This window comes from uncultured Cardiobacterium sp. (assembly GCF_938028825.1).
Classification (GTDB): Bacteria; Pseudomonadota; Gammaproteobacteria; order Cardiobacteriales; family Cardiobacteriaceae; genus Cardiobacterium.
The window spans coordinates 1-57,671 of the sequence record NZ_CALIZP010000062.1; the positions used below are offsets into that span (position 1 = coordinate 1).

A 57,671-nucleotide genomic window follows, 5' to 3' on the forward strand; every position below is an offset into this window, starting at 1 on the left:
ATTTTTTTACGGATATGGGCTGGATAGGTCATGATTTTGATGGTTACTGTTTTTTGCTATTTAACTATATTCGGTAACGTTGTGGCTGATGCCGTCCTTGCAGGGCACGAAGATCATCCCCGCAGGGCAGACGCCCGCCATGAATTGCGCGTCGTGCCCCGCGCCGCTCGGCATGCGGCGGTTGCTGAAGCCCTGTGCCTGCGCCTCCGCTTCGACCGCATCGACGATTTCGGCGGCGAAGACGACGGGGTTGAAGCGCACCAGCGAGCGGTAGCTGATGTCGGTGCCTTCTTCTTTGGCGGCGGCGAGGGCGTAGTCGTGCAGCATTTTTTCCGCCTGTTTGAGCAGCTCGTTGTCGGTGTTGCGCAGGTCGATGGTGACGACGGCATGGTCGGGGATGACGTTGATGAGGTTCGGCTTGAAGTCGATGTAGCCGACGGTCGCGACCTGGTTGCCGCCGAGGGTTTTGCTGATTTCGCGCGCGTAGGTGGCGATTTTTGCCGCGACCAGCCCGGCGTCGTGGCGCATGCGCATCGGCGTGGTGCCGGCGTGGTTGGTCACGCCCTTGATGGTGTATTCGTTCCAGGAGATGCCCTGCACGCCGGTGACGACGCCGATGTTGATTTTGTCTTTGTCGAGAATCGGGCCCTGCTCGATGTGCAGTTCGAGGTAGCTGTCCACCGCGAAATCGCCCGTTTTCGCTTCGCCTTTGTAGCCGATGGCGGCAAGGGCTTCGCCTACGCTGACGCCGTCTATGTCTTTGGCGGCGAGCGCGTCCGCGAGCGGGTATTGTTTCGACCAGAAGACGCTGCCCATCATGTCCGGCTGGAAGCGCACGCCTCCTTCGTTGGTGAAGAAGGTAACGGCGACCGGGCGGTGCGGGCGGATGCCGGCGTCTTTCAGGGTCTAGACGACTTCGAGGCCGGAGAGGACGCCGTAGTTGCCGTCGCAGATGCCGCCGGTGCCGACGGTGTTGATGTGCGAGCCGATCATGACCGGTGGCAGGTCGGTTGCGCCGGGATAGACGCCGGTAACGTTGCCGATTTCATCAATGCGGATGCTCATGCCGAGCGCCTTCATTTTGCCGACGACGTAATCGCGGCCGAGTTTGTCTTCGGCGATCGCGGCAAGGCGGCAGCAACCGCCGCCGGGCAGGGCACCGAGTTTGCCGAGTGCGAACAGGTTGTCCAGCAGGCGTTTGCCGTTGATACGCAGTTTTTCGCTCATGTTTGACCTCGTGGGGTTGGTTTGGGGATGCGGTCAGTGTAGGAAGGCGGGCAGCGGTGCGGCTGCGTTTTTGCTGTGGATGGCGCAACGGGTTTGCGTTTATAAGCGGGGTCTTGCGTGGTTGTTACGGTGGATTTGCGGGGTTTTCCGTGTGGACGAAAAAAGCGGGGCGATGCCCCGCTTTTGTGTGCCCGCCCGTTTCAGGGGATGCTGTTGTAGAGCGCATCGTAGGCGGCGGCGGCTTTGTGCCAGCCGAAATCGGCAGCCATGGCGTTCTGGCGGATGGAGGCCCACTGTTTGGCGTTCTGCCAGGTTTCGAGCATGCGCCCGGCGGCGCCGAGCAGGGCGTCCGGGGTCGGCTGGTGGAAGACAAAGCCGGTCGCGGTGCGGGCGGCGACGGAATCGGCGGTGGTGTCGGTCACGGTGTCGGCGAGGCCGCCCGTGGCGCGCACCAGCGGCAGGGTGCCGTATTTGAGGCCGTAGAGCTGGGTGAGTCCGCAGGGCTCGAAACGGCTCGGCACGAGGATGACGTCGCCGCCGGCGATCATTTGGTGCGAGAGGGCTTCGTTGTAGGTGATGCGCACGCCGACTTTCTCCGGGTGCCGCCCGGCGAGATCGCGGAAGGCGGCTTCGAGGTCGGGCGCGCCGGTGCCGAGGATGGCGAGTTGCAAGGGGCGCGAGAGCAGGCTTTCGGCGGCACCTAGGAGGATGTCCGCGCCTTTTTGTTCGGTGAGGCGGGTGATCATGACGAGCAGCGGCACGCTGTCGTCGGTTGGCAGGTTGAAGGCTTGTTGCAGGGTGTGCTTGTTGACGCGTTTGCCCTGCATGTAGCCGGAGTTGTAGGGTTTGGCGATGTTGGTGTCGGTGTCGGGGTTCCAGATGGTGTCGTCCACGCCGTTCAGGATGCCGCTGAGCCGTCCCTGCGCGGCGCGTTCGCCGAGCAGCCCGTGCAGGCCGTAGCCGTGTTCGGGCAGGGTGATTTCCCTGGCATAGGTGGGGCTGACTGTCGTGATGTGGTCGGCGTAGTAGAGGCCCGCTTTGAGGTAGGACATCTGGCCGTAGAATTCGAGGCCGTAGGTGCCGTACATGTCTTGCGGCAGGCCGAGTTCGGCCATGTGGCGGCTGTTGAAGATGCCCGCATAGGCAAGGTTGTGGATGGTGAAGACGCTTTTTACCGGCACTTCCCAGGCGGCGAGGTAGGCGGGGGCGAGGCCGGCCTGCCAGTCGTGGCAGTGGATGAGGTCGGGCTTCCACCAGGTATCCGCACCGGCGGCAAGCGAGGCGCCGACCCAGCCGAGGAGGCCGAAGCGCAGGTAGTTGTCGCCGTAGTCGGCGTAGTGCTGGTCGTGGTAGGGGTTGCCGCCGCGCTGATAGAGGTGCGGGCAGTTGATGAGGTAGAGGCCGACGCCGTGGTAGTCGGTGTAGCGCAGTTCGATGTCGCCCGCGAAGGTGTGGTAGTAGCCGACGTGGCCGGTTTCGCCGATTTTTTCCGCGACTTGCGGGTAATTCGGCAAAACGACGCGCACGTCCTGTCCTGCCGCGTGTTGGGCGAAGGGCAAGGCACCGAGGACATCGGCGAGGCCGCCGGTTTTGACCAGCGGGTAGAGTTCCGAACAGATGTGCAGGATTTTCATGGCGGTTTCCTCTTTCGTGGGTGATGATGTGGTTGGGTTGGTTGTTTTGGGTTTGGTGGGCTGAAGCCCACCTACACGACGGGGGTTTGGGTTATGTGGTGTGGTGGGCTGAAGCCCACCCTACGTTTTGTTGTCAGCCGGTGTTTGTGCCGCTTGGCTGTTTTTTTGAGCCTGCGGCTCAACACCCTCTCCCCAGCCCTCCCCAAGGGGGAGGGGGTAGATAGTGTAAGCGGGAAAGTCCGTGGTTATGCCGCTTGGGATTATTTTTCAGCCGCTTCTTCTGCCTGTTTTTGTTTGGCGGCGAGCGCGAAGAGCATGGTTTTGGTGACGAGGACGACGCCGCCTTTGCTGACGCGGAAGCGCTGTTTGTCCAGCTCGGCATCGACGCCGATTTGCATGCCGTCCGGGATGGTGCAGTTGCGGTCGATGATGCAACGGCGCAGGACGCAGTTTTTGCCGATGCGTACTTGCGGCAGGACGACGGCGTATTCGATGTGGCTGCCTTCGGAGACTTGCACGCGGTCGAAGATGACGGAGTTGCTGATTTCGGCGTCGGTGATGACGCCGCTGCCGCCGATGAGGGAGTTGTCGATGGTGCGGGCGTGGTTGTGCTTGTAGAAGAATTTGGTCGGCGCGGTTTGTTTGGGCACGGTGCGGATCGGCCAGCTTTCGTCGAACATGTCGAGTTGCGGGTGTTCGCTGACGAGGTCAATGTTGGCGCTCCAGTAGCTGTCGAGGGTGCCTACGTCGCGCCAGTAGATGGTGCCCTGGGTGTTGCGGCCCTTGCTGGATTTTTCGAAGGGGTGGGCATAGAGCACACCTTCGCGCACGGCGGCGGGGATGACGTCTTTACCGAAGTCGTGCGAGGTGTTGGGACTCGTCGCTTCGCGTTCAAGGACTTCGTAGAGGTAGTCGGCGTCGAAGACGTAAATGCCCATTGAGGCCAGTGATGAACCGGGGCGGTCGGGCATGGCGGGCGGGTCTTCGGGTTTTTCGACGAAGGCTTTGACTTTGAGTTTTTCGTTCACTGCCATGACGCCGAAGGCGGTCGCCTGTTCGCGCGGCACTTCGATGCAGCCGACGGTGGCTTTGCCGCCGGAGGCGATGTGGTCGCGCAGCATTTGCATGTAGTCCATCTTGTAGATGTGATCCCCCGCCAGTATCAGCACGTATTTGGGCTGGTAGTGGTCTTTCATGATGTGCACGTTTTGCCACACGGCATCGGCGGTGCCCCGGTACCAGGTCTGGTCGTTGAGTTGCTGGCGTGCGGGCAGCATATCGACGAACTGGTTGCGTTCGCGCGGCAGGAAGGACCAGCCGTGTTGCAGGTGGCGCAGCAGCGAGTGCGCTTCGTACTGGGTGATGACGCCGATTTTCAACAGCCCCGAGTTGATGCAGTTCGACAGGGCGAAGTCGATGATGCGGTGGCCGCCGCCGAAATACACGGCCGGTTTGGCGCGCTGGTCGGTGAGTTCGTAGAGGCGTGAGCCGCGTCCGCCCGCGAGGATGAGCACCAGGGTCTGGCTGGCGATTTCTTCGGTGGATGGCAGGGTGTTTTCTTTGGCATTCATGTTTGTCTCCGTTATGTTGCCGTTTGTTTGTCGGTGCTGTTGGTGAGGACGACGACGCCCTTGTGGGCAAGGGTGGCGCGGCTGTCGTCCGGGGTGAATCCTTCGTCGGCAAAGAGCGGTCGCCAGTTGCCTTCGGGCAGGAGGTAGGTTTGCGGGCAGCGGTTGGCGTTGATGAGCACGAGGTAGGTGTCGTGCAGGACGAGCATCAGCGCTTTCGCCGCTTCGTTGTGCCAGTCGCCGTCGCGCATCGGTTGGCCGTCGGCGGTGTACCAGCGGGCGTTGTCGGGCTGCCACCAGCCGTCGTAGATGCCGTCGGCGGCCATTTGGCGGCGCAGCGCGGTCAGCGCGCGGACGCATGGCACCAGCGGGGCGGGTTTTTCCCAGTCCAGCCAGGTGGTGTCGTCGTCCTGGCAGTAGGCGTTGTTGTTGCCGTGCTGACTGTGGCCGAGTTCGTCGCCGGCGAGCAGCATCGGCACGCCGTGGGAGAGGAGCAGGCTGGCGAGCAGGGCTTTCCGGCTGTGGTGGCGGGCGAGGTTCACGGCGGGGTCCGTGCTGTCGCCTTCTTCGCCGTGGTTCCAGGAGTAGTTATGGTTGTCGCCGTCGCGGTTGTCTTCGCCGTTCGCTTCGTTGTGCTTGTAGCTGTACGCGGTGAGGTCGTGCAGGGTGAAGCCGTCGTGGGCGGCGATGTAGTTGATGGAGCTGTACACGCCGCGCCAGTCGTGGTGGTAGATGTCGTCGCTGCCGGAGAGGCGTTGCGCCAACGCACCAAGCCAGCCGTTTTCCCACAGCCAGAAGCCGCGCATGTCGTCACGGTAGCGGCCGTTCCATTCGGCAAATCCCTGCGGGAAGCCGCCGAGGTTGTAGCCGTCGGAACCGGTATCCCAGGGTTCGGCGATGTGTTTGCACCGGCTGAGGACGGGGTCCTGCATGACGGCGGCGAAGAAGGGTGCGGCAGGGTTAAAGGCGGGGGTGCGGCCGAGGATGGAGCCGAGGTCGTAGCGGAAGCCGTCCACATGGAATGCTTCGACCCAGTAGCGCAGGCTGTCGAGTATCCAGCGCAGCACGTGCGGGTGGTTGGCGTCGATGGTGTTGCCGCAGCCGGTGTCGTTGATGTAGTCGCCGTGCGCGTTGTGGCGGTAGTAGAGGCGGTTGTCGATGCCGCGCTGGCTGAGCATGGGGCCGCGCTCGTCTTCTTCGGCGGTGTGGTTGTAAACGACATCCAGGATGACTTCGATGCCCGCGCGGTGCAGGGTTTTCACCATGTCGCGCAGGTCGTCCGCGCTGCCGTAGCGGCGATCGGGGATGTTGTGCGCGTAAACGTTGTAGCCCCAGTAGTTGCTCATGCCGCGCCGCTGCAAGTGCACTTCGTCAAGGTGCTGGCTGACGGGCAGCAGTTCGACGGCGGTAATGCCGAGGTCTTTCAGATGGCGGATGCTCGCTTCGTGCGCAAGCCCGGCAAAGGTGCCGCGCATGGCGGGCGGGATGGCGGGGTTGCGCTGGCTGAACCCCTTGACGTGCAGTTCGTAGATAACGGTGTCGCGCCAGGCGGTGCGCGGCGGCGCGTCGTCTTCCCAGTCGTAGCTGCCCGGTGCGACGACGATGGCTTTCGGCGCGACGGCGGCGTTGTCGCGCGGATCGCTGTGGTGGTAGAGCGCGAGTTCGTCCGCCGTGCGGTACTGCGGCAGGTGGTTGAGCGCGCGCGCGTAGGGGTCGAGCAGGACTTTCTGCGGGTTGTAGCAGTTGCCCGCGTCCGCCGGGCCGTCCACGCGCCAGCCGTACCGCTGCCCCGCCTTGAGATCGGCGACGAAGAGGTGCCAGACATCGTCGCTGCGGTTTTTTACCTCAATGCGGGTTTCCACGCCGTCCCGGCCGTAGAGGCAGAGGGTAACGGCGCTCGCGTGGCGGGCAACCAGCGCGAAGTTCACGCCGCTTTTGCCGTCAACAGTGGCGAGGTGGCTGCCGAGCGGGTAGGGTTGCCCGCGATGGCAGAGCAGCGGCGGGCGTTCTTTTTTCATGCGTCTGCTCCGTTTTCACCTGCGTAGGCGAGGAAGATGGTGCCGAGCGGCGGCAGGGTGAGGTTGAGCGATTGGCCGCGCCCGTGGCTTTCGATGGGGTCGGTTGCGAGTTCTTTGCCGCCGCTGACGCCGCTGCCGTTGTACTTGGTGTCGTCGGAGTTGAGGATTTCGCGGTAGCGCCCCGCCTGGCTGACGCCGATGCGGTAGTTTTCGCGCGGCACCGGGGTGAAGTTGCTGACGATGATGACGGGTTTGCCGTCGCCGCCGTGGCGGGCAAAGGCGATAACAGATTGTTCGGCGTCATCGACCACCAGCCACTCGAAGCCCTCCGGCGAGCAGTCCTGCTTCCACAGGGCGGGGTGTTCCTGGTAGGCGTGGTTGAGGTCGCGCACCCATTTCTGCACGCCTTCGTGCCAGCCGCCGTAGCCGGGTTCGAGCAGGAACCAGTCGAGGCTTTCCTGGTAGTTCCATTCGCGCCCCTGGGCAAATTCGCCGCCCATGAAGAGCAGTTTTTTGCCGGGGTATCCCCACATGTAGCCGTAGTAGGCGCGCAGGTTAGCGAATTGCTGCCAGCAGTCGCCCGGCATTTTCGAGAGCAGCGAGCCTTTGCCGTGTACGACTTCGTCGTGCGAGAGCGGCAGCACGAAGTGTTCGCTGTACTGGTAGATCATGCCGAAGGTCAGTAGATTGTGGTGGTATTTGCGGTGTACCGGGTCTTCTTTCATGTAGCGCAGGGTGTCGTTCATCCAGCCCATGTTCCATTTGTACTGGAAGCCGAGGCCGCCGCTTTCGGTGGGGTGGCTGACGCCGGTGAAGGCAGTACTTTCTTCGGCGATGGAGGCAACGCCGCGCTGTTCGTTTTGCAAGATAGCGTTGGTGCGTTGCAGGAAGTTGATGGCTTCGAGGTTTTCGCGCCCGCCGTAGCGGTTCGGAATCCACTCGCCTTCTTTGCGCGAGTAGTCGCGGTAGATCATGGAGGCGACAGCGTCCACGCGCAGGCCGTCCACGCCGTAGTGTTCGATCCAGTAGAGGGCGTTGGCGGTCAGGAAGTTACGCACTTCGTAGCGCCCGAAGTTGTAGATGAGGGTGTTCCAGTCCTGATGGTAGCCTTCGCGCGGATCGGCGTGCTCGTAAAGCGGGGTGCCGTCGAAGCGGATGAGGCCGTATTCGTCGGTCGGGAAGTGGCCGACGACCCAGTCAAGGAGGACATGAAGACCCGCATCGTGCGCTTTTTCGATGAAGGTGCACAGTTCCTGCGGGGTGCCGAAGCGGCTGGTCGGCGCGTAAAGGCCAAGCGGCTGGTAGCCCCAAGAGCCGTCAAAGGGGAATTCGGCGACGGGCAGCAGTTCGATGTGGGTGAAGCCCATCTCTTTGACGTAGGGGATAAGTTCGTCGGCAATCTGGGCATAGCTGAGCCAGAAGTTGTTTTCGGGGTTTCTGCGCCAGGAGCCGAGGTGGACTTCGTAGATGCTGATGGGGGCGTCAATGCCGTTGGCGGTGATGCGTTCGGGGTCGTAGGGCAGGCGTTCGGGCAGACGGGTGACGACGGAGGCGGTGTCCGGCCGCAGTTGCGCGCCGAAGGCGTAAGGGTCGGATTTGAGGCGGATGTTGCCGTTCGCATCCAGCAGTTCGTATTTGTAGAGGGCGTTTTCGCCGATGCCGGGGATGAAGATGTCCCAGATGCCGCTTTGCGGGTGGAAGCGCATGACGTGGCGGCGACCGTCCCAGAGGTTGAAGTCGCCGACGACGGAGACGCGCCGCGCGTTCGGCGCCCAAACGCTGAAGCTGACGCCCGCAACGCCGTCGATTTCGACGAGGTGCGAGCCGAATTGTTCGTAGGGGCGCAGGTGGGTGCCTTCGGCGAGCAGCCAGTTGTCGTAGTCGCGCAGGGTAGTGCCGAAGCGGTAGGGGTCTTCGATAGTTTGCACGTTGTCGCTGCTGTAACGCACTTGCAGCAGGTAGCGGCGCACATCCGCTTCCAGGCGGGCGATGAAGAAGCCGCGTTCGTCCAGCAGGCTCATGTCGGCCAGCACGGTTTCCGGGTCGTCGTGTGCGAGCACGCGCACGGCTTCGGCGCCGGGCAGGAGGACGCGCAGGGCGGTGCCGTTGCTGTTTTCGTGCGGCCCCAGATAGGAGAAGGGGTCGGCAAAGGTGCCGGAAAACAGTTGGTCTATCAGGTATTTATCGACGGATGTCACTTCGATTCCTCCGGTGGTGGTTATGATGGCGGCAGCGGCGGCGATGGGGCGCAGCTCGCGCGGTTGGGCACGGGTAGCGACGATTTGCCGCAGCATGGCGTGCAGTTGCGGGTTTTGCCCCATGGCAACGATGTCTTCCGGCAGGCGGTAACGCCAGTTGGGGTAGGTGTTGGCGATGCCGGGGATGTTGAACGAGGCGGTTACGCCGAGGAGATTTTCCGGCTGGATGGCAAAGAGGCGGCTGCGGCTCATCGCCACATAGCGGTGCAGGGCGAGGGTGACAGCGTCATTGAGGGTGCCGCCGTCTTCGTTTTCGGCAAGCAGTTCGGTCTGGTGCAGGGCGGCGATGATTTGCGCCTTGCGGCTTTCCCGCTGCGCGAGCAGGTTCTGGTACTGGGCGTCGCCGGTGAAGACGCCGAGATGCTGCATGGTGTCGATGTCGTTTTTGGCCCAGTAGCCCGCCAGCGGCGCGAGATCGTGCGTGCTGATGACCGCCAGCGCGTGTTCCGGGTATTCTTCGGGCAGGAGGTAGCGCGCGCCATTGTGGTTGAAATACATCACGCCGTAGGAATAGATGCCGTATTCGCGCAGGGCGGTGCGCATCTCGTCCGGCACGATGCCGAGGTCTTCGCCGACGATGACGCAGCGCGCGCGGCGGCTTTCCAGCGCGAGGATGGCCATCAGGTCGGCAAGCGGGTAGCGCACATAGGCGCCGAGGTTGGCGCTGTTGCCGTAGGCAATCCACCACAGACGGAAAAGCGCCATGACGTGATCGATGCGCAGGATGCCGTAGTAACGCATGTTGGTGCGCAGCATGTTGATGAAGGTCTGATAGCCGCTGCGTTTTAGGCGTTGCGGATGCAGCGGCGGCAGCCCCCAGTTCTGCCCTGTGGGACCGAATTCGTCCGGCGGTGCACCGACCGAGACTTGCAGGCAGTACATATCGCGATGCATCCAGGTATCCGCCCCGCCGCGCGAGACGCCGACGGCCAGGTCGCCATAGAGGCCGAGAATCATGCCCTGTTCACCGCAGTAATGGCGCAGGTTGTCGAGCTGTTCCGCCAGGAGCCATTGCAGCCACATGTAAAAACGGATGTCCGCTTCGTGCGAGGCGGAAAAGGCAAGGACGGAGGCGCTGTCCGGGTAGCGGTAGGCTTCCGGCCAGCCCAGCCAGCCGACGCTGTCCTCGCTGAACGGCAGGGACGCATTCTGCGCGTCGAAGTAGTGATCCAGCGCTTCAAAAGTGCCGTAGAGACGCAGTTCCCGCCCCTGTTCTTCGACGAAACGGGCGAAATTCTCGCGCGCGGCGGCAAAAATGGCGTCGTCGCTGTCGCAAAAGTCGCGGAAGACGAGATACAGCGCGCGCAGCTTGAACGGCAGCACCTGGGCGTAATCCACCCAGTCGGCGGCGCGCAGGGCGTCAAGCTGCTTTTGCGTCGCCGCTTCGTTGTACCACGCCTGTGCCGAGGGCGAGATGTGGAAAAGGCGCATGCCGCCAATATCGAGATAGACGGGATTGAGCCAGCGTCGCGACGAAGGGCTGTACGGACTGGCCCAGTTGGGCCGGGTGGTGAACAGCGCATGCAGCGGGTTGATGCCGACGAAATCAATACCGTCGGCGGCAAAATTGGCAGCGAGGCGGCGCAAATCGCCGAAATCGCCGATGCCCCAGTTGTTCTGTGAACGCAGGCTGTAAAGCTGGACGTTGATGCCGCTCAACCGCTCGCCGCGTTTTAACGCCGCCGGCTGGTACACGGAATGCGGGGCGACGATCAACAAACAGCGCCGCATCTGGTGCGCGCTGTGCAGTTCCAGCGAGTAATAGCCGCTCGGCAGCGGCGGCAGCTCGATGCGCCCACCTTCCACCATCATCGAAGAGCAGGGGATGCTCTGCCCGTGTTCATTCAGGAGAAAGACCGCCGCCACGCGCGGCAAGAGGCCGCCAATTGGCAGCAACGCCACCATTTCCGGCAGTACCGTGAAAACCTCATCGAAATGCACATTCGTCGCGGGATGCTGGCCGGGCGCGGTCAGAATCGCCGCCAGCGACGACAACACCTCGTCAGAAATGCGCACAAAGCTGCCATCAGCGGCGAAATAGTCCGTTTCGATACCCAGCAACCTGAACTGTTCGCTGTTCATGACGCGCTCCTGACCGCCTTTACCGGCGTGTCGTGTTAATTTCACATGATTGTAAAGTAACACATCTGTATGTAATGTCTAACAGAAAAACACACCACCTTGTTTTATCAACAAATAAATCACCAAACTAACGTGATTTTCTGTGTGGGAGCCCCTGTTATTTCAAGAAGATGGATGCCCGCAAAACCATTTGGCAATGAAATGTTAAGCCGCTAGAATAATTCGCCCATAATGCCCAACTCACCCATCGCGAGAAGAGAAAACCGTGAAAAACCACATCCTGTCGGGCCTGACCAGTGCCCTGCAAGCGGTCGCGCAAGAGCGCGATATTGATACGGAACTACTTGATTTGCCAAAGGAACTGGAACGCTGCAAAAAACCGGATCACGGGGATTTCGCCAGCAATGTCGCCCTGCAAAACGCCAAAATTTTCAAGAGCAACCCGCGCCAGCTCGCCGGGGCCATTGTTGCCGCCATGCCGCAAAACGCGGGCATCGTCGCGCTGGAAGTCGCCGGCCCCGGCTTCATCAATATCCGTCTTGCGGGCGGCCACGACAGCGCCGTGCTGGAAGCCATTGTTAAAGAAGGGGAAAACTTCGGGCGGCATCAGGCGGTACAGCCGCAAAAAATCCTGCTCGAATTCGTCTCGGCCAACCCGACCGGGCCGCTGCACGTCGGGCACGGGCGCGGTGCCGCCTACGGCGCGACGCTGGCCAACATCCTGCGTGCCAACGGGCATCAGGTGGATAACGAATACTACGTCAACGACGCCGGGCGGCAGATGGACATCCTCGCCTTATCCGTCTATTGGCGCTACATGCAGCACTGCGGCGGCGACTGCGCCCTGCCGCAGGGTATCTACCAGGGCGACTACGTTATTGACATCGCCCGCGAACTCTACGCGCAGCAGGGCGAAGCGCTTTACCGTGCGCCGGAAAGCTGGGTGCCGCCCCATCCCGACACCTGGACGGCGGAAGCGGTGGAAAACGGCGAACGCGACGCCTGGATTGACGCTGCCATCGCCGCGCTGAAAGCGACCCTGGGCGAGACGGATTACCGTACCGTTTTTGATACCGGTCTGGACGCCGAAGTCGCCGACATCCGCGAAGACCTGCTGCAATTCGGCGTGCGTTTCGACCGCTGGTATTCCGAGCGCTCCCTCGTCACGGACGGACGTATTGAAGAAATGCTGGAAGTCCTGCGCGCGCGCGGCCATCTCTACGAAAAAGACGGCGCGCTGTGGTTTCGCGCCAGCGCCTTCGGTGACGAAAAAGACCGCGTCGTGCGCCGCGAAAACGGCGTAACCACCTACTTTGCCTCCGACATCGCCTACCACTACGACAAATACGAACGCGGCTACGACCGCATGATCGACATCTTCGGTGCCGACCACCACGGCTACATGGCGCGCGTCCGCGCTTCGCTTGCCGCCCTCGGCCTCGACCCGGACAAACTCACCATCGCCCTGGTGCAGTTCGCCGTGCTCTACAAGGACGGCGCGAAAATGCAGATGTCCACCCGCAGCGGGCAATTCGTCACCCTGCGCGACCTGCGCGCGCAAGTCGGCTCGGATGCCGCCCGCTTTTTCTACGTCATGCGTCGCCCCGAACAGCATCTGGATTTCGACCTCGACCTCGCCGTCTCGCACAGCAAGGACAACCCCTACTACTACGTCCAGTACGCCCATGCCCGCACCAGCCGCGTCCTCGAACGTGCCGCCGAAGCGGGCATCACCTTTGACCCGCAGGCGGCGCTGGCCGAACGCGCGCGCCTCACCGAGCCCGCCGAAAAAGCGCTCTTGCGCGAACTCGCCCGCTACCCGGACACCATCGCCGCCGCCGGCAGCCAGATGGCGGGGCATCTCGTCGTCAACTACCTGAAAGAACTCGCGGGCGCGTGGCACCAGTACTACGACGCCGGGCACAAAGTCCTGCACGACGACCCCGCCGTGCGCGATGCCCGCCTGCTGCTCACCCACGCCGTGCGCCGGGTGCTGCGTAACGGCCTCGACATTATCGGTGTCGCCGCCAGGGAGAGGATGTAATGGCCCGCAAACGCAAAACCCCGCCGAAAGACAACTACCTCGCCGCCCGGATGCTGGGCGGCTCGATGATGGCCGTCGTCCTCATCGTCTTCGGCTTCGTCCTCGGCAATATGTTCGGCCAAAAAGACGGGCACGACAGCACCACCGCCCGCGCCGAAACCCCGCCCGGCAAGACCGCGCAGCCGCGCCCGTCCATCGGCGCGACCCGCCCGCCGAGCCGCAACGGCGAGCCGAAATACACCTTCTACAAAGAACTGCAAGAACGCCAGCGCGAACTCGAACGCGGCGGCATCACCGCCCCGCCACCGCCGCCCGCACCGGAAACAGCCGCCCTGCGCCCGGGCAGGACGCAACCCGAAGCCGCTGACAAGCCGAAAGCCGTGAAAAAAACCGCTGCCGAACGCCTCACCGAAAAACCTGTCGCCAAACCCGCCGCCGAAAAAGCAGCGAAGACCTTGACCGAACCCGCCAAACCGGTGAAAAAAACCGCCGCTGAACGCCTCACCGCGCCGCCGGAAGCGGGCGGCAAAACCGTTGCCAAGGCCGATGCCAAAGCGCCGAAAGCGGACAACAAGACCGACGCAGCGGCAAAAACCGCCGCCAGAGCCGAAACGGCGGCAAAATCCGGCAAGGGCGACGGCAAACAGCCCGCCAACAGCCGCCTCACCGCGCCGCCCGAAGCCGTCGGCAAAACGGCGGCGAAGGCGGAGGCGAAACCCGCCGGTAAAGACGGCAAAGAAGCGGCGGCAAGCGGCAGGGACGGCAAAGACAAGGACGCAAAAAAATCCCGCCCCGTCACCGGCAAGCGCACCAATTACCGCATCCAGGTCGGCGCCTTCAAAAACAGGGCACAGGCCGAACAACTGCGCGCAAAAATGGCGCAGCGCGGCCTGCCGGTGGACATCCGCCCGTCGGGCGACAGCAACAAGCTCTACCTCGTGCAAATCGGCCCCTACGCCAGCGAAAGCCAGGCGACGGGCATCCAGGCCAAGCTGAAAGCCGAAGGACAGGCCGCCCAGCTTAAAACCTTTAACAGCGCCCCCGACAAATGATGACTCTGGAACTCTGGCACTACCTGCTGCTCGCCGTCCTCGGTGTCATCTGCGGCATCATCAACGTCATGGCGGGCGGCGGCTCGAACATCATCCTGCCGGCGATGATGATGATGGGCTTCCCGCCGCAAGTGGCGAATGCCACCAACCGCATCGGCATCATCCTGCAAAGCGTCATCGGTGTGCGCGGTTTCTACCGCGCAGGCAAACTGCCGACGCACGACCTGCCCGCCATCCTCGCCCCGACCATCATCGGCGGCATCTGCGGCTCCATCATCGCCGCCTTCGCCCCGCACGAACTCATCAAGCCGCTCCTGCTCGGCACCATGCTGGCGATGGCGGGCATCATGCTCTTCGTGCCGTCCGTGGTCATGCCGCCGCCCGGCACCGTGCCGCTCACCGTCAGGGAAAGCGGCGCGCGCGCCTGGTTCTGGCTGTGGCTCGGCGGTGTCTATGGCGGCTTCGTGCAGGCGGGTGTCGGCTTTGTGCTCATTACCGCCATCGCGGGCTGCCTGCGCTACGACATCGTCCAGTCCAGCGCGCTCAAACTCGCCTGCACCCTCTTTTTCACCCTGCCCGCGCTCGCCATCTTCATCGCGCGCGGCCAGGTCGAATGGCTGCCCGGCATCGTTCTTGCCATCGGCAACATGACCGGCGCGCATTACGGGGTGCGCCTTGCCGTCAAAGTTCAGCCGAAAACCCTCAAATGGGTCATGTTCCTGATGACCCTCGTGGCCGTCGTTGCCGCCTTCCTGAAAAAATAACCCTACCGCAAGCAAAGGAGCCCCCATGACCCGACACATCCAATGGCACCAAACCCTCTCCGCCGAAGGCCTTGCCGCCCTGCAACAACCAGGCGGCGTCATCGTCTGCCCGACCAAAGTCGGCTACATCATCATGGCGACCGACAAGGCGGGGCTGGAACGCAAATTCGACGCCAAAGAGCGCAAGCGCAACAAACCCGGCGTTGTCCTCTGCGGCAGCATGGAGCAACTGCGCGCGCTTGCCCAACTCAACCCCGAAATCGACGCCTTCTACCAAAAACACTGGGACGAAGACATCCTCCTCGGCTGCATCCTGCCGTGGCGGGCGGACGCCAAAGCGGCACTCGTCAAAGACGGGCGCGAAGAGCTGATGATGGACGGGCGCGGCACCAGTTGCTTCGTCATCAAATTCGGCGTGCCGGGCGAACAGCTCGCCGAACACCTGTGGCGCACGGAAGGCAAAATGATCTACGCCTCCTCCGCCAACCCCTCCGGCAAGGGCAACCGGGGCAAAGTCGAAGGCATCGGCGAGCGCATCGAAAGCAAAGTGGATCTCGTGATTGAAGCGGACGACTACGTCGCCTCCATCCAGCCCGACAAAACCGTGGAAACCCGCTACGAGCAGGGCGTGATGGTGTCGATGGTCGATAAAGACGGCAGCCTCGTTCCCGAACAAAAAGGCGGGCGCGGCGTGCATCCCTGCCCGGTGCTTATCCGCAAAGGGCTGGCGGTCGAGCGCATCATGATGCACCTTGCCGACAGCTTTAACACCTGGGACTACCGACACGGCGAATACTACTGATGATGAAACGCGTCATGACCGCGTGGGACGACTACCCCGCGCCCGAATTTGCCGACATCGTCGATCTCTTGCAAAGCCTGCCGCACAGCGAGGCGCAATTCGTCATCCTTGACCGCCACAACGAAAACGACAGCTACATCCAGGCGACGCTGGAAGACCCCGGGCAGGACGAAAACAGCCGCTTCCTCTTAGAAACCCGCCGCTACGAAAGCGACGGCAGCTGGCGGCACTACCGCCGCTTCACGGCAAACGCGGCGGAAACCCTGCCTTACTTCGCGCAGTTTTACCACGACGAAGCCTTTGACAGCGACGGCTGGGCGGATGTCAGCGGCGAATTCGGGGACTGAACCATGCGGGTGCGCGTCAAAATCTGCGGCCTGACCCGCCTTGAAGACGTGCAGGCGGCGGTGGCGGCGGGGGCGGACGCGCTTGGCTTCGTTTTCCACCCGCGCTCGCCGCGCCACCTTGAACTTGCCCGGGCAGAACGCCTGATGGCCGCTGTGCCGCCCCTCATCACCGTCGTCGGCCTCTTCGCCGATGCCGACGCCGACACCGTGCGCGCCACCTGTGCCGCGCTGCCGCTGGATCAGTTGCAATTCCACGGCTTTGAAAGCGCCGCCTACTGCCGCCAGTTCGGACGCCGCTGGTACAAAGCCGTGCCGATGCGCGATCTTGATGACGCGCAAGCGGTCGCCGACTGGCTCGCCGCCTATCCGGACAGCAGCGGTTTCCTCTACGATGCCTATGGCAAAACGCAAAGCGGCGGCAGCGGCAGCGCCTTCGATTACGGCAAACTGCCCGCCCACAGCGCGCCGCGCATCCTCGCCGGCGGCCTGCATCCCGACAACGTCGCCGCCGCCATCCGCGCCTGCCGCCCCTTCGCCGTGGACGTATCCAGCGGCGTTGAAAGCGCGCCCGGCATAAAGTCCTCTGCTAAAATGCAGCGCTTCATCAACGCAGTACACACCGCCTATGACGACTAACACCTACCCGGACGCGCGCGGCTATTTTGGCCGTTACGGCGGCCAATTCGTCGCCGAAACCCTGATGCAGGCCGTCCTGCAACTTCAAGAAGCCTACGCCGCCGCACAACACGATCCCGCCTTCTGGGCGCGCTTCCGTCAGGAACTCGCCGACTACGTCGGCCGTCCCTCGCCGCTTTACTTCGCCAAACGCCTCAGCGACAAGGCGGGCGGCGCGGAAATCTGGCTGAAACGCGAAGACCTGAACCACACCGGCGCGCATAAAATCAACAACACCATCGGCCAGGCGCTGCTCGCCGAACGCCTCGGCAAAAAACGCGTCATCGCCGAAACCGGCGCGGGGCAGCACGGCGTCGCCAGCGCCACCGTCGCCGCCCGCCTCGGCATGGAATGCGTCGTGTACATGGGCGCGGACGACGTCATCCGCCAGGCGCCGAACGTGTACCGCATGAAACTGCTCGGTGCCACCGTCGTCCCCGTCGCCGCCGGCAGCCGCACCCTGAAAGACGCGCTGAACGAAGCCCTGCGCGACTGGGCAGCCAACGTCGAGAACACCTTCTACATCATCGGTACCGCCGCAGGTCCCCACCCTTACCCCATGCTGGTGCGCGACTTCCAGAAAATCATCGGCGAAGAAGCCAAAGCCCAGGCCCAGGCCCACTTCGGCGCGCTGCCCGACGCCGTCGTTGCCTGCGTCGGCGGCGGCTCGAACGCCATCGGCCTCTTCTACCCCTTCTACGACGACCCCGTCGCCCTCTACGGCGTCGAAGCGGGCGGGCACGGCCTCGCCAGCGGCGAACACGCCGCGCCGCTCAGCGACAGCAACACCCCGGTCGGCGTCCTGCACGGCAACCGCACCTACGTCATGAGCGACGCCGACGGGCAAATCGCCGCCACCCATTCCGTCTCGGCCGGACTCGACTACCCCGGTGTCGGCCCCGAACACGCCTGGCTGAAAGACACGGGGCGCGCCCGCTACGTCGCCATCAACGACGACGAAGCCCTCGCCGCCTTCCACGACCTCTGCCTGCTCGAAGGCATCATTCCCGCCCTCGAATCCGCCCATGCCGTCGCCTACGCTCTGAAACTCGCGCGCGAACTGGGCAAAGGCAAACGCATCATCGTCAACCTCTCCGGACGCGGCGACAAAGACATCAACACCATCGCCACCCGCGACGGCATCACCCTGTGAGGCAGCCATGACCCGACTCCCGGACCGCTTCGCCGCGCTGCACGCGCAACAACGCAAAGCCCTCATCCCCTACATCAGCGCGGGTGACCCCGACCCAGCGCAGACCGCCGCCATCCTGCACGGCCTCGTCGCCGGCGGTGCAGACGCCCTTGAACTTGGCATCCCTTTTTCCGACCCCGCCGCCGACGGCGAGACCATCCAGCAGGCCAACGAACGGGCGCTGGCGCGCGGCGTCACCCTGCAACAGACGCTTGCCATCGTGCGCGAATTCCGCCGCGACGACGCGACCACCCCGCTCATCCTCATGGGCTACCTCAACAGCTTCGAGCGCGCGGGTTTTGCCCAGGTGATGAGCGACCTTGCCGCCGCAGGCGGTGATGCCGTCATCCTCGTCGATTGCCCGGTCGAAGCCCTGCCCGACTACGAAGCCGACCTCAACCAGAGCGGTATCACCCCCATCCTGCTGGTCGCCCCGACCACCAACCCCGCACGCCGCCGCGCCATCGTGCAGCACGCGGGCGGCTTCCTCTACTTCGTCTCGCTGCGCGGCGTGACCGGCACCAAACGGGCCGATGCCGACGCCATCGCCGCCGACATCCGCGCCCTCAAAGCCGACACCGGCTTGCCCGTCTGCGTCGGCTTCGGCATCCGCGACGGCGTGACCGCCCGCCGCATGGCGGACCTTGCCGACGGCGTCGTCATCGGTAGCGCCTTGGTCGCCCGCCTGCACCAAGCGGCGGAAAACGGCGACAGCCTTACCGACACCGCGCGCGCCTTCACCGCCGACATCCGCGCCCATCTTGACCACAAGGACTGACCCATGAGCTGGTTCGACAACCTCATGCCCTCGCGCATCAAAACCAAAAACAAAAACCAGCAAGTGCCGGACGGCCTGTGGAAAAAATGCGACGGCTGCAACGAAGTCCTCTACGCGCAAGACCTCGACTACAACCAGCAAGTCTGCCCCAAATGCGGCCACCACATGCGCATCGGTGCGCGCAAACGCCTCGAACAACTCTTTGACGAAGGCTGCATGCCGACCGAAATCGGCCTCGGCCTGCAACCATCCGACTTCCTCAAATTCAAAGACAGCAAACGCTACCGCGACCGCATCACCCAGGCGCAGAAAAAAACCGGCGAACACGACGCGCTTGTCGCCATGAGCGGCCTGCTCTACGACCGCCCGCTCACCGCCGCCGCCTTCGAGTTCGACTACATGGGCGGCTCGATGGGCTCCGTCGTCGGCGAACGCTTCGCTTTGGCCGCCGAATACGCGCTGGCCGAACGTACCCCCTTCGTCTGCTTCAGCGCCAGCGGCGGCGCGCGCATGCAGGAAGGGCTGACCTCGCTCATGCAAATGGCGAAAACCAGCGCCATCCTCACCCGCCTGGGCGACGCCGGACTGCCCTTCATCTCCGTGCTGACCGATCCGACCATGGGCGGCGTCTCCGCCTCGCTCGCCATGCTCGGCGACATCAACATCGCCGAACCCGGCGCGCTTATCGGCTTCGCAGGCCCCCGCGTCATCGAACAAACCGTGCGCGAAAAACTGCCGGACGGCTTTCAGCGCAGCGAATTCCTGCTCGAAAAAGGCGCCATCGACATGATCGTTGACCGCCGCCACCTGCGCGAAGAACTCGCCACCCTGCTCGGCATGCTCATGCAGGAACCGCCGCTGCCGCAGGCCGGGGACGAAAACGGGGAAACCCCGCCAGGCGGGGAAAACGCGCCGCCGGAGGCCGCCGATGCCCCCGCAGAACACGGCGATAACGACACCGAACCCGTCGGCAACGACGACAGCCAAAGCGCAGAAAACCCATGAAACGCACCCTGAGCGAGTGGCTGGCCTGGCAAGAAACCGCACATGACAAAGCCTGGGACCCCGGCCTCGAACGCGCCGCCGCCGTGTGGCAGGCGCTCGGTGCGCCGCGCCTCGCTGCGCACACCATCACCGTCGCCGGCACCAACGGCAAAGGCTCCTGCGTGTGCTGGCTTGAGGCCATTTGCCGCGCGCACGGCGTCAGCGTCGCCTCCTTCACCTCGCCGCACCTGCACGACTACCGCGAACGCATCCGCTTCGACGGCGCATGGGTCGCGGTCGACGCCCTCGCCGCCGCCTTCGACACCATTGACGCCGCGCGCGGCGACATCTCGCTCAGCTACTTCGAATGGTCGGCGCTTGCCGCCCTCTGGCTTATCGCCCAACGACAACCCGCCGTCGCCGTCCTCGAAGTCGGCCTCGGCGGCCGCCTGGACGCCACCAACATCATCGACGCCGACGCCGCCATCATCACCCGCATCGGCCTCGACCACCAGGAATGGCTGGGACACGACATCCCCGCCATCGCCGCCGAAAAAGCGGGCATCCTCCGCCCCGGCCAGCGCGTTTACCTGCCCGATGCCCACCCGCCCGCCGTCCTCTACGAACGTGCCGCCGCCCTCGGCGCGACCACAAACAGCTACGGCCAAGAACTGCGCGCAACGGCAGAAGCAGACGGCCTGCACATCAGCGTTCCCGGCTACCACGACACCCTGCCGTACCCAACCCATATGCACGGCGCGCACCAATACGGCCACCTCGCCGCCGCCATCGCCGCGCTGGCACCGTGGCTCGCGCTTGACACCGCCAAACTCGCTGCCGCCTGCGAAAGCGCGCAAAACCCCGCCCGCCTCAGCCTAATTGACGGCGAGCCGCGCTGGCTCTACGACGTCGCGCACAACGCCGACAGCGCCGAAATCCTCGCCCGCTACCTGCACGACCTGCCGCGCCGGGGCGGGCGCATCATCGCCCTGTGCAGCATCCTGCGCGACAAAGACCAGCGCGCCATCTACCGCCACCTCGCGCCGGAAATCGACGAATGGGTACTTGCGCCCCTGCCCGGCGCGCGCGGCAGCGACATCGGCACCCTCACCGCACACGCCGTCGCCGCCGGCATCGCGCGCAAAAACATCCACCCCTGCGACGACATCCCCGCCGCCTGCCGCCTGGCCCGCACCCTGGCGGCCCCGCTTGACACCATCGCCGTCTTCGGCTCCTTCGTCACCGTCGCCGCCGTACAAAAAGGACAACAGCCATGAACAAATGGACCGTCCGCCTCATCGGCATCGCCATCCTCTTCGCCGCCGCCCTCACCGTCTTCGACCGCTGGTTCAGCCCGGACATCCCGCCCGCCATCCGCCAGGGCATCGAACTCAGCGTCAAGGGCGAACCGCACAGCATCAACCTGCCCCCGGCCACGGACAACGGGAGGAGTCCCCGGCTCCCCGCACCGCCGCCACAGCCCGCCTTCACCCTCGCCTCACTCGACGAAGACGCGGGCGAACCCCAACCCATCCTCAGCAATCCGGACGGCAGCGACAAAGCCAAAGCCCGCGAAGCCGAACAAGCCGCCGCCAACCAAAAAGCCGCCCAGGAAAAACCCGCCAACAGCGCACTCACCGAAAACCGCGAAGCAACCGCCCCCGCCGCCGAAAAACCGCCGGAAAAACCCAAACCCAAACGCGGTGGCTCGTGGGTACAGGCCGGCGCATTCAGCAGCAAAGAAAACGCCGACAAAATGATCGCGCAACTGAAAAAACGCGGCTGGCCGGTCGAAACCGAAATCGCCAACATCAACGGCAAAGATATGCACCGCGTCTTCATCGGCCCGCTCTCGGCGGCAGACGCCAGCACCTACATCGACATCCTCGGCAAAGAAGGCACCAACGCCCGCCAAGTCAACCGCTGACCGCCATGCGCCCAAACACATTCACACACCCGCCGCTTGCGCCCGGCCTTCCCGCTGACGCGACGCTTGGCGCGCCCGGCACGGACAACCCCCTCCCCCGCCTGCCGAACCCCACCCCTAAACCCCAAACCAACCGGAGAAAACCCACACCATGAACCTCGACACCCTCAACTGGATAGACCTCGCCCTCGGCGGCATCCTCGTCATCTCGGCACTCGTCGGCCTGATGCGCGGCTTCGTCAAAGAAGTCCTCTCGCTCATCGCCTGGTTCGTTGCCGCCTACGCCGCCTGGATGCTGGCCGAACCCGTCGCCAGAGACTACGTCAGCCGCGTTTTCAACGACGAAAAAATCGCCTACATCGCCGCCCTCGGCGCCATCTTCATCGGCACCCTCTTCCTCATCGGCGTCGTCAACCTCCTCATCTCGCAAGTGCTGAAAATGACCGGCCTCGGCTTCCTCGACCGCCTGCTTGGCCTCATCCTCGGCACCGTGCGCGGCGTCCTCATCGGCGCGCTCATCACCTTCGCCGCCCTGCTCTTCAGCGACGGCCACCCCGAAAATGAACTGCCCGCCCCGCTGAACCAACAATGGGGCAGCTCGGTGCTCGCGCCCTACTACAAAAGCGCCGCGCAATGGGGCTACGACCAGATTGCGCCGACCGTGGACAGCTGGATACAGGACAAACTGAAAAAACAGGGCGGCGACACAAAAAAGCCCGACACGGCGACAACCGGCAACACCGCTAACCCCGCTGCTGCCGCCACCCTGCGCCCCAGCGGGGACGACATCGGCATCCTGCAAAGCACCCCGGCCACCGCCCCCGCCGTGCCACAGCCCGAAGAACCGACCCTGCACGGCCTCGAATCCGCACAATAACCGCATCCATGGCCAAAACGCCGCCCGTCACACGGCGGCGTTTCCACGATAACCCTGCGTACCAAGCCAAAAACCGCTTTGGCGAACGTCCCAGAAAAAACACCCCAACCGGAAACCCACCATGACCGACCACAACGACAAAGCCTTTGCCACCCGCGCCATCCGCGCCCACGAACAACAGAGTGAAAACCGCGAACATTCGCCCGCGCTCTACCTCACCTCATCCTTCACCTTCACCAGCGCCCAACAAGCTGCCGACATCTTTGCCGAACGCGAAGCCGCCTACCAATACAGCCGCTTCGGCAACCCCACCGTGCAACTCTTCGAAGCGCGCATGGCCGCCCTCGAAGGCGGCGCGCGCGGCACCGCGACAGCCAGCGGCATGGGCGCCGTCCTCACCCTCGGCCTCGCCGAACTCGAAGCGGGCGACCACATCATCTGCGCGCGCAACTGCTTCGGCTCCATCCTCAACATGTTCAGCAAAACCTTCGCCAAATACGGCATCGAAACCACCCTCGTCGAAGTGACCGACCTTGACGACTGGCGCGCCGCCGTCCGCCCGAACACCAAACTCCTCTTCCTCGAAACCCCCTCCAACCCACTGCTCGCCATCGGCGACATCGCCGCCATCGCCACCATCGCCCACGCGGCAGGCGCCAAACTCGCCGTGGACAACTGCTTCGCCACCCCCTACCTGCAACGCCCGCTCGACCTCGGCGCCGATTACAGCGTCCATTCCGCCACCAAATACCTTGACGGCCAGGGGCGCACCCTCGGCGGCATCATCATCAGCAAAAGCGCGGAAGACGGCGAAAAAATCTACCAGCTCATGCGCGGCATCGGCACCACCATGAACGCCTTTGAAGGCTGGATCTACGCCAAAAGCCTGGAAACCCTGCACGTGCGCGTGCAGCGCCACAGCGAAAGCGCCCTGCACGTCGCACGCTGGCTCGAGAAACAGCCCGAAATCGCGCGCGTGTACTACCCCGGCCTCGAAAGCCACCCGCAACACGCCCTCGCGCAAAAACAAATGCACGGCGGCTTCGGCGGCATGGTCAGCTTCGACGTCAAAGGCGGCAAAGAAGCGGCGTGGCACCTCATCGACCACTGCGACTGGCTGAGCGTTACCGGCAACCTCGGCGACACCCGCACCATCATCACCCACCCGGACAGCACCACCCACGCCCGCGTCGCGCCGGAAGAAAAAGCGCGCATCGGCCTCGGCGACGGTGCCATCCGCCTCTCCGTCGGCCTCGAAGACGCCACCGACATCTGCAACGCCCTCGCCAAAGGCTTGCGCTAACCAGCGGCGGTCTCAACAAAAAACGGCGGACTATCCGCCGTTTTTTTATGCCCGCCATCCCCGTACACGACCCAAATCCACCGGGCGACGCAGCCAAAACCCTCCTCCCGCATACGGGGCAGGTGTCCGCAGAACGGCGGGAGAAAAATCCGCCAAGCGGCGTGGTTGCGCGGCTTATAGCCGTTGTTCGCGGCAAAAAAACACAAACCCTGCATTCATCCCGCCTGGCGGCCATCACAAAACCGCGCCCCAAGCCCCGCTCATAACCTGCTTTTCAAGAGCGACACCATCTCTTGCAGCGTCGCCAGTTCGCGCGCCTGTTGCGCCAGCAGTTCATCCTTGTGGCGGATGATCAGCTTCAGCCGCTCGATTTCGGCCGTCAACTCGTGGGAGGCATTCGCATAAACGGCAATATCGCTGTTGTTATTGTCGCCAACCTGATAACTCAGCCCGCGTCCGTTTGTCTGAATCAAATCCAGAATATCCATCCCCAGAATCTCGGAAATCTGTTCCAGCCGGGGCAGATTCAGGCGCGTTTCGCCGCGCTCAATCTTGGCATAGCCGTTAATGGACATATTCAGCTTCCCCGCCATCTCTTCCTGCGACCAATGTCTCGCTTCACGCATCATTCTGATTTTCTCGAAAGTTTTCATACGACCCCCACAAAAAGGGCAAAACCGCCACTTTTTGTTGCTGTTAAATAAAAATTAAGAAATCTACAATAATTTCAACCGCGCGCATTCTATGGATAACTGACGGAAATTACTAGTGTTATTTTCCGTATCCGTTACATTCCGCCGCGCCCGGATAACCACAACCGTAACTTTTTGTCACACCCATGAATATTCTGGATACCATCAAAAACGCCTTCGGACAAGGCAGCAACGATGACGACTTCTTTGATTCCCAATGGGAATACGGACAGGAAAGAGACGCCATGCGCGATGCCGAAACCGTGTGGGCGCGTCTGCGCTCGGACAACAGTGTCTATTTGCATGGCGACACAGCGGGCGAAGCATACGTTGACCTTATTATCCGCAAAACGCTCGATAATAAAATATCCCTTGCTTTTCAATTATCGCGCGGCAAATTTATCGGTCAATCAGGCGGTTTCTTCGCCAATATAAAATTTGACCGAAACAAAATTGAAAAACAGCATTGCAAAACCGCTGTTAATACCGCAACCAATATCGCCCTTATCATTCAGGGTAAAGAAACATTTATCCGTAAGCTGTTTAAATCCAAGACGCTGATTGCTGAATTTACCATTGCCGAGCACGGTAGTGAGCAGTTTACTTTCCAAACTGCCGGACTGGATTGGCAAGGCATATTTGGCAATAACCTGCGCAATCAATTTGCTGATGGTGGCAATTACTTGTGGGAAAAAATAAAACGCCTGTTCAGAATCGCGGCTTACGTTTCCCTTGCCATTATTCTGCTTTCAGTTGGAATGGCAATTTTCGATTCGGGTTCAGAACGCGGCGCTACCACCAATACCGCGACAACAGCCTCCGCACCCACGGCCACAAACCCACCCGCGACACCACCGCCTGCCCGCAAAACGCCCCAGCCGGTGCAGCCTGTCGCCCAACAACCTGAGGTAGCAGAAGTAGCAGCATCCGCACCACAGGCAGCACCGCAACCTGCAATACCGCCCGCGCCTGTCGGCAAACGCCGCTGGGAACCCCAGGATGCCTGCCAATATCTCGGCAATACCCTACCCACCCGCCGCTATAACGATGCTCTTGGTGACGGCATTTATATCTGTGCCTCGGAATATCAGGACATCGGCACCAGGACGCGGGACAGAATGGCCAATAACCTGTCTTATTACGTCATCGGCACACAGAATCATGCGCGCAAGCTGAAACTATTGCTCAATTACAACAATCCCAAACAGGCGGCAAGCGGCACCGCATCCCTGATTGCTGCCGCCAAAGAACTGGCGATAGCCGCAACCGGCAGATCCCTGCCCCAAATTATCGAAAGCAAATTGAAAGCAGGCAAAGCGGGCGAAACCACCATAGACGGCATACGCCATGCCGTCTATCGCCAGAACTGGCCGCGCGGCAATGGTTACGAAGTCCGATATGTCCTCTCCAATGCCAATGATAAGCCGATTATCCGCAATGAACCGACAGGCGCCAATACCGATATATCCGACTACCCGGATGCCGATAAAGACATTATGCCCACGGTTAATGCAGCGGCGGAAAAGAAAGCGGACGAGAAACAGGAAGCTGCCACACCGGTTAACAGCAAATGGCGCTATAACGAAGACACCGACCAGATGCGCAACACCAAAAGCTATTGGGCAATGCTGACCTCGGAAAACAGCGTGGATTTTAACTTTCCCTATAACGGCGGTTCGACGCTGAAAATGGAACTAAGGAAAAGCGCCAAATACGGCAACGACATTTATTTCACCATCTCCAAAGGGCAATTTTCCTGCGGCTATGACGGCTGTCGTGCCACTATCAAATTCGATAACGGCAAACCGCAGAAAATCAGCCTGGTAGAGGCGGGCGATGCCGATATGACCACCCTGTTCCTTGCCGGCAAGGCGGGCAATCTCGCCGCCAAAATCAAAAAATCCAAAACCATGATGATTGAGCTCAATTTCTATCAGGAAGGCTCGCGCCAATTCCTTTTCCACACGGAAGGACTGCAATGGAAACATTTCTAGTCCCACCGCTTTATCAACATAATCCGGGAGAATCCTATGGCATTAATCGAATGCCCCGAATGCTTTGAACAAGTTAGCGACAAAGCGGGCAAATGCCCGCATTGCGGCGCGCGCATCCGCAAACTGCGGCGCGGCATATTCGGCACCCTCATCAAATGGCTGTTTATCCTCTTCAACGTGCTGATGCTGATATGGGTCATCGGCGGCATCGGGGTGACCAATGACGCCATTTCCTCGGCGAAAAACAGCGCGGAAGCGGCCGGTGCCGCCGTCGGCAGCGGCTTGGGCATGATGCTGCTGCTGGTGCTGTGGTGCATCGGCGACATCATCCTCGCCATCCCGCTCTTCCTCACCCGCCCGAAGGATTAAATTCCTTTGGGGCTTCTTACTCTTGATTATTTATGGAGAACCTTATGAAAAAGACACTATTTTCCCTTGTCTTGCTAAGCGGTGCAGCAATAGCCGCTGAAACAGAAATCATCGGTGCTTTTGGCTTGACTCTGGGTGCGGAACAAGATGTCAGCAAACTGAAACCGGCATCCAAAGACAATAGATATTACATAGCCCCGCCATCACCAAATGCACTTTTTAACGAATATATAGTTGAAGTTACGCCTGCCTCTAAGAAGATTATGGAAATTACCGGCTTTGCCAATGTGAAAGATAATTGTAAAAAACAGGCAGAAGCGGTTGCTGATGCAGTCAGTGAAAAATATGGTGTAAAAAAAGAAGAGATTGATTCATTCATGAATTTTGGATTCAAAATTGCCAAGGATGATACGCAGGTTCGTGTTGTTTGTGTTGATGGAATTATGGGAGATCAACTGCAAATCCGTTATGTGTCAGGAAAGATGCAGCAACTGGCTGATAAAGAAAAATACGAACAAACCAAAAGCCAAACCGACACTTCTACACTGTAATCCCTCTCCCTTCTTTCCGGCGGACGCAAGTCCGCCTTTATTTTTTAGCGGCTCCATTGGTTATGCGCGCAGGTGATCGGTATAAAACGCGGGAAGCAGCGGGTAAGCGGTACAGCCAGCGCGGGCAGTTTGGGCGGAAGGGCGGCATCGTTATAGTCATAGTCAAGAAGCCGTCACCAAGCACACCGCCGCAGACAGTACAGATAGTACGACGCAGGTTTCCCATAAAAACCGCGCTGCGGTTTTTATGGTGCCCGGTCAGGCGCGCCAACACCGTATCTCTGTTTGAAGCGACTGTATCCGGTCCCCTGCTGCCATTGACGGTTGCTGCGCGCCGAAGTCGAGCGGTTCATGCAGGCGGATGCGTCAGTCCACCGGCACGGTCAGCCCCTGTTTCACCTGCTGCATCGCGACCAGGGTGCGGAAGGATTTCAGGTTGTTTGAGGCGAAGAACAGCTCCTGCGTCAGCGCTTCGTATTCCGCCATGTCGCGCACCACGAAGATCAGCAGGAAATCGAATTCGCCGGTGACGTAATAGACCTGCTGCACTTGCGGGCAGGCGCTGAAACGCTGCTTGGCTTCTGCCAGTAAATCCAGGCGTTCGTTGGCGAGCGCCACTTCGGCAATCACCGTAATCGGCCGTCCCACTTGCGCCGCATCCACCACGGCGACGCTGCCCTTGATGACGCCTTCTTTTTCCATCGCGGCGATGCGGCGGTTGATGGCGGAGGCGGACAGATTCACTTTTTCCGCGAGATCGCGCTGGGCGATGCGGTTGTCTTGTTGCAGGAAGTGCAGGATTTTTTTGTCGAAGGCGTCGAGTTTCATCGGGAACCTCAGGATAGTGTGCAACGGTGTTGCGATTTTAAGACAAATTCACCGCAAAACCGCAGTTTTCCCCGCAAAAGCGCGGTAATCCCCCGCTTGAAATGCCGATAATGTCCGCAAACCCGGCCAAAAGGACACGCAGATGAACGACACCCTCCTCTATCAAGCCAATACGATGCAAAAAGCGCGCGGGCAAGGCACCGCGACCGGCATCGTTAATGCCGCTGCCGCCGCTGCCGCGCACCGCTTCCACCGGCAATTCGCCAACTACGCACCGACCCCGCTGCTTTATCTGCCGCATCTGGCGCGCAAGCTGGGCGTCGCCGCCGTGTACGTCAAGAACGAGGCAGAGCGCTTCGGCCTCAACGCCTTCAAGAGCCTCGGCGGTTCCTACGCTATCGGTCGCTATTTGGCGCAGCGGCTGGGGCGCGACATCAATGACCTCAGCTTCGCCGAACTCGCCTCGCCGCAAGTGAAGGTGCAGTTGGGCGACCTCACCTTCATCACCGCCACCGACGGCAACCACGGGCGCGGCGTCGCCTGGGCGGCGGAGCAGCTCGGCATGAAGGCGGTGGTGCTGATGCCGCACGGCTCCTCGCCGGTGCGCGCGGAAAACATCCGCAAACACGGCGCGGATTGCACCATCACCGATTTCAACTACGACGACACCGTACGCGAAGCGAGCCGCCTCGCCGCTGCCAACGGCTGGGTGCTGCTGCAAGACACCGCCTGGGACGGCTACGAAGAAATCCCGACCTGGATCATGCAGGGCTACCTTACCCTCGCCCACGAAATCAGCGCGCAACTGCCCGCCGCGCCGACCCATCTCATTCTGCAAGCGGGCGTCGGCTCGTTTGCGGGCGCCATCGCCGGCTACTTCGTATCCACCCTGGCGGACAAGCCACCCACCATCATCATCGCCGAACCGCATCAGGCGAACTGCCTTTACCAATCCGCCGTGGCCGCCGACGGCAAGCCGCACAACGTCGGCGGCGCGATGCAGACCATCATGGCGGGGCTGGCCTGCGGCGAGCCGAACACCATCAGCTGGCCGCTGCTGCGCGATTACGCCGCCGCCTTCATCTCCGCCGACGACCACCTCGCCGCCAACGGCATGCGCATCGCCGCTGCGCCGCGCCCCGGCACCGATCCCGCCTTCATCTCCGGCGAATCCGGCGCGATCGGCCTCGGGCTGCTTTATGAATTGAAAACCCGCCCGCAATATCAGGCGATTTGCCGCGACTTGGCGCTGGATGACAAGGCGCGGGTCTTGCTCATCAGCACCGAGGGCGATACCTCGCCGGATATTTACGAGGCCATCGTCTGGCAGGGGCGGAATCAATAACCTAACCCATGAGGAACGAACCATGAACGAAAAAGCACTGCACCAGCAAATGATTGAATGGCGTCACTATCTGCATCAGCATCCGGAAAGTGCCTTTGAAGAAGAAAACACGGCGCGCTTTGTTGCCGACAAGCTGGAAGCACTGGGGCTGACCGTGTACCGCAACATCGGCAAAACGGGTGTTGTCGGCGTGCTGAAATGCGGCGACGGCAAGGGGGTTATCGGCATCCGCGCCGATATGGACTGTCTGCAAATGGTCGAACAGGGCGATGTTCCCTACAAATCGCAGACCGAAAACCGTATGCACGCCTGCGGCCACGACGGCCACACCGCAATGGTGCTGGGTGCCGCGCACCTGCTGGCAGCGCGCAAAAACTTCAACGGCACCGTCTGTTTCGTCTTCCAGCCCGCCGAAGAACCCGGCAAGGGCGCGCAGGCGATGCTGGATGACGGCTTCATCGAGCGCTTCGGCATCGAAGAAATCTACGGCCTGCACAACATGCCGGGCATGCGCACCGGCACCATCTCCACCCGCGTCGGCGGCATCATGGGCAGCGAAGACAACTTCATTATCCGCATCAAGGGACAAGGCTCACACGCCGCCCGCCCGCACATGAGCCGCGACCCGATGGTGATTGCCGCAGAAATCATCCTCGCCCTGCAAACCATCGTCTCGCGCAACATCGACCCAAGCATCCCCATCGTCATTTCCTGCACCGAACTGCATACCGACGGCATCCGCAACGCCATCCCGACCCATATCGAAATCAAGGGCGATACCCGCAGCTATGCACCGGAAACGCAGCGGATGATTGAAGAGCGGATGCGCAGCATTTGCGAGCATATCTGCGCGATGAACGACGCCGAATGCGAGTTCGTCTATACCCACGAATTTGCGCCAACCGTGAATTGGGAGGCCTGCGTCAATAGCGCATTACAGGCGGCGAACAATACCGTTGGTGCGGAAAACGTCGATGGCAACGTCCAGCAAATGATGATTTCCGAAGATTTCGGCACCTTCCTGCAAAAAATACCCGGCTGTTTCGTCTTTTTGGGTAACGGCACTGAGGAAGAAGGCATTGGCTACCTGCCGCTTCACAATGCCAAATACGATTTCAACGACAATATTCTGCTGACTGGCGCTGAATATTTTGCTGAATTAATCCGCATCCGTCTGCCGCAATAAAAAATTGGCCGCCCGTAGTGGCGGCCCATTCCTGAAGGCCTTTGCCATCGCTGTTTCTTTTTTACCTTAAGAAACGGCAGTGTTTTTGCACGCCAAAAATAGGGAGAAGCCAATAAAAATGATGCACATCCCTTACCAAAAACATTCGCTGCTTCTTATCCTTCATTACTATCGAGGTCATTATGGAACTCTTGAAAACCATTAACGGCATCTTTTGGGGCTGGCTGGTCGCAGGACTGCTGCTCGGTACCGGTATTTTTTTCGCCTTCCGTCTCTCCTTCCCGCAAATCCGCTATTTCCCCAAACTCTTCGGCGCACTCATGCACAACCGCAAAGCGGACGACGGCAAAGGCGTATCCGGCTTCGGCGCCCTCTGCGCGGCACTGAGCAGCCAACTCGGCACCGGCAGCCTCGTCGGCGTCGCGACTGCGCTGGCCTCCGGCGGCCCCGGCGCCATCTTCTGGATGTGGGTCACGGCTCTGCTCGGCATGGGCATCAGCTTCAGCGAAGCTATCCTCGCCATCCTCTTCCGTGAAAGCAACGGCGACGGCACCTATCGCGGCGGCCCCGCCTACTACATGTCGCGCGGCCTCCACTGCCGCCCGCTCGCCATCGCCTTCTCCCTCAGCATGATCATCGGCATGGGTTTCTTCTACACCATGGTGCAGGGCAATTCCGTCATCCTCGCCACCAAAACCGTCATCAATGTCCACCCTGTCCTCATCGGCCTGGTACTCGTCGCCCTCGTCGCCATCATCGTCTTCGGCGGCGTCAAGCGCATCAGCGAATTTGCCTCGCTCTTCGTGCCCTTCCTCGCCGTCACCTACCTCCTCCTCTCCCTGTTCATCATCCTGAGCAACATCGAAAAAATCCCGGCAGTGCTGGCGCTCATCGTGAAATCTGCCTTCAACCTCGATTCCGCCGCCGGCGGCGTCGCAGGCTACACCATCTTCACCGCCTTCCGCTACGGCGTGGCGCGCGGCCTCTTCTCCAACGACGCCGGCAACGGCACCGCGCCCAGCATGCACGCCACCGCCAACGTCGAGCACCCCGTGCTGCAAGGCTTTTCCGCCATGTTCGGCACCTTCTTCACCACCGTCATCATTTGCAGCTGCACCGCCTTCACCATCCTGCTCACCGGCGCACTCGGCAGCGGCGAAACCGGCATCGAGCTGACCCAGCGCGCCTTCAACCTCGGCATCGGCGACTGGGGCAAATACGTCGTCTTTATCGCCATGCTGATGTTCGGCTTCAAATCCGTGATTGCCGACATGTATTACGGCGAGGTCAACCTGCGCTGGATAAAAAACAATCCGCGCCTTGTCCTTGCCTACCGCCTGTTTTGCTGCGCACTCGTCACCATCTGTGGCTTAATCCCCGTAACCACGCTGTGGGAATTGATTGATTTCGCTTCGGCATTGCTGATTATCTTCAACGTTCCCGCTTTGCTATTGTTGTCCAAATACGTCCTCTTTGCCCTGCGCGATTTCGCCGCACAAAAGGACAAAGGCATTGAAAACCCGCGCTGGGATTATCAGACCGATATTGTCGCCCGCTATGCCGGGGAAGCCGGGCAATCCTGACGGCGCGCCGTGCTACCATAGGCACGGCAATTCCCCTGCCATTCATTTTCCCCTTTGTGCACGCAAAAGCCTTCCCCATTGGGGAGGGCCTGGGGGGCGGGTTAAAAATCCGCGCTTCCCGCCTGGCTGCGCATCAGGCCCCGCCGCCCGGTCCGGAAGCAAGGCATTGTCGTGCATGAAATTTCAGCACAAAATCAGGAGATTACTTATGTATAAAGTCATCCACACCGACAAAGCCCCCGCCGCCATCGGCCCCTACGTGCAGGCGATGGATTTGGGCAACCTCGTCATCACCTCCGGGCAAATCCCCGTCAACCCGGCAAGCGGCGAAATGCCCGCCGACATCAAGGCGCAAACCCGCCAGTCGCTGGACAACATCAAGGCCATTATCGAGCAGGCGGGCTTGCAGGTGAGCAACATCGTGAAAACAACCGTTTTCGTGAAAGACCTCAACCACTTCGCCGACGTGAACAGCGTCTATGAAGCGTTCTTCACCGAATTCGGCGGCGGCACTTTCCCGGCGCGCTCCTGCGTGGAAGTCGCCCGCTTGCCGAAAGATGCGGGGGTGGAGATTGAAGTGATGGCGGTCAGGCCGTAATCGCGCGCACAGCGACAGGGCGGGCTTTCCCGCCCTTTTTGCTGCTCGTTTTTTCCGGATGCGACAGAACCCGTAACGGCGATGCGTGCGGTGTACCAAAGTTTTTTCACTTTCTTGATGGCGGACTGAAGCCCGCCTACGCAAGCATCCAGTGTTTACACCGCTTGGCGGGGCCGGTCATTACAGGCGAGGGAGGGATATGCCCGCCTTTTGCCGTTCGCGTTTTGCCGGACAACGGCTCTTGTAAAATAGGCAACGGTTTCCCGATTCGGGACTGTTTTTTCATTTGTTTTCAATTGATAAAGGAGATTCTCATGGCCGGCGCCAGCCTCGAACCAAAACAAATCCTCGCGTACAGCGCCGACAAGGGGACGGCGAAGGCGGAAAACCGCTTTGACCGCCTCGCCGTGCTCGGCTTTCTCGGCGGTGCCTTTATTTCCGTGGGCTATCTCGCCTATATCCGCATCGTCGCCGCCATGCCGCACGAACTCGCCGGTCTCGGCAAACTGCTCGGTGCCGCCGTCTTCCCCGTCGGCCTCGTCTGCATCCTCCTCGGCGGCGGCGAACTCATCACCGGCAACATGATGGCGCTGCCCGTCGCTTGGCTGCAAAAGCGCATCAAGTTGCGGCAGTGGGCGCGCAACTGGGGCATCGTTACCGTGACCAATGTCGCAGGCGCGTTCTTCGTCGCCTGGTTCTTCGGCCACTATGTCGGTCTGACCGAAGGCGTGACGCTGGCGGAAACGGTCGCCGTCGCCCACGGCAAAACGGATGTAACGTTCGGTCAGGCGGTGGTCTCCGGCATCGGCTGCAACTGGCTGGTGTGCATGGGGCTGTGGCTGTGCTACGGCGCGGATACGTTCAGCGGCAAGATTCTCGGCTGCTGGTTCCCGGTGATGGTATTTGTCGCCATCGGCTTCCAGCACGTCGTCGCCAATATGTTCGTTATCCCGGCGGCGATTTGGGGCGGCGGCGACATCACCTGGGCGCAGTTCGCGGAAAACATGGCCGCCGTTTATCTCGGCAATGTGTTGGGCGGCGCGGTGCTGGTCGGCGCGCTTTACCATCTTGCCTATCGCGACTGAGCGGCGGTTGACACGCGAAAACGGGGCGGACTGAAAGAGTCTGCCCCGTTTTTTGTACGCCGCCGGCGGAAGCCCCGGCTGCACCTGAATGCGGCACGAGCCATCGCCGCCATTCTTTTCCGGCAGGTATGGAAAAGGATATGCGTGAATGGCGCAGTGATAATTGGCAGAGGGCGGAAACCCGGTGAAATCCGGAAAGAGATGATGGGCAAAAAGACGATTAGCCCGATTGTGTGGCCGATTCCCTTTTCATGGAATGGCAGAAAAAAAGAAAGCATAACCGCGATAGCCGCTTAACCTTATGCCCTTGAACCGCAGGGTTCAAGTGGGGGTCTTAACAAACTTTCGGGCTTCTTGCTTGAAAACAAGCTTGCTCACCCAGCTGCGTCTGACCCCCAAGGCAAGATGTAATTAGGGTCAAGGGGTTTGGAGGAAACGCAAACTTCGCAGTTATGCTTTGCGCGCTACTATAGCGCGAGGCTTTTACGCTGTAAAGCGCTTTTGCCGATATTCACTGACGATAAAAAGGCGAGTTATCAATATATTGCGAAAAAGGTTTTTGTTATCCGTTTTGGCATTGCCGTGATAGTCGTTTCAAACAGGTCTGAGGCAAGGCGGCGAGCCGAAGACAGTACAGGCCGCCAGTACGGCGAGGCTCGCCAACGCCGTATCAGCCCTGCTTGGGGCGACGTATGACCGTTTTTTACAGGATTTCCACCCTCCCCCGGCTGCCGTCTATTTTCACCCGCTGCCCGTTTTTGAGGCGGTGGCAGGCATCGCGGATGCCCATCACCGCCGGGATGCCGAGTTCGCGCGCGGTCACGGCACCGTGCGAGAGCGGGCCGCCGCTTTCAGTGATGACGCCGGCGGCGTGGTAGAAGAGCGGGGTCCAGGCGGGGTTGGTAGTGCGGGCGACGAGGATGGCACCCTGCGGGAAGTCGGCGAATTGTGCCGGGTCGGTGATGATGAAAACTTCGCCGCTGATGCTGCCGGGACTGCCGCCCAGTCCCTGCCAGCTGCTCTCGCCATCCGTCTCAGGTGCGCTGTCCGTGCCGTATTCCCAGGCCGGGGCGCGGGCGCAGGCGTCCTGATAGGCGGTTTTTTCGCGCGCCGCAGTGGCACGGAGGCCTTGGTAATCGCCGCTTGTTATGGCCTGTTCAAGTTCGGCAGGCGGCAGGAAGTAGATGTCCATCGCCTCGTCCAGCGCGCCTTGTTGGACAAGGTGCTCGCCGACGACGCGCGCGGCGCGGCGGAAGGGCAGGGTGAGACGGGTGGTCTGGTAGTGTTCGATGTCGTCCAGCGCGGTGTAGGTGCGCGCGAGGCGGATGAGTTCTTGCAGGAAGAAGCGTAGTCCGGCCGGCGCACGTGCCAGCAGTTCGCGTTCGGCGGCGTACATGGCGCTTTTTTTGTCCCAATAGTGTTCGTCGTGGGCGCTGTCGTCCTGGCTCGCCATCATCTGGATTTGGGTGAAGACGGTTTGCGGCGCTTCCAGCCAGGTGGGGTGGTAGGCGTCAAAATCGACTTCGCGGTGGCCGTGCTGGGCGAGGAAGCGGGCGAAGTCGTCGCGCAGGTCGGGGTAGGCGGCGAGCGCGGCATTGAGGCTTGCCGCGTCGTGGTAGCGGGCGCTGACGAGTGCGGGGTGGGCGCGCAGGCGGCGCGAGAGTTGCCACATGGCGCGGTTGACGGCGCCGGTTTTGGTTTCGACGACGCTGATGAGGCGGTCGAAGGTATCCTGGGCACTGGCGGGTTCGAGCAGGTCAAGGACGTGGCGCAGGACGCGGTAAAGCAGGGTTTGCGTGAGCGAGATGGCGATGTTCGGCAGGAAGTAGGCGGTGCCGAGGTCGTTAATGTCTTGCAGGATGCGCCAGCTTTCGGCGAGGGTTTTGCCGGTGTAGTCAATGGCGTTGTAGCGGCCAAGTTCGAGCAGGTAGTGGTCGAGGTCGTTCATCCAGCGGGTCGGCAGTTCGCTGATCCAGGTGTAGCGCGCGAGACCGCCGTTTTCGATGAAGGTGTTGAGGCTGGCGGTGTTGCGCAGCGGTGCAAGCGGCAGGCGTCCGGCATAGACGCGTACGGCGTTCTGGTTGCCGTAGATGTAGCCGTCTTTTTTGCTGAACCACGGATCGTGCAGCGGCGGCAGCCCCATCAGCGCGAAGGAGTAATTAAGCGATTGGTGGAAGCCCGCTTCGCAGAGTCCCCAGGTGAGCGGGGTGACGGGATTGGGGAAGCGTTCGGCGGATTCATCCCGCGTCCAGCGCGGTGCGAAGCGGGTGATGGGGCGCGATTGCAGGAGGTAGAGCGCGCTGCCTTCATAAGCCCATTCGATGTCCTGCGGGAAGCCGAAGTGCGCCTCGGCCCGGCGTGCCAGTGCCGCGATTTGTGCCGCCTGCGCGGTGGTGATGGCGGGGCGGGTCTGCTGCACGGGCGGCAGGTCGATTTGCCCGGCGCGGGTGAGCGCCTGCGGTTTGGCGGCGATGGTTTGGCTGCTGACGCTGCCGTTTTTATCGACGCGGTATTCGTCCACCGGTGCCTCGCCGGCGACGACGGTTTCGCCGAGGCCGAAGGCGGCGTTGATGAGGACGGTATCGAGGTCGCCGCGCACAGGGTCGATGGAGAAAGCGACGCCCGCCGCGCCGCCCGCCGCCACGTCCACCATCTGCTGGATGACAACCGCCATCGCCGCGCTGTCGTGGGCGACGCCGAGGCGCTCGCGGTAGGGCAGGACTTCGGCATTCCACAGACTGAGCCAGCATTGCTTGACGGAGGCGGCGAGGGCGTCCGTGCCATGCACGTTGAGCAGGGTGTCGTGCAGACCGGCAAAGGCGGCGCCGGGCAGGTCTTCGGCGCTGCCGGAGGAGCGCACCGCAAAATAGCGCTCCGGATGCACGGTTTGCAGGACGTTGAGTTGCGCGATGAGCACGTCCGGCAAGGGTTGAGTAGCCAGGTAGGCGGTGATGGCGGCACTTTGTGCCTGCGCGTCGCGGTTTTCGGCGAGCAGGGTGACAACGTGCGCCTGATGCGGCGCAAACCAGGCGCGGTAGGCGTCGGTCGGCAGGATGACGCCGTCGGGTACGGGCAGTCCGGCCTGGGCAGCGCGGGCAAGGCCAAAGCCTTTGCCGCCGACGCGGGCGGTATCCAGCGCTTCGGGGGCGGTGAATGCAAGCAGCATGGGGATGTCCTTATGGGTTGCGGATGAAGCGGGGATTATAGCCAATGTGTATTGAATAATCTGTCCATACCGTGCAAACGCATGCGGTTGTGAATGGCATTAAGTCATGCCTGTTTGTGTCCGATGGAATTTACATCCGGACAATATGGTGGCAGCCATGATTCTATATTCATTATTTTTAATAGAATTGCCTGTCTCGCCGTCTTTCATTGAATGTGCATTATGGGGATGTCCTTATCGCGCTGTTTCTGACGTTTCTGGTATCAATGCCTGTTCCAATCCGCGATTGGTGCCGTGATTGAACAAGCCGGGCGCAAACCGCTTATTTTGAGATGCCGAGCAATGGCATTCGCCCGGTTTTTATCGCGCCAACCGCCACGCCATAGGAAACGTATGGTTGAGGCCGCGCGCCAATCTTGGATTGGGCGAGCCGGCACTGCACGAGGCTGTTTTTCTGATTATTGAAGCCGGCTTGGCCTTCCCGACGGCGTCCGGCGCGCATCAATCGCTTGGATGCGCGGCAATATCTGTGAATAGTGCTTTTTACGGGCTTCCTTTACGGTTGGATTTTTTGTTTCTTTGATTTCTCCGGATTGATATATCCGGGAGCGGATGGTGGACTGGTTAAGCCGGAATATCCTGTGGTATCCCGCTCAGATAATGCAAGAACCAATGCATCAGGGGCGACGTTCAAGAGAACCGGTCATTATTCTAATGCGTGGAAAATGGATATTCCCGCTATCCCAAACGGCGTGAATGCAGGCCCGGAATGGCGCACAAACAAAAACCACCCCTGCGGGTGGTTTTTGTCTGGGAGACTTGTGGCGAGGCGCTCAGAGCGGCAGGACTTCGAGTCCGGCAATGTATTCGTGGGTCAGTGGCGCGTCTTTGGCGAGGTCGCTGGTGGTTTCGTATTCCACGGACAGCCAGTACATGCCGGGTCCCGGCCAGTCGATGGTGAAATTGCCGCTTTTGTCGCTTTTGAGTTCGGTGAAGCCGTGTTCGCGGTAGCGCAGGCCGTCTTTGGCATAGCGAACGCGCGCATCCGCCAGCGGCTTGCCGTCGTAAAGGACGCGGAATTTGCCGCTTTCCCCGGCGTAGAGTTCGTTCGGGTGGGTGAGGTATTCGACATCCAGTCCTTTGTCGTCCGGCTTGATGACGGTGTCTGTCGGCTCGCCCAGGGTGGCGAAGGTTTCGACGTTCAGGCTGTACTGTTTGTATTTTTCCCGTTTTTTGTCCGCCATCGGGTTTTCTTGTTGGTATTTTTCCGGGGTGCCGCGCCAGCGCACGCTTTCGCCTTTTTCATCGGGATAGTAGAACTGGATGTATTCGAGACCGTCGGTGAAGCGGTAGGTGCCGTGCCGGTTGAGCAATGCGTCGTAGCTGGTGCGCAGTTTGCCGACCATCAAGTTTTCTTTTTCGATTTCTTTACCGCTGGGATCGTAGGCGTGCAGGCCGTCGGCCGGGCGGCCACGGTGGTTGACGTCGAAGGGGAAGTCGGCGGCGCCACCGTCAATAGTGATGTAGTCTTTGTCACCGGATAGCTGGGTTGAGCTGGGGCGTATCCAGACGTTGTGGGCAAGGGCGGCTTCGGCGAGCAGCAGGGTGCAGAGAGCTGCGATATGTTGGCGTTGCATGGTGTGTCCTTGTGGTTACGGGGTGAGGGTCAGGTGGATGTCGCCCAGTTCGCTTTTGCCGGCGGCACTGGCTTCGGTTTTGTCTTTGATGGGCAGGGTGAAAGGGATGGCGACGTTTTCAGTGCCGCCTTCTTCACGCGCGGCTTCGACTTTCAGGGTGTAGCTGCCGTCTTTGAGTTTGGCCAGGCGCGGATCGTCCGCCTTGATGTCGATGGTGTGTTTGCCGGGTTTGCGCGTCGCACCGGTGATGGCGTCCGGCAGCGGTTTCAGGCTGCGTCCGCCCTTGCGCCACCAGTTGCGCAGTTCTTTCAGGTATTTCAGGCCTTCTTGCGGGTTGTCCGCCTTGCCTTTGATGAAGTACCACAGGCTGAGGTGTTCGACGAGTTTGCCCTCGCCATCTTCTACCCACACGGCGATGTAGGGGCGGTGGTATTCGCTGCTTTTGATGTCGGGGATGGTGATGTCCAGGCTGAGATCGAGCGCGTTCGCCTGGGTGGCAAGGAGCAGGGCGGTGCCGAGGAGGAGTTTTTTCATGGGGTTTTCCTGTGTTGTTGGGGTGGGCGATAGTAGTATGGATAGGAACTATTCGCAATATGAATGCTTCCTCCGGCCTCCTTCGGGGTGGCAGCGGGCGGCGGATACGGCACTTTGACGCGAAAAAGCCGGTCGGGCGACCGGCTTGGTTGGGCGGTTATTGGCGTTTGAGGCGGAATTTTTCATCCGGTTGGGACGGGTCGAGTTTTTCGCCATCCGGGCGGCGCAGTTCGAGGTAGCCGTTGCCAATCTGGAAGGTGAGGTTGCCCGCGTTGTTGTCGAGTTGCAGGTATTGTTTGTCGGTGGTGGTGCGGTACACGCCGCTGTCCTGTTTGTTTTCCTGTTTTTTGCCGAGTTTGGTGGACTGGATGGTGTAGTTGCCGCCGGTCAGGGTCAGGCTGATTTGCAGGCCGTCGCAGTCGGCGCAGGGCAGAACGCCGTTGTAGGTGCCGAGGAAGGCGGCGTTGTTGTTATTGGCAGCAGGGGGCTGCTGGGCAGGCGGGTTGTTGGCAACAGGGGGCGGGGTGTCGCTGCCGCCGAGGCCGAAGGTGGTGCAGCCGCTGATGATCAGGGCCAGGGCAAGGCCGACCGGGGTCAGTTTTTTCATGGGTTCTCCGTATGTTGTGGATTGGGTGGCGCGTAATGTAGCCCGCTGTTCAGGTTTCGGCAATGTTTGCGGTTGTTGCTTTTTGTTCATTGAGCAGGGCGTCGATGTGTTGCTGGTGGGCGGCGACGATGTTGTGGTAAGGAGCCATGTAAGCGCGGATGGCAGCGGTGTGCGGTTCTGCATGCAGGGCGAGCAGGGCGGCGGCGAGGGTTTCGGGACGGCCATCGGCGAGTTCGCGCGCGAAGGGTTGGTGGATGAGGGCGTCGCGGATGTGCTGGAAGTTGTACATGCTGTGCCCGAAGATGACGGGGATACCGGCGTGCAGGGCTTCGAGCGGGTTGTGGCCGCCGTGCGGGATGAGGCTGCCGCCGATGTAGGCGAGGTCGCTGATGCGGTAGTGATGGTTGAGTTCGCCGAGGGTGTCGAGGAGGTAGATGTCGCCTCTGTCGCGGGCGGTTTCGCCCCGGCTGCGCAGGCGGGGCGCGTAGCCCGCATCGCGGATGTATTGGGCAATGCTGTCGCGGCGTTCGGGGTGGCGTGGGGCAATGATGAGGCAGGCGTGCGGCAGGTGTTGTTGCAACAGGTGGTGGGCGGCGAGGATGATCTGTTCTTCGCCTTCATGGGTGCTGGCGGCAATCCAGGTGTCGGGCCGGCGTGCGGCGGCGATGTCGGCGGGCAGGGGTTCGGCAGCGGGTGTCTGGTATTTGAGGTTGGGGGTGATGGTGATGTGGGCGGCGGGGACGCCGAGGACGCGGTAGCGGCGGGCATCGAAGCGGGTTTGGGCGTCCACGCGCAGGGTGGCAAGCGGTTCGTGCAGAAGGCAGCGGGCGTAGCGGTAGTAGCCGCGTAGGGATTTGGCCGAGAGGCGGGCGTTGCTGAGTTGGACGGGGATGTCCCGCTTGGCGGCGAGGCGGATGAGGTTCGGCCAGATTTCGGTTTCCATGAGGATGATGAGGCGCGGGCGGATGTGGTCGAGGGCACGGCGGATGTTGGCGGTGGTATCGTAGGGCAGGTAGCTGTATGCGGTGCGGCCGGGGTGTTGGGCGTGGTATTGGGCGATTTGCGCGCGGCCGGTCGGGGTGGTGCAGGTGAGCCAAAGGTTATGGTCGGGGTGGACGGCGAGCAGGGCGTCCAGCAGCGGGCGGATGGCGAGGAATTCGCCGACGCTGACGGTGTGTATCCACAGGCTGTTCGGCAGGGCAGGGGGCAGGTGGCGGGCGAAGCGTTCGCCAATGTGCGCGCGGTAGGCGGGATTTCGCCGCGATTTGTAGTAGAGGCGCAGCAGGGCAAAGGGGGTGAGCAGATGCAGCAGCAGGTTGTAGAGGGTGTTCATGGGTACAGTAAAATGAGCGTTTTGTGGCTGTTTATTATAAGGGGCGCGGTATGGCGATTTTTGCAATTGGCGATGTGCATGGGCATCTGGACGGGTTGTTGCGGCTGCTGGACAAGGTCGGCTATGGCGATGGCGATGAGTTGTGGTTCGTCGGTGATTTGGTGAATCGCGGCCCGGATTCGGCCGGGGTGCTGCGCTTTGTGCATGGTCTGCGGTTGAAGCGGGTGGTGCTGGGCAATCATGATTTTTCGATGCTGGTGCAGGCGCAGCGGTTTCCGGGGAACCGGATGCAGCAGTCCACGCTGGATGTGTTGCGCTGTGATGATGGGGAGGCGCTGATTGATGGGTTGCGTCAGTTCCCGCTGTTGCACGTCGAGCCGCGTTTGCAGGTGCTGATGTCGCATGCGGGGCTGTTCCCGCAATGGTCGGTTGAAGAAGGGCAGGCGGCCAGTGATGCGGTTTCCGCGCAGTTGCGCGGGGATGGGTATCGCGGCTTCCTGCGCGAGATTTTCGGCGACAAGCCGGATCGGTGGTCGGCGGATTTGCGCGGGATGGATTATTGGCGTTTTGCCGTGAATGCGTTCTGCCGGATGCGTTATCTCAATGCGGATGGCAGTCTGAATCTGCATGCAAAAGACCGGCCGAAGAAGACGGAAGGATTGTTGCCGTGGTTCAGTGTGCCGCAGCGGTGTGAATGGCTGCAATTGTTCGGTCACTGGGCGAGCCTGGGTTTGCACACGGGAGGAAAGGCGGTTTGTCTGGATGGCGGTTATGCCTGGGGCGGGGAATTGGCTGCTTATGATGTGTTGCAGCGTCGTCTGGCAGCGATTATTAGCGCAAAATAATTCGCTTGTAATCGAATGGTTAGAAAATACGGCCACACAAAAGGAAAGAAAGCTTGACGTTGTGTTGCCGATGTATATAATGCGCCCCCACTTTCCCGGAGGGGTACCCAAGCGGTCAACGGGAGCAGACTGTAAATCTGCCGGCTCAGCCTTCGTAGGTTCGAATCCTACCCCCTCCACCATTTAACTTGCGGGTGTAGTTCAATGGTAGAACCTCAGCCTTCCAAGCTGATGGTGTGGGTTCGATTCCCATCACCCGCTCCAGTATCAAGACTACGTCCATATAGCTCAGCAGGTAGAGCACTTCCTTGGTAAGGAAGAGGTCACCGGTTCAAATCCGGTTATGGGCTCCATCCCTTAATTTCCGAATTTTTAAACCCTTGGCGGATTGAGATGTCAAAAGAGAAATTTACCCGAACCAAGCCGCACGTTAACGTGGGCACGATTGGTCACGTTGACCATGGCAAGACGACACTGACGGCGGCGCTGACCAAAGTTGGTGCAGAACGCTTTGGCGGTACCTTTAAAGCCTATGACCAGATTGACGGTGCACCCGAAGAACGTGCGCGCGGTATCACCATCTCAACCGCACACGTCGAATACGAATCCCCGAACCGTCACTATGCACACGTAGACTGCCCCGGGCACGCCGACTATGTTAAAAACATGATTACCGGCGCAGCGCAAATGGATGGAGCCATTTTGGTCTGCTCTGCAGCCGATGGCCCGATGCCGCAAACCCGTGAACACATTCTGTTGTCCCGTCAGGTGGGTGTTCCCTATATCGTAGTTTATCTGAACAAGGCAGACATGGTTGATGATGCCGAGCTGCTGGAACTGGTGGAAATGGAAGTGCGCGACCTGTTGAGCGAATACGACTTTCCCGGTGACGATACCCCGATTATTATCGGTTCTGCATTGAAAGCGCTGGAAGGAGATCAGTCCGATATTGGTGTTCCTTCTATTATCAAACTGGTAGATGCGCTGGACAGCTATATTCCCGAGCCGCAGCGTGACATTGACAAACCGTTCCTGATGCCGATTGAAGACGTTTTCTCCATATCCGGTCGTGGTACGGTAGTGACCGGGCGTATTGAGCGCGGAGTAATCAAAGTTGGTGAAGAAATCGAAATAGTCGGTATCCGCCCGACTGCCAAAACCACCTGCACCGGTGTGGAAATGTTCCGCAAGCTGCTGGATCAGGGTGAAGCAGGCGATAACGTTGGTGTATTGCTGCGCGGTACCAAACGTGAAGAAGTAGAACGTGGACAAGTGTTGGCCAAACCGGGTACGATTACCCCGCACACCAAATTTGAGGCGGAAGTTTATATACTGTCCAAAGACGAAGGTGGTCGTCACACCCCATTTTTTAAAGGTTACCGTCCGCAGTTTTACTTCCGTACTACGGACGTGACAGGTGAATGCATCCTGCCGGAAGGTGTGGAAATGGTCATGCCGGGTGATAATATCAAGATGAATGTTCATCTGATTTCGCCGATTGCGATGGACGAAGGACTTCGTTTTGCAATTCGTGAAGGTGGCCGTACAGTAGGTGCGGGCGTCGTCTCCAAAATTATCGAATAAGATAAAGATATCTTGTAAAAATAGGGGTGGTGTTTATAATCACCGCCCTTTTTCAACGGCATAGATAGGCGAGTAGCTCAATTGGCAGAGTTGCGGTTTCCAAAACCGTCGGTTGGGGGTTCGAGTCCCTCCTCGCCTGCCATCTATTAGAGGGAAAATATGCAGCAAGGCTCGGTGGAACAGCAGAAAAAACCCTTGGATTCTCTATTTACGGCGCTTGCCGTAATTTTATTTTTGGGCGGTTTTTATTGTGCCGGTTCCAATAATTACTTTTTTGCCGGATTATCCGGTTATGCGCGCTTTGGTATTGCTGTAGCTACCCTTATTATTTCGGCAGCAGCATTATGGCCGACCAGTCATCGTGATTATCTGCTGGCGTTGTTTCGCGGTGCACGCATAGAAATGCGCAAGGTGCGCTGGCCAACCAAGGAAGAAGCGACCAAGAGCACTTTGGTGGTTTTGGTTTTGGTCGCGCTGTTCGCTATCGTCCTTAGTATTTTTGACTGGATTTTGGTGAAAATCATCGAGGCGTTACTCTGATGTCCATGCAATGGTATGTGTTGCAAACGTATTCCCAGTTTGAACAGCAGGTTAGGCGTGCCTTGGAAGAACGGATCGAACGCGAAGGACTGCAAGAATATTTTGGCCGCATTCTCATTCCGTCCGAGGAAGTGGTTGAAATCAAGGATGGCAAAAAGCGCAGTTCGCAGCGTAAATTTTTTCCCAATTATGTGTTGGTGGAAATGGTGATGAACGATGTTACGTGGCATGCCGTCCGCGGTATCCCTCGCGTTTCTGGTTTCGTGGGTGGCACAGCGGAGAATCCAGCACCTATTCCTCAGCACGAGGTTGATGTTATCTTGCGTCGTGTTGAAGAAGGTGTTGAAAAACCACGTCCGAAGACATTATTTGAAATTGGCGAAGAGGTCCGTATTGTAGAGGGACCTTTTGCCGAATTCACGGGCACAGTAGAAGAAGTTATGTATGAAAAAAGCAGGCTGAAGGTTTCTGTGCTTATTTTTGGTCGTCCCACTCCGGTGGAGCTTGAATTCCATCAAGTGGAAAAAGACCTATAATCAGGGGAGCCGCAAGGCGTTATACCCATTTGGAGTAATATATGGCAAAAAAAATTACCGGCTATATCAAGCTGCAAATCGCGGCGGGTAAAGCGAATCCGAGTCCTCCGGTTGGCCCTGCCTTGGGTCAGCATGGCGTAAATATTATGGAATTTTGTAAAGCGTTTAATGCAGAAACGCAAAGTATGGAAGCGGGAATGCCTGTCCCAGTAGTTATTACGGTTTACAGTGATCGCAGCTTTACCTTCATAACTAAAACTCCGCCTGCTACTTATTTGCTGAAAAAAGCGGCCGGCGTTAAGTCTGGCAGTGGGCGGCCCAATACAGAGAAAGTTGGTAAAGTAACCCGCGCCCAGTTGGAAGAAATCGTCAAGGTTAAACAACCTGACTTGACTGCCGCTAATCTGCAGGCTGGCGTTAATACCATCGCAGGTAGTGCGCGTTCTATGGGCTTGAAGGTAGAGGATTAAGGCATGGCCAAATTAAGTAAACGTGTGCGGGCTTTTCGCAATCAAATAGAAAGCGGCAAGGTTTATTCGCTAATGGAAGCATTGACACTGTTGAAATCCATTCCTGCTGCCAAATTCGTGGAGTCTGTGGATGTGGCAATCAACTTGGGTGTTGACCCGCGCAAGTCCGATCAAGTCGTGCGAGGTGCTGCTGTATTGCCGAACGGCACCGGCAAATCTGTCCGTGTGGCGGTTTTTGCACAAGGTGCGGCTGCGGACGCAGCGCAGGCCGCAGGTGCGGATTTGGTGGGTATGGACGAATTGGCTGATGAAATTAAAAATGGCCGCAACGATTTTGATGTCGTTATAGCCGAACCTGCCGCCATGCGTGTTGTCGGTCAATTGGGACAGGTGCTTGGGCCTCGCGGCTTGATGCCTAACCCCAAAGTTGGAACCGTTACCCCTGACGTAAAAACGGCCGTAGAAAATGCCAAAGCCGGTCAAGTGCGTTTCCGTGCTGACAAGGGTGGTGTTGTTCACGCCATGATAGGCAAAGTGAATTTCAGTGAACAACAGCTGGCAGAAAACCTCAATGCACTGGTTGCCGAGATTAATAAATTGCGCCCTGCCGCTGCCAAGGGTATTTATTTGAAAAAAGCATTTCTTTCGACCACGATGGGTCCGGGAATTGTCATTGATGTGGCGTCGTTTGGTAGTGCTGCATAAAAATCAGCAAGGATTTGGGATAGCTGCATGGCAGCTATCGTCAAAGACTGCAGGTGTTCGTAGAACTTAATTTCCTGCATAGATGGTAGGTCGCTTCAGCTGTCTGAAAGGCTATACCAAGGTTCACCGATTTTATCGGTGGTTTTAGGGTAACCCGATCCGACTTAAGGAGTATGGAATGGGCTTGAATTTAACCAGCAAAAAAAACGTTGTTGCGGAAGTCAGTGAAATCGCTGGCAAAGCGTATGCGCTAGTTGCGACGGAATATCACGGGCTAACCGTTGAACACATGACGCAACTGCACGCACGCGCACGCGCAACCGGCGTTTATCTGCGGGTAGTTAAGAATACCCTGGCCAGAAGGGCTTTGGCCGAAACGGATTTTGCCTGTACACAAGATCATTTGGTCGGCCCGCTGGTTTTGGCTTTCTCAATGGAAGATCCCGGTGCTGCGGCACGTCTGTGGCGCGACTTCTTTAAGGAAAATGACAAGCTGGACAAAGAAATGGTCAAGTTTGTCAGTGTTTCCGGCGAGTTGCTGCCGGGAAGCGAACTGGAACGGTTGGCGAAGCTGCCGACCAGGGAAGAGGCACTGGCATTGCTCATGGCATGTATGCGCGCGCCGCTTGACAAATTTGCCCGTACACTCAACGAAATCCCGGGCAAACTGGTTCGTACGATTGAAGCTATTCGCCAAAACAAAGCCGCATAAGCGCTTTGGGTATTGTTTAACCTTATCTAATTTAATAAATTTGGAGTTATCACATGGCTATCGCTAAAGAAGATATCCTTAATGCCATTGCCGAAATGTCCGTAATGGATGTTGTCGATTTGATCGCCGCAATGGAGGAAAAATTCGGTGTTACTGCTGCAGCAGCAGTTGCCGCCGCTCCGGTTGCCGCTGGTCCGGTTGCCGCTGCCGAGGAACAGACCGAATTTGACGTTGTTCTTACTGACGCCGGTGCGAACAAGGTCGCTGTTATCAAAGTTGTCCGTACCGTTACCGGTCTTGGTCTGAAAGAAGCCAAAGAAGCTGTTGATGGCGCACCTTCCACCCTGAAAGAAGGTCTTGCTAAAGAAGAGGCCGAAAAAATCAAGGCCGAACTCGAAGCTGCCGGTGCCAAAGCCGAACTCAAGTAACTTCTTTGCTGCCTTATGAAAAGTACCGGTGTTTTTATGCCGGTACTTTTTCCTGTCTTGAAAGCTGATGCAACAGGAAATGTCCGGGCCATCGACGTTCGTTGTTGCATAATCTTTCCAGATTCATTTTCTGCGCTGTACGCATCTTCTACCGCTTGAGGTTAATCCGCCATGACTTATACGTTTACCGAGAAAAAACGCATCCGCAAAAATTTCAGCAAACATCCTACCGTACTGGATACGCCTTATTTGTTGGCAATGCAACTGGATTCGTATCATGATTTTCTGCAAAGCAATATCCCGGCAAACAAGCGTGAAAATGTGGGGCTGCATGAAGCCTTTTCTTCCATCTTTCCTATTGTCAGTCATAATGGATTGATTGAATTGCAATATGTGGGTTATGACTTGGGCAAGCCGGAGTTTGATGTGCGCGAATGCCAGTTGCGCGGCGTCACGTATTCCGCCCCTTTGCGTGTACGGATGCGGGTAGCTATCTACGACAAGACTGATCCCAACAAGCGTAAACTGAAACAGGTGATTGAATCCGAGCCGGTTTTTATGGGTGAGATGCCGTTAATGACCGATAACGGCACTTTTGTCATCAACGGAACCGAGCGGGTTATCGTCTCGCAGTTGCATCGTTCTCCCGGTGTCTTTTTCGATCATGATAAAGGTGTCGGGCACAGTTCCGGTAAATTGCTCTTTTCTGCACGGGTTATCCCCTATCGTGGTTCCTGGCTGGATTTTGAATTCGATGCCAAGGATTTGCTCTATTGCCGTATTGACCGCCGCCGTAAATTGCCGGTAACGGTATTGTTGCATGCACTGGGCTATAGCGATGCCGATATTCTTGGCGAATTCTTCGAAACACAGGCTTTTAGAATCACTAGGGGTAAGCTAGAAATGAAATTCCAGCCGACGCAATTCAAGGGCGAAGCAGTCGCTTTCGATATTGTCGCGGATGGCGAAGTGCTGGTTGAAGCGGGGAAACGTATTACTTCCCGTCATGTGCGGCAACTGGAAGAAAAAAAGGTCACCAGCCAAATTGTGCCGATGGATTTTGTCGTCGGCAAAATCCTTGCCAAAGATCTGATTGACAAGGAAAGTGGTGAATTGATTTTGCAGGCTAACACCGTTCTGACTGAAGAGCATCTGGTGAAGTTCGTTGAATTAGGGGTGAAAGCATTCGAAACCCTGTATGTCAACGAACTGGATCGTGGCGCTTATATTGCCGACACCTTGCGTGTAGATGAAACTACCGATCAGGATAATGCACGTGCCGAAATTTACCGCATGATGCGTCCGGGCGAACCGCCAACCAAGGATGCGGCGGACACACTCTTTGATAATCTCTTCTTCAATGAGGAACGCTATGACCTGTCGCGTGTCGGGCGGATGAAATTCAACCGCCGTCTTGGTATCGCCGAAGATACAGGCAGCGGTGTGCTGTCGCGTGAAGACGTAATTCGGGTATTGAAAACCCTGATCGCCATTAAAGATGGCGATGGGATGGTTGATGACATTGACCATCTCGGTAACCGACGTATCCGCTGTGTCGGCGAAATGGCAGCGAATGCTTTCCGAATCGGCCTCGTTCGTTTGGAACGTTCGATTAAAGAACGCTTGAGCCAGGTAGAATCCGAAGGGTTGACGCCGAAGGAACTGATTAATCAGAAGCCGGTATCTGCGGCAATTAAGGAATTTTTTGGTTCCTCGCAGTTATCGCAGTTCATGGATCAGAACAACCCGCTGTCTGAAGTAACCCACAAGCGGCGTATTTCCGCGCTTGGCCCTGGCGGACTGACCCGTGAGCGGGCGGGGTTTGAGGTACGCGACGTGCATCCGACGCACTATGGCCGCCTCTGCCCGATTGAGACACCGGAAGGACCGAATATCGGCCTGATCAACTCGCTGGCGGTATATGCGAAAACCAACGAGTATGGCTTCCTCGAAACTCCATACCGTAAGGTGGTTGACGGCAAGGTGACGATGGAGACTGAATACCTCTCCGCTATTGAAGAATCCAAGTACGTTATTGCCCAGGCAAATGCGGCACTGAATGAGGATGGTTCTTTCCGTGATGATTTGGTATCCGCCCGCTATCAGAATGAATTCATGTTGTCCCGCTCCGACCGCATTGATTATATGGACGTCTCGCCGAAACAGATTGTGTCCGTGGCAGCTTCACTGATCCCGTTCCTCGAACACGATGATGCAAACCGTGCCCTAATGGGATCCAACATGCAGCGCCAGGCGGTGCCGACATTGCGTGCCGATAAACCGCTGGTTGGTACCGGTATGGAACGGGTTGTTGCCAGCGATTCCGGGGTACTGGTGCGTGCCGAGCGGGGCGGTGTCATTGATCTGGTTGATTCTTCGCGGATTGTCGTTAAGGTCAATGATGATGAAGTGCAACCGGGCGGTTTGGGGGTTGATATTTACAACCTGACCAAATATACCCGTTCCAACCAGAATACCTGTATTAACCAAAAACCACTGGTCAAACCGGGAGACGTGGTGGCGCGTGGTGACGTGCTGGCTGACGGTCCATCCACCGATATGGGCGAATTGGCATTGGGGCAAAATATGCTGATTGCTTTCATGCCCTGGAACGGTTACAACTTCGAAGACTCCATCCTGATTTCCGAGCGGGTGGTGCAGGAAGACCGTTTCACCACTATCCACATTGAAGAGCTTACCTGCGTGGCGCGTGATACCAAACTGGGTTCGGAAGAAATCAGCAGCGATATTCCGAATGTGAAGGAAAGTGCGCTGGCAAAGCTGGACAGTACCGGTATCGTGCATATCGGGGCGGAAGTAAAAGCCGGGGACATTTTGGTCGGTAAAGTAACGCCGAAGGGCGAACGTTCGCAGTCGCCGGAAGAGAAACTGCTGCGCGCAATTTTTGGTGAGAAAGCTTCCGATGTAAAAGACAGTTCACTGCGTGTCCCCGTGGGCATGGACGGCACTGTGGTGGATGTGCGTGTCTATACGCGGGACGGCGTAGAGAAGGATACGCGCGCCAAAGAAATCGAAGCGATGGAAATTGCCAGCATCGCCAAAAATATTAAAGACCAATTGCGGGTATTCGAAAACGATATCCACGAACGGGTTGCCCGCCTGCTGCTTGGGCAGGCGATGAAGAAGGCACCGAAACGCAAGGCGGGAGATCTTGTTGATCAAGCGCTGCTGGATGAATTGAAGCCGGAGCAGTGGTTTGATTTGCGTCTGCAAGACGGTGAAATCAATGAACAGCTAGACGGGATGCACCGGTTGTTGCTTGATAAACGCCGTGAATTGCAGGATTACTACGAAGAGAAGAAAGCGAAATTTTCGCAAGGTGACGACCTTGCCCCCGGTGTGCTGAAAATGGTCAAAGTCTATCTGGCGGTCAAGCGCCGCTTGCAGCCGGGTGACAAGATGGCAGGGCGGCACGGCAACAAAGGCGTGGTCTCGCGCATCGTGCCGGTAGAAGATATGCCTTATATGGAAGACGGCACTCCTGTCGATATCTGCCTCAACCCGCTCGGTGTCCCGTCGCGGATGAATATCGGGCAGGTATTGGAAACCCACTTGGGCTGGGCAGCGCGCGGCATCGGTCTGCGAATTGGTGAAATGCTGGATCAAAAAGGCAAGCCCAAGCAGTTGCGCGCCTATCTGAACGAAGTTTATAACCACGATGGGCAGCGCGAGTCGCTGGATTCGTTGAGCGACGAAGATTTCATTGCCCTCTGTCAGAATCTGCGCGCCGGCGTACCGATGGCAACGCCGGTCTTTGACGGCGCCAAAGAAACAGAAGTCCAGCGGATGCTGGAATTGGCCGGATTGCCGAAAAGTGGCCAGACCCGCCTCTTCGATGGTCGTACCGGCGAACCCTTTGATCGTGAAGTCACGGTTGGTTACATGTACATGCTCAAACTGAACCATCTGGTTGACGACAAGATGCATGCCCGCTCGACCGGCCCTTACTCGCTGGTCACGCAGCAACCGCTTGGCGGGCGCGCACAGTTTGGCGGGCAGCGTTTCGGGGAAATGGAAGTGTGGGCGCTGGAAGCCTATGGTGCCGCTTATACCTTGCAGGAAATGCTGACGGTGAAATCGGATGATGTCGAAGGGCGTACCAAAATGTACAAGAACATCGTGGACGGTAATCTGCAAATCGATCCGGGCATGCCGGAATCGTTCAACGTACTTACCAAGGAAATCAAGGCTCTCGCCATCAATATTGATTTGGAACAGGAATAATCAACGCAGGCAGGTTTTATCATGAAAGAACTCATTAATATGTTCAAACCGCAGGACGGTGTGGATGATTTTGATCGTATCCGCATCGGCCTGGCATCGCCCGACATGATCCGCTCGTGGTCATTCGGCGAGGTCAAAAAACCTGAAACCATCAACTACCGCACCTTCAAGCCAGAGCGGGACGGTTTGTTTTGCGCCAAGATTTTTGGACCAATCAAAGACTACGAATGCCTGTGCGGCAAATACAAACGACTCAAACACCGTGGCGTGGTGTGTGAAAAATGCGGGGTGGAAGTTACCAAAGCCAGCGTGCGGCGCGAGCGCATGGGACATATCGAACTGGCGACACCAGTCGCCCATATTTGGTTTCTGAAGTCCCTGCCGTCTCGCATTGGTCTGTTGCTGGATCTGACCCTGCGCGAAATCGAGCGGGTACTGTATTTTGAGTCTTTCATCGTGCTGGATCCGGGCATGACACCGCTGGAAAAGAATCAGCTGCTCAACGAAGAAGCCTATTTGCAGGCGGTAGAAGAATACGGCCATGAATTCAAGGCGATGATGGGGGCGGAAGCCATTCAGGAAATCCTGCGTACTACCGATTGGCGCGAAGTGCTGCAAACCCTGAAAGAAGAGTTGGAACAAACCTCGTCGGAAACCAAGAAAAAACGTCTGGTCAAGCGGATTAACCTGATTGACGCCTTTGTTCCCGATCCGGACGATCCCAAAAAAGTTGTGGGCAAACCGGAATGGCTGATTCTCAATGTCCTGCCGGTGTTGCCGCCGGATTTACGCCCGCTGGTACCGCTGGATTCCGGCCGCTTCGCCACATCCGATCTGAATGATCTCTATCGTCGCGTCATTAACCGCAACAACCGCCTGAAACGTCTGCTGGAACTGTTCGCGCCGGATATTATTGTCCGTAATGAAAAACGCATGTTGCAGGAAGCGGTGGATTCCCTGCTGGATAACGGTCGCCGTGGTCGCACCGTGACCGGTTCCAACAAACGTCCACTAAAATCACTGGCCGATATGATTAAAGGCAAGCAGGGACGCTTCCGTCAGAATCTGCTCGGCAAGCGGGTGGACTATTCCGGACGCTCGGTGATCGTCGTTGGTCCGACCTTACGCCTGCATCAATGCGGTCTGCCGAAACGCATGGCACTGGAACTCTTCAAACCGTTTATCTTCCAGCAACTGATTGAAAAAGAACAGGCACCGACCATCAAGGCGGCCAAACTGATGGTGGAACGCGATGAACCTGAAGTCTGGGATGCACTCGAATACGTCATTCGCGAGCATCCGGTCATGCTCAACCGCGCTCCAACCTTGCACCGCTTGGGAATTCAGGCGTTTGAGCCGATCCTGATTGAAGGCAAGGCCATCCAGCTGCACCCGCTGGTGTGCGCCGCGTTTAACGCCGACTTTGATGGTGACCAGATGGCAGTACACGTGCCGCTTTCGCTTGAAGCCCAGCTGGAAGCGCGCGCCCTGATGATGAGTTCGAACAATATCCTCTCCCCCTCGAACGGCGAGCCGATTATCGTGCCGTCGCAAGATGTGGTTCTGGGGCTGTACTACATGACGCGTGAACGCATCAATGCGAAAGGTGAAGGGATGCGCTTTGCCGACATCAAGGAAGTCGAGCGCGCCTACCAAGCGGGAGAAGTACACCTGCAAGCGAAAATTGAAGTACGCCTTGATCTGTATGAAAACGGGGAGAAACATTTCCGCCGTATTCCGACCACAGTCGGGCGTGCGTTGCTGTCACAAATCCTCCCGGAAGGACTGTCCTTCGACCTGATCAACAAGTCAATGAACAAGAAAGCTATTTCTGCGTTGATCAACCAATGCTACCGCCAGTTGGGACAGAAAGAGACCGTTATTCTCGCCGACCAGTTGATGTACACCGGCTACCGCTATGCGACCTATTCTGGAGCGTCAATCGGGATCGTTGATATGGTCGTTCCCGCGTCGAAAACGGAAATACTGCAATCTTCTGAAAACGAAGTGAAAGAAATAGAAGATCAATACGCTTCCGGTTTGCTCACCCAAGGCGAAAAGTACAATAAGGTCATTGACATCTGGTCGCGCGCCAACGAAAAACTGGCGAAAGCGATGATGGATAACCTGCGACAAGAGGACGTGGTCAACCGTGAGGGAGAAACTGTCAAACAGGAATCCTTCAATTCCGTCTATATGATGGCCGACTCCGGCGCGCGGGGTTCTGCTGCCCAGATTCGTCAGCTGGCCGGGATGCGCGGTCTGATGGCGAAACCGGATGGTTCCATCATCGAGACCCCGATTACAGCCAACTTCCGTGAAGGGCTGAACGTCCTGCAATACTTCATTTCAACTCACGGCGCGCGTAAAGGCTTGGCCGACACCGCGCTGAAAACGGCAAATTCCGGTTACTTGACCCGCCGCTTGGTTGATGTCTCACAAGATGTTGTGGTAAACGAGGAAGACTGCGGGACGACGCGCGGTTTTGAAATCCAGGCTGTTGTTGAAGGCGGGGATGTGGTTGAACGCCTGAGTGACCGCGTTCTTGGCCGAGTATTGGCTGAACCTGTTAGCGACCAGAGCGGCAAGGTTGTACTGGATGCCGGTACCCTGCTTGAAGAAAAAGAAATCGCCATTCTGGAAAATGCCGGAGTGGATCGGGTTATGGTGCGTTCCGTTATTACCTGCGAATCCCGCTATGGTGTGTGTGCCCAATGTTATGGGCGTGACCTTGCACGCGGACACCGCGTCAACGTTGGTGAAGCCGTTGGCGTTATTGCCGCGCAGTCCATCGGCGAACCGGGAACTCAGTTGACGATGCGGACTTTCCACATTGGTGGTGCTGCGTCCAGCGCAGCAGCAGTTGGCTCGGTTGAAGCGAAAACCAACGGTACCGTGCGTCTCAGCAATATCAAGACCGTCACTAATAAAGACGGCAAACTGGTTGCCGTATCACGTTCCAGTGAATTGTCTGTTATCGATCAGAACGGCCACGAACGTGAACGCTACAAACTGCCGTATGGCGCCATGCTGGGTGTGGGAAACGGTGATGAAGTCAAACAAGGGCAACTACTTGCCAGTTGGGATCCGCACACCCATCCGATTATTGCCGAAGTCAGTGGCCGCATTACCTTCCATGACTTCGAAGACGGCGTTACCGTACAAGAGTCTTCTGATGCCGATACAGGTCTGACCGTGCGTACCATCATGGATAACGCACTGCGTTCCACTTCGGCTAAAGACAAGCGGCCGTTGATTCAATTACTGGATGATAACGGGCAACCAGTCAAACAGACAGGTTCCGATATTCCGGTCAACTATTTCCTGCCGGGCGGTGCCATCGTGCACCTGGACGATGGTGCGAAAGTGGAAGTAGGTGACATCCTGGCGAGAATGCCACAGGCTTCCGGGAAAACCGCAGATATTACCGGTGGTTTACCGCGCGTCGCCGATCTCTTCGAAGCACGCAAACCGAAAGAACCGGCAATCCTTGCCGAGAAAACCGGTACCGTCTCTTTTGGTAAAGAAACCAAAGGCAAGCAGCGTTTAATCATCACTGCCGAAGATAGCGGCGAGATGATCGAAATTCTGATCCCGAAATGGCGTCGCCTGAACGTCTTTGAAGGCGAACAAGTCAAGCAGGGCGACGTGCTTGCCGATGGCGAGTTGACGCCGCATGACATCCTGCGTTTGCGCGGGGTTGCCGAACTGGCAGCCCACATCGTGCGCGAAATCCAGAACGTCTATCGTCTGCAAGGGGTAAAAATCAATGATAAACATATTGAAGTCATTGTGCGCCAGATGCTGCGTAAAGTCGTAGTGCTGGACGCCGGTGAATCCCGCCTGATTGTTGGCGAACAGGTTGATTTGCAGCGTGTTCTAAATGAGAATGATCGTTTACAGGTGCAAGGCAAACTGCCGGTGCGTTACGAACCGGTGTTGATGGGGATTACCAAAGCATCTCTTGCAACCGAGTCTTTTGTTTCGGCCGCATCTTTCCAAGAAACCACCCGTGTGCTTACAGAAGCTGCGGTACTGGGCAGTTTCGACGAACTGCGTGGTCTGAAAGAAAACGTCATTGTCGGTCGCCTGATTCCGGCTGGAACCGGCTTGGCCTATCACCAGCAACGTCGTATCAATCGTGCGGAAGAGCAAAAACTCTTTGATATGGTCGAAGACAATGATGGAAAAAATCAGCCGGAAAATATTGTGGTGACTGAAGCTGAAATGCCAGTCGACGGTAGTGAAAATACCGAGTAAGTCACCATCAGTCCAACAACGCTGCAAACTGAATGTGGCGGTGCTTGACAAACCCCTAGGTAAAAGCATACCATGCGCCACCTTTGGCGTAGAGGCGCTAATTTTATTGAATTTCGAAAAGTTTGGAGAACTTTATTCATGGCAACCGTTAATCAGCTCGTACGCAGCCCGCGTACGCGCCAGAAAGAAAAGAATAATGTCCCTGCATTGCAGGGCTGTCCGCAAAAACGCGGGGTGTGCACCCGTGTGTATACGACAACACCGAAGAAACCAAACTCAGCCATGCGTAAGGTTGCGCGTACGCGTTTGACTAACAAGTACGAAGTAACTGCCTATATTGGTGGTGAGGGACATAACCTGCAAGAACACTCTTTAGTGTTGATTCGTGGCGGACGGGTTAAAGATCTTCCTGGTGTACGCTATCACATTGTGCGTGGTGCACTGGATACGGCCGGTGTTAAAGATCGCAAGCAAGGCCGTTCCAAATACGGTGCCAAACGACCTAAGTCATAATTTTAAGGGAAATAACGATGTCAAGAAGAGTACGTGCCCCTATTCGTCAGATTTTGCCGGATCCAAAATTTGGAAATGTTGTCGTGGCAAAATTTATTAATATTCTTATGGTTAGCGGAAAAAAATCGGTTGCGGAAAAAGTGGTTTATCAAGCACTGGAAAAAGCGGCTGAGAAAAAACAATTACAGCCGGTAGATGTGCTGGAAGAAGCGCTGGAAAAAGTGCGCCCGGCAGTAGAAGTAAAATCCCGACGTGTTGGCGGCGCTACCTACCAGGTGCCGGTAGAAGTTCGTCCGGTTCGACAGAATGCGTTAGCCATGCGTTGGCTCATTGACGCAGCACGCAAACGAAACGAAAAGTCCATGTCGCAGCGATTGGCGGCGGAATTTTTAGATGCATTGGAAGAACGCGGTGCTGCCGTGAAAAAACGCGATGATACGCATCGCATGGCAGAAGCGAATAAAGCATTCGCTCACTTCCGATGGTAAGCGTGGGAATCCTAATATAAGGAGTTAATGCAAATACTATGGCACGCAAAACACAAATTAACCGATACCGTAATCTTGGCATCATGGCACACATTGATGCGGGAAAAACAACAACTACAGAACGTATCCTTTATTACACCGGTATGTCTCACAAACTTGGAGAGGTGCATGAAGGTGCGGCGACAATGGACTGGATGGAGCAGGAGCAAGAACGGGGCATCACGATTACATCCGCTGCGACTACTTGTTTCTGGAAGGGAATGGCGAAACAGTTCGATGAACATCGTATTAATATCATTGACACACCGGGACACGTTGATTTCACGATAGAAGTAGAGCGTTCTCTGCGAGTACTGGATGGCGCCTGTTTAGTATTGTGTGCAGTTGGTGGTGTCCAGCCGCAAACTGAGACCGTATGGCGCCAGGCAAATAAATACAAAGTGCCACGTATCGCGTATGTAAATAAAATGGATCGTACTGGTGCCGACTTCCTGCGTGTCGTCAGACAGATGGAGGAACGTCTGAATACGACACCGGTTCCTTTGCAATTACCAGTTGGTGCAGAAGAAAACTTCAAAGGTGTAATTGACCTCATCAAGATGAAAGAAATCATCTGGAATGAAGATGATAAAGGCATGACCTTTATTTATGCTGATATTCCTACTGATTTGCAAGCGGCTTGTGAGACGCAGCGTGAGAAATTGATAGAAGCAGCCGCAGAAGCCAATGAAGAGTTGATGGAAAAGTATCTTGGTGGTGAAGAACTGAGCGAAGAAGAAATTATTATCGGTCTTCGTCAACGAACCATCAATAATGAGATTGTACCGGTTGTTTGTGGTTCGTCATTCAAAAATAAAGGCGTGCAAGCAATGCTGGACAAGGTTATCGAATTATTGCCCAGCCCTGTGGATATAGAAGCGATCCAGGGTATCAATCCGAACAATGATGAAGTCGACAGTCGCGTAGCGGATGATGATGCGCCGTTTGCTGCACTGGCATTTAAAATTGCCACGGATCCATTTGTTGGCACCTTGACATTTGTTCGTTGTTATTCTGGCGTATTGGAGGCCGGTACTACTGTACTAAACTCTGTAAAAGACAAGAGGGAGCGTATTGGGCGTATAGTTCAAATGCACGCTAACTCGCGCGAAGAAATTAAAGAAGTTTACGCAGGAGATATTGCCGCATGTGTGGGGCTGAAAGAGGTTATTACTGGCGAGACACTTTGCGATGTTAATCATCCCATTATTTTGGAGCGAATGGAATTTCCCGAGCCGGTTATTGCGGTTGCGGTGGAGCCAAAAA

General features: G+C 58.5%; 45 protein-coding genes, 4 tRNA genes, 1 other RNA gene and 1 pseudogene (1 of these 51 running past the window's edge). 38 read left to right on the forward strand and 13 right to left on the reverse strand.

Annotated features, from left to right (window positions below):
* Nucleotides 1-63: 63 nt before the first annotated feature.
* From Q0562_RS08950 to glgB, 5 genes and pseudogenes are all read right to left on the reverse strand, one after another.
* Nucleotides 64-1,227 (reverse strand): annotated as a pseudogene (locus tag Q0562_RS08950) (Zn-dependent hydrolase); the annotation flags it as partial.
* A gap of 200 nt (nucleotides 1,228-1,427) precedes the next feature.
* Complete coding sequence (gene glgA, locus Q0562_RS08960; protein WP_298643618.1) at nucleotides 1,428-2,861, reverse strand: glycogen synthase GlgA; 1,434 nt, start codon at nucleotides 2,859-2,861, stop codon at nucleotides 1,428-1,430.
* 260 nt (nucleotides 2,862-3,121) lie between these two features.
* On the reverse strand, nucleotides 3,122-4,432 hold the full coding sequence (glgC, locus tag Q0562_RS08965; protein WP_298643620.1) for a glucose-1-phosphate adenylyltransferase: 1,311 nt from the start codon (nucleotides 4,430-4,432) through the stop codon (nucleotides 3,122-3,124).
* Nucleotides 4,433-4,443: 11 nt separating this feature from the next.
* A complete protein-coding gene (gene glgX, locus Q0562_RS08970) occupies nucleotides 4,444-6,447 on the reverse strand; it encodes a glycogen debranching protein GlgX (RefSeq protein ID WP_298643621.1) in 2,004 nt (667 codons plus the stop codon).
* A complete protein-coding gene (glgB, locus tag Q0562_RS13795; protein WP_366144750.1) occupies nucleotides 6,444-10,787 on the reverse strand; it encodes a 1,4-alpha-glucan branching protein GlgB in 4,344 nt (1,447 codons plus the stop codon). The genes glgX and glgB overlap by 4 nt, the downstream gene beginning before the upstream one ends.
* Before the next feature lie 265 nt (nucleotides 10,788-11,052).
* On the opposite strand from glgB, the gene argS reads away from it, so the two are divergent.
* From argS to Q0562_RS09045, 13 genes are all read left to right on the forward strand, one after another.
* Complete coding sequence (gene argS, locus Q0562_RS08985) at nucleotides 11,053-12,831, forward strand: arginine--tRNA ligase (RefSeq protein ID WP_298643622.1); 1,779 nt, start codon at nucleotides 11,053-11,055, stop codon at nucleotides 12,829-12,831.
* Nucleotides 12,831-13,883 carry an SPOR domain-containing protein gene (locus tag Q0562_RS08990; protein ID WP_298643624.1) on the forward strand — a complete coding sequence of 351 codons (1,053 nt, stop codon included), beginning with the start codon at nucleotides 12,831-12,833 and terminating at the stop codon, nucleotides 13,881-13,883. Before argS ends, Q0562_RS08990 begins: the two co-directional genes overlap by 1 nt.
* Nucleotides 13,883-14,647, forward strand: coding sequence for a sulfite exporter TauE/SafE family protein (locus Q0562_RS08995; RefSeq protein ID WP_366144751.1), 765 nt, complete (start codon nucleotides 13,883-13,885; stop codon nucleotides 14,645-14,647). Before Q0562_RS08990 ends, Q0562_RS08995 begins: the two co-directional genes overlap by 1 nt.
* 25 nt (nucleotides 14,648-14,672) lie before the next feature.
* Entirely contained in the window at nucleotides 14,673-15,449 is a 777-nt protein-coding gene (locus Q0562_RS09000; protein WP_298643627.1) for a Sua5/YciO/YrdC/YwlC family protein, read from the forward strand.
* Nucleotides 15,449-15,796, forward strand: coding sequence for a hypothetical protein (locus tag Q0562_RS09005; RefSeq protein WP_298643628.1), 348 nt, complete (start codon nucleotides 15,449-15,451; stop codon nucleotides 15,794-15,796). The genes Q0562_RS09000 and Q0562_RS09005 overlap by 1 nt, the downstream gene beginning before the upstream one ends.
* A 3-nt stretch (nucleotides 15,797-15,799) precedes the next feature.
* The gene (locus Q0562_RS09010; protein WP_298643629.1) at nucleotides 15,800-16,432 is read left to right on the forward strand and encodes a phosphoribosylanthranilate isomerase; all 633 of its coding nucleotides are present in this window, start codon (nucleotides 15,800-15,802) and stop codon (nucleotides 16,430-16,432) included.
* Complete coding sequence (gene trpB, locus Q0562_RS09015) at nucleotides 16,422-17,624, forward strand: tryptophan synthase subunit beta (RefSeq protein ID WP_298643630.1); 1,203 nt, start codon at nucleotides 16,422-16,424, stop codon at nucleotides 17,622-17,624. Before Q0562_RS09010 ends, trpB begins: the two co-directional genes overlap by 11 nt.
* 7 nt (nucleotides 17,625-17,631) lie before the next feature.
* On the forward strand, nucleotides 17,632-18,441 hold the full coding sequence (gene trpA / locus Q0562_RS09020; RefSeq protein WP_298643631.1) for a tryptophan synthase subunit alpha: 810 nt from the start codon (nucleotides 17,632-17,634) through the stop codon (nucleotides 18,439-18,441).
* A 3-nt stretch (nucleotides 18,442-18,444) separates the two neighbouring features.
* Nucleotides 18,445-19,446 (forward strand): acetyl-CoA carboxylase, carboxyltransferase subunit beta, encoded by a 1,002-nt coding sequence (gene accD / locus Q0562_RS09025; RefSeq protein WP_298643632.1) that lies wholly within the window; start codon nucleotides 18,445-18,447, stop codon nucleotides 19,444-19,446.
* Entirely contained in the window at nucleotides 19,443-20,702 is a 1,260-nt protein-coding gene (locus Q0562_RS09030; RefSeq protein WP_298643633.1) for a Mur ligase family protein, read from the forward strand. Before accD ends, Q0562_RS09030 begins: the two co-directional genes overlap by 4 nt.
* Nucleotides 20,699-21,352: an SPOR domain-containing protein gene (locus tag Q0562_RS09035; RefSeq protein WP_298643635.1), complete on the forward strand. Its 654-nt coding sequence runs from the start codon at nucleotides 20,699-20,701 to the stop codon at nucleotides 21,350-21,352. Before Q0562_RS09030 ends, Q0562_RS09035 begins: the two co-directional genes overlap by 4 nt.
* A gap of 151 nt (nucleotides 21,353-21,503) precedes the next feature.
* Nucleotides 21,504-22,229, forward strand: coding sequence for a CvpA family protein (locus Q0562_RS09040; RefSeq protein ID WP_298643637.1), 726 nt, complete (start codon nucleotides 21,504-21,506; stop codon nucleotides 22,227-22,229).
* Nucleotides 22,230-22,350: 121 nt separating this feature from the next.
* The gene (locus tag Q0562_RS09045; protein WP_298643639.1) at nucleotides 22,351-23,532 is read left to right on the forward strand and encodes an O-succinylhomoserine sulfhydrylase; all 1,182 of its coding nucleotides are present in this window, start codon (nucleotides 22,351-22,353) and stop codon (nucleotides 23,530-23,532) included.
* Nucleotides 23,533-23,792: 260 nt separating this feature from the next.
* Here the strand turns inward: Q0562_RS09045 and Q0562_RS09050 are convergent, their stop codons facing one another.
* A complete protein-coding gene (locus tag Q0562_RS09050) occupies nucleotides 23,793-24,185 on the reverse strand; it encodes a helix-turn-helix transcriptional regulator (protein ID WP_298643640.1) in 393 nt (130 codons plus the stop codon).
* A gap of 185 nt (nucleotides 24,186-24,370) precedes the next feature.
* Here Q0562_RS09050 and Q0562_RS09055 point away from each other — a divergent pair, with 185 nt between their 5' ends.
* From Q0562_RS09055 to Q0562_RS09065, 3 genes are read left to right on the forward strand one after another with little or no spacing between them, the layout of a single operon-like run.
* Nucleotides 24,371-26,218 carry a DUF6030 family protein gene (locus Q0562_RS09055; protein ID WP_298643642.1) on the forward strand — a complete coding sequence of 616 codons (1,848 nt, stop codon included), beginning with the start codon at nucleotides 24,371-24,373 and terminating at the stop codon, nucleotides 26,216-26,218.
* A 36-nt stretch (nucleotides 26,219-26,254) separates the two neighbouring features.
* Nucleotides 26,255-26,587, forward strand: a complete 333-nt coding sequence (locus tag Q0562_RS09060) for a hypothetical protein (RefSeq protein ID WP_298643644.1) — start codon at nucleotides 26,255-26,257, stop codon at nucleotides 26,585-26,587.
* Between the two features lie 44 nt (nucleotides 26,588-26,631).
* A complete protein-coding gene (locus Q0562_RS09065) occupies nucleotides 26,632-27,138 on the forward strand; it encodes a hypothetical protein (RefSeq protein WP_298643646.1) in 507 nt (168 codons plus the stop codon).
* 366 nt (nucleotides 27,139-27,504) lie between these two features.
* Here Q0562_RS09065 and Q0562_RS09070 read toward each other — a convergent pair whose 3' ends face one another.
* Nucleotides 27,505-27,966, reverse strand: coding sequence for an Lrp/AsnC family transcriptional regulator (locus tag Q0562_RS09070; RefSeq protein WP_298643648.1), 462 nt, complete (start codon nucleotides 27,964-27,966; stop codon nucleotides 27,505-27,507).
* Nucleotides 27,967-28,108: 142 nt separating this feature from the next.
* Here Q0562_RS09070 and dpaL point away from each other — a divergent pair, with 142 nt between their 5' ends.
* The 5 genes from dpaL (at nucleotide 28,109) to Q0562_RS09095 (ending at nucleotide 33,763) form a co-directional block, all read left to right on the forward strand.
* Nucleotides 28,109-29,311 (forward strand): diaminopropionate ammonia-lyase, encoded by a 1,203-nt coding sequence (dpaL, locus tag Q0562_RS09075; RefSeq protein WP_298643649.1) that lies wholly within the window; start codon nucleotides 28,109-28,111, stop codon nucleotides 29,309-29,311.
* A 22-nt stretch (nucleotides 29,312-29,333) separates the two neighbouring features.
* Nucleotides 29,334-30,497 (forward strand): M20 aminoacylase family protein, encoded by a 1,164-nt coding sequence (locus Q0562_RS09080; RefSeq protein WP_298643651.1) that lies wholly within the window; start codon nucleotides 29,334-29,336, stop codon nucleotides 30,495-30,497.
* 182 nt (nucleotides 30,498-30,679) lie between these two features.
* Nucleotides 30,680-32,080 (forward strand): sodium:alanine symporter family protein, encoded by a 1,401-nt coding sequence (locus Q0562_RS09085; protein ID WP_298643653.1) that lies wholly within the window; start codon nucleotides 30,680-30,682, stop codon nucleotides 32,078-32,080.
* 208 nt (nucleotides 32,081-32,288) lie between these two features.
* On the forward strand, nucleotides 32,289-32,678 hold the full coding sequence (locus Q0562_RS09090) for a RidA family protein (protein WP_298643655.1): 390 nt from the start codon (nucleotides 32,289-32,291) through the stop codon (nucleotides 32,676-32,678).
* A 314-nt stretch (nucleotides 32,679-32,992) separates the two neighbouring features.
* A complete protein-coding gene (locus Q0562_RS09095) occupies nucleotides 32,993-33,763 on the forward strand; it encodes a formate/nitrite transporter family protein (RefSeq protein ID WP_298643657.1) in 771 nt (256 codons plus the stop codon).
* Nucleotides 33,764-34,036: 273 nt separating this feature from the next.
* Here Q0562_RS09095 and ssrS read toward each other — a convergent pair.
* From ssrS to Q0562_RS09125, 6 genes are all read right to left on the reverse strand, one after another.
* Nucleotides 34,037-34,219, reverse strand: a non-coding RNA gene (ssrS, locus tag Q0562_RS09100) — 6S RNA.
* Nucleotides 34,220-34,466: 247 nt separating this feature from the next.
* Nucleotides 34,467-36,929: a PEP/pyruvate-binding domain-containing protein gene (locus Q0562_RS09105; protein ID WP_298643659.1), complete on the reverse strand. Its 2,463-nt coding sequence runs from the start codon at nucleotides 36,927-36,929 to the stop codon at nucleotides 34,467-34,469.
* An 833-nt stretch (nucleotides 36,930-37,762) separates the two neighbouring features.
* A complete protein-coding gene (locus tag Q0562_RS09110) occupies nucleotides 37,763-38,566 on the reverse strand; it encodes a DUF4198 domain-containing protein (RefSeq protein WP_298643661.1) in 804 nt (267 codons plus the stop codon).
* Nucleotides 38,567-38,581: 15 nt separating this feature from the next.
* Nucleotides 38,582-39,100, reverse strand: a complete 519-nt coding sequence (locus Q0562_RS09115; RefSeq protein ID WP_298643662.1) for a DUF2271 domain-containing protein — start codon at nucleotides 39,098-39,100, stop codon at nucleotides 38,582-38,584.
* A 157-nt stretch (nucleotides 39,101-39,257) separates the two neighbouring features.
* Entirely contained in the window at nucleotides 39,258-39,707 is a 450-nt protein-coding gene (locus tag Q0562_RS09120) for a copper resistance protein NlpE N-terminal domain-containing protein (RefSeq protein WP_298643663.1), read from the reverse strand.
* A gap of 49 nt (nucleotides 39,708-39,756) precedes the next feature.
* Complete coding sequence (locus Q0562_RS09125; protein WP_298643664.1) at nucleotides 39,757-41,040, reverse strand: 3-deoxy-D-manno-octulosonic acid transferase; 1,284 nt, start codon at nucleotides 41,038-41,040, stop codon at nucleotides 39,757-39,759.
* A gap of 50 nt (nucleotides 41,041-41,090) precedes the next feature.
* On the opposite strand from Q0562_RS09125, the gene Q0562_RS09130 reads away from it, so the two are divergent.
* From Q0562_RS09130 to fusA, 17 genes are all read left to right on the forward strand, one after another.
* The gene (locus tag Q0562_RS09130; protein WP_298643666.1) at nucleotides 41,091-41,885 is read left to right on the forward strand and encodes a symmetrical bis(5'-nucleosyl)-tetraphosphatase; all 795 of its coding nucleotides are present in this window, start codon (nucleotides 41,091-41,093) and stop codon (nucleotides 41,883-41,885) included.
* 97 nt (nucleotides 41,886-41,982) lie between these two features.
* A tRNA-Tyr gene (locus Q0562_RS09135) sits at nucleotides 41,983-42,067 on the forward strand.
* Between the two features lie 8 nt (nucleotides 42,068-42,075).
* A tRNA-Gly gene (locus Q0562_RS09140) sits at nucleotides 42,076-42,149 on the forward strand.
* A gap of 13 nt (nucleotides 42,150-42,162) precedes the next feature.
* Nucleotides 42,163-42,238, forward strand: a tRNA-Thr gene (locus Q0562_RS09145).
* A 40-nt stretch (nucleotides 42,239-42,278) separates the two neighbouring features.
* Entirely contained in the window at nucleotides 42,279-43,469 is a 1,191-nt protein-coding gene (gene tuf, locus Q0562_RS09150; RefSeq protein WP_298643668.1) for an elongation factor Tu, read from the forward strand.
* A 66-nt stretch (nucleotides 43,470-43,535) separates the two neighbouring features.
* Nucleotides 43,536-43,611, forward strand: a tRNA-Trp gene (locus tag Q0562_RS09155).
* Nucleotides 43,612-43,628: 17 nt separating this feature from the next.
* On the forward strand, nucleotides 43,629-44,009 hold the full coding sequence (secE, locus tag Q0562_RS09160; RefSeq protein ID WP_298643669.1) for a preprotein translocase subunit SecE: 381 nt from the start codon (nucleotides 43,629-43,631) through the stop codon (nucleotides 44,007-44,009).
* Nucleotides 44,009-44,545, forward strand: a complete 537-nt coding sequence (nusG, locus tag Q0562_RS09165) for a transcription termination/antitermination protein NusG (RefSeq protein ID WP_298643670.1) — start codon at nucleotides 44,009-44,011, stop codon at nucleotides 44,543-44,545. Before secE ends, nusG begins: the two co-directional genes overlap by 1 nt.
* 41 nt (nucleotides 44,546-44,586) lie before the next feature.
* The gene (gene rplK, locus Q0562_RS09170; protein ID WP_298643671.1) at nucleotides 44,587-45,015 is read left to right on the forward strand and encodes a 50S ribosomal protein L11; all 429 of its coding nucleotides are present in this window, start codon (nucleotides 44,587-44,589) and stop codon (nucleotides 45,013-45,015) included.
* Nucleotides 45,016-45,018: 3 nt separating this feature from the next.
* Nucleotides 45,019-45,720 (forward strand): 50S ribosomal protein L1, encoded by a 702-nt coding sequence (gene rplA / locus Q0562_RS09175; protein WP_298643673.1) that lies wholly within the window; start codon nucleotides 45,019-45,021, stop codon nucleotides 45,718-45,720.
* 178 nt (nucleotides 45,721-45,898) lie between these two features.
* Nucleotides 45,899-46,432, forward strand: coding sequence for a 50S ribosomal protein L10 (gene rplJ / locus Q0562_RS09180; RefSeq protein WP_298643675.1), 534 nt, complete (start codon nucleotides 45,899-45,901; stop codon nucleotides 46,430-46,432).
* A gap of 53 nt (nucleotides 46,433-46,485) precedes the next feature.
* On the forward strand, nucleotides 46,486-46,860 hold the full coding sequence (gene rplL / locus Q0562_RS09185; RefSeq protein WP_298643677.1) for a 50S ribosomal protein L7/L12: 375 nt from the start codon (nucleotides 46,486-46,488) through the stop codon (nucleotides 46,858-46,860).
* 171 nt (nucleotides 46,861-47,031) lie between these two features.
* Entirely contained in the window at nucleotides 47,032-51,105 is a 4,074-nt protein-coding gene (gene rpoB / locus Q0562_RS09190) for a DNA-directed RNA polymerase subunit beta (protein WP_298643679.1), read from the forward strand.
* A 21-nt stretch (nucleotides 51,106-51,126) separates the two neighbouring features.
* The gene (gene rpoC, locus Q0562_RS09195) at nucleotides 51,127-55,365 is read left to right on the forward strand and encodes a DNA-directed RNA polymerase subunit beta' (RefSeq protein ID WP_298643680.1); all 4,239 of its coding nucleotides are present in this window, start codon (nucleotides 51,127-51,129) and stop codon (nucleotides 55,363-55,365) included.
* Nucleotides 55,366-55,503: 138 nt separating this feature from the next.
* Nucleotides 55,504-55,878 carry a 30S ribosomal protein S12 gene (rpsL, locus tag Q0562_RS09200; RefSeq protein WP_006984585.1) on the forward strand — a complete coding sequence of 125 codons (375 nt, stop codon included), beginning with the start codon at nucleotides 55,504-55,506 and terminating at the stop codon, nucleotides 55,876-55,878.
* 17 nt (nucleotides 55,879-55,895) lie between these two features.
* A complete protein-coding gene (rpsG, locus tag Q0562_RS09205) occupies nucleotides 55,896-56,366 on the forward strand; it encodes a 30S ribosomal protein S7 (protein ID WP_298643682.1) in 471 nt (156 codons plus the stop codon).
* Between the two features lie 38 nt (nucleotides 56,367-56,404).
* Nucleotides 56,405-57,671 carry the 5' portion of an elongation factor G gene (fusA, locus tag Q0562_RS09210; protein WP_298643684.1) on the forward strand. Its footprint extends 830 nt past the window's final position, so the window shows 1,267 of its 2,097 coding nt (coding positions 1-1,267); it begins with the start codon at nucleotides 56,405-56,407; the stop codon falls past the right edge of the window.

Excerpts from the sequence above, each read along its gene's own strand:
- glgA (WP_298643618.1), bottom strand. The coding sequence starts at position 2,861 with ATGAAAATCCTGCACATCTGTTCGGAACTCTACCCGCTGGTCAAAACC.
- glgC (WP_298643620.1), bottom strand. The coding sequence starts at position 4,432 with ATGAATGCCAAAGAAAACACCCTGCCATCCACCGAAGAAATCGCCAGC.
- glgX (WP_298643621.1), bottom strand. The coding sequence starts at position 6,447 with ATGAAAAAAGAACGCCCGCCGCTGCTCTGCCATCGCGGGCAACCCTAC.
- glgB (WP_366144750.1), bottom strand. The coding sequence starts at position 10,787 with ATGAACAGCGAACAGTTCAGGTTGCTGGGTATCGAAACGGACTATTTC.
- Q0562_RS08990 (WP_298643624.1), top strand. The coding sequence starts at position 12,831 with ATGGCCCGCAAACGCAAAACCCCGCCGAAAGACAACTACCTCGCCGCC.
- Q0562_RS08995 (WP_366144751.1), top strand. The coding sequence starts at position 13,883 with ATGACTCTGGAACTCTGGCACTACCTGCTGCTCGCCGTCCTCGGTGTC.
- Q0562_RS09000 (WP_298643627.1), top strand. The coding sequence starts at position 14,673 with ATGACCCGACACATCCAATGGCACCAAACCCTCTCCGCCGAAGGCCTT.
- Q0562_RS09005 (WP_298643628.1), top strand. The coding sequence starts at position 15,449 with ATGATGAAACGCGTCATGACCGCGTGGGACGACTACCCCGCGCCCGAA.
- Q0562_RS09010 (WP_298643629.1), top strand. The coding sequence starts at position 15,800 with ATGCGGGTGCGCGTCAAAATCTGCGGCCTGACCCGCCTTGAAGACGTG.
- trpB (WP_298643630.1), top strand. The coding sequence starts at position 16,422 with ATGACGACTAACACCTACCCGGACGCGCGCGGCTATTTTGGCCGTTAC.
- trpA (WP_298643631.1), top strand. The coding sequence starts at position 17,632 with ATGACCCGACTCCCGGACCGCTTCGCCGCGCTGCACGCGCAACAACGC.
- accD (WP_298643632.1), top strand. The coding sequence starts at position 18,445 with ATGAGCTGGTTCGACAACCTCATGCCCTCGCGCATCAAAACCAAAAAC.
- Q0562_RS09030 (WP_298643633.1), top strand. The coding sequence starts at position 19,443 with ATGAAACGCACCCTGAGCGAGTGGCTGGCCTGGCAAGAAACCGCACAT.
- Q0562_RS09035 (WP_298643635.1), top strand. The coding sequence starts at position 20,699 with ATGAACAAATGGACCGTCCGCCTCATCGGCATCGCCATCCTCTTCGCC.
- Q0562_RS09040 (WP_298643637.1), top strand. The coding sequence starts at position 21,504 with ATGAACCTCGACACCCTCAACTGGATAGACCTCGCCCTCGGCGGCATC.
- Q0562_RS09045 (WP_298643639.1), top strand. The coding sequence starts at position 22,351 with ATGACCGACCACAACGACAAAGCCTTTGCCACCCGCGCCATCCGCGCC.
- Q0562_RS09050 (WP_298643640.1), bottom strand. The coding sequence starts at position 24,185 with ATGAAAACTTTCGAGAAAATCAGAATGATGCGTGAAGCGAGACATTGG.
- Q0562_RS09055 (WP_298643642.1), top strand. The coding sequence starts at position 24,371 with ATGAATATTCTGGATACCATCAAAAACGCCTTCGGACAAGGCAGCAAC.
- Q0562_RS09060 (WP_298643644.1), top strand. The coding sequence starts at position 26,255 with ATGGCATTAATCGAATGCCCCGAATGCTTTGAACAAGTTAGCGACAAA.
- Q0562_RS09065 (WP_298643646.1), top strand. The coding sequence starts at position 26,632 with ATGAAAAAGACACTATTTTCCCTTGTCTTGCTAAGCGGTGCAGCAATA.
- Q0562_RS09070 (WP_298643648.1), bottom strand. The coding sequence starts at position 27,966 with ATGAAACTCGACGCCTTCGACAAAAAAATCCTGCACTTCCTGCAACAA.
- dpaL (WP_298643649.1), top strand. The coding sequence starts at position 28,109 with ATGAACGACACCCTCCTCTATCAAGCCAATACGATGCAAAAAGCGCGC.
- Q0562_RS09080 (WP_298643651.1), top strand. The coding sequence starts at position 29,334 with ATGAACGAAAAAGCACTGCACCAGCAAATGATTGAATGGCGTCACTAT.
- Q0562_RS09085 (WP_298643653.1), top strand. The coding sequence starts at position 30,680 with ATGGAACTCTTGAAAACCATTAACGGCATCTTTTGGGGCTGGCTGGTC.
- Q0562_RS09090 (WP_298643655.1), top strand. The coding sequence starts at position 32,289 with ATGTATAAAGTCATCCACACCGACAAAGCCCCCGCCGCCATCGGCCCC.
- Q0562_RS09095 (WP_298643657.1), top strand. The coding sequence starts at position 32,993 with ATGGCCGGCGCCAGCCTCGAACCAAAACAAATCCTCGCGTACAGCGCC.
- Q0562_RS09105 (WP_298643659.1), bottom strand. The coding sequence starts at position 36,929 with ATGCTGCTTGCATTCACCGCCCCCGAAGCGCTGGATACCGCCCGCGTC.
- Q0562_RS09110 (WP_298643661.1), bottom strand. The coding sequence starts at position 38,566 with ATGCAACGCCAACATATCGCAGCTCTCTGCACCCTGCTGCTCGCCGAA.
- Q0562_RS09115 (WP_298643662.1), bottom strand. The coding sequence starts at position 39,100 with ATGAAAAAACTCCTCCTCGGCACCGCCCTGCTCCTTGCCACCCAGGCG.
- Q0562_RS09120 (WP_298643663.1), bottom strand. The coding sequence starts at position 39,707 with ATGAAAAAACTGACCCCGGTCGGCCTTGCCCTGGCCCTGATCATCAGC.
- Q0562_RS09125 (WP_298643664.1), bottom strand. The coding sequence starts at position 41,040 with ATGAACACCCTCTACAACCTGCTGCTGCATCTGCTCACCCCCTTTGCC.
- Q0562_RS09130 (WP_298643666.1), top strand. The coding sequence starts at position 41,091 with ATGGCGATTTTTGCAATTGGCGATGTGCATGGGCATCTGGACGGGTTG.
- tuf (WP_298643668.1), top strand. The coding sequence starts at position 42,279 with ATGTCAAAAGAGAAATTTACCCGAACCAAGCCGCACGTTAACGTGGGC.
- secE (WP_298643669.1), top strand. The coding sequence starts at position 43,629 with ATGCAGCAAGGCTCGGTGGAACAGCAGAAAAAACCCTTGGATTCTCTA.
- nusG (WP_298643670.1), top strand. The coding sequence starts at position 44,009 with ATGTCCATGCAATGGTATGTGTTGCAAACGTATTCCCAGTTTGAACAG.
- rplK (WP_298643671.1), top strand. The coding sequence starts at position 44,587 with ATGGCAAAAAAAATTACCGGCTATATCAAGCTGCAAATCGCGGCGGGT.
- rplA (WP_298643673.1), top strand. The coding sequence starts at position 45,019 with ATGGCCAAATTAAGTAAACGTGTGCGGGCTTTTCGCAATCAAATAGAA.
- rplJ (WP_298643675.1), top strand. The coding sequence starts at position 45,899 with ATGGGCTTGAATTTAACCAGCAAAAAAAACGTTGTTGCGGAAGTCAGT.
- rplL (WP_298643677.1), top strand. The coding sequence starts at position 46,486 with ATGGCTATCGCTAAAGAAGATATCCTTAATGCCATTGCCGAAATGTCC.
- rpoB (WP_298643679.1), top strand. The coding sequence starts at position 47,032 with ATGACTTATACGTTTACCGAGAAAAAACGCATCCGCAAAAATTTCAGC.
- rpoC (WP_298643680.1), top strand. The coding sequence starts at position 51,127 with ATGAAAGAACTCATTAATATGTTCAAACCGCAGGACGGTGTGGATGAT.
- rpsL (WP_006984585.1), top strand. The coding sequence starts at position 55,504 with ATGGCAACCGTTAATCAGCTCGTACGCAGCCCGCGTACGCGCCAGAAA.
- rpsG (WP_298643682.1), top strand. The coding sequence starts at position 55,896 with ATGTCAAGAAGAGTACGTGCCCCTATTCGTCAGATTTTGCCGGATCCA.